Annotated in this window: 52 protein-coding genes, 1 pseudogene and 1 riboswitch; of the genes and pseudogenes, 32 read left to right on the forward strand and 21 right to left on the reverse strand. The window is 42.0% G+C overall.

Annotated elements, in window-relative coordinates; all coding sequences use genetic code 11:
- Positions 1 to 124: 124 nt before the first annotated feature.
- Positions 125 to 1,417, reverse strand: a complete 1,293-nt coding sequence (locus LCL91_RS20960) for an NCS2 family permease (protein WP_224885285.1) — start codon at positions 1,415 to 1,417, stop codon at positions 125 to 127.
- Positions 1,418 to 1,485: 68 nt separating this feature from the next.
- Positions 1,486 to 1,586, reverse strand: a riboswitch (purine riboswitch).
- Between the two features lie 202 nt (positions 1,587 to 1,788).
- Between LCL91_RS20960 and LCL91_RS20965 the strand changes: the two genes are divergently transcribed.
- Positions 1,789 to 1,959, forward strand: coding sequence for an aspartyl-phosphate phosphatase Spo0E family protein (locus LCL91_RS20965; protein ID WP_160920425.1), 171 nt, complete (start codon positions 1,789 to 1,791; stop codon positions 1,957 to 1,959).
- A gap of 65 nt (positions 1,960 to 2,024) precedes the next feature.
- Here LCL91_RS20965 and glnA read toward each other — a convergent pair whose 3' ends face one another.
- Positions 2,025 to 3,347 carry a type I glutamate--ammonia ligase gene (gene glnA / locus LCL91_RS20970; RefSeq protein WP_098442612.1) on the reverse strand — a complete coding sequence of 441 codons (1,323 nt, stop codon included), beginning with the start codon at positions 3,345 to 3,347 and terminating at the stop codon, positions 2,025 to 2,027.
- A gap of 329 nt (positions 3,348 to 3,676) precedes the next feature.
- Between glnA and LCL91_RS20975 the strand changes: the two genes are divergently transcribed.
- The 9 genes from LCL91_RS20975 (at position 3,677) to LCL91_RS21015 (ending at position 12,069) form a co-directional block, all read left to right on the forward strand.
- On the forward strand, positions 3,677 to 4,624 hold the full coding sequence (locus tag LCL91_RS20975; RefSeq protein WP_224885287.1) for an iron-hydroxamate ABC transporter substrate-binding protein: 948 nt from the start codon (positions 3,677 to 3,679) through the stop codon (positions 4,622 to 4,624).
- Between the two features lie 63 nt (positions 4,625 to 4,687).
- Positions 4,688 to 5,740, forward strand: coding sequence for a FecCD family ABC transporter permease (locus LCL91_RS20980; protein ID WP_224885289.1), 1,053 nt, complete (start codon positions 4,688 to 4,690; stop codon positions 5,738 to 5,740).
- Positions 5,740 to 6,774, forward strand: a complete 1,035-nt coding sequence (locus LCL91_RS20985) for a FecCD family ABC transporter permease (RefSeq protein ID WP_224885291.1) — start codon at positions 5,740 to 5,742, stop codon at positions 6,772 to 6,774. The genes LCL91_RS20980 and LCL91_RS20985 overlap by 1 nt, the downstream gene beginning before the upstream one ends.
- A gap of 12 nt (positions 6,775 to 6,786) precedes the next feature.
- Entirely contained in the window at positions 6,787 to 7,788 is a 1,002-nt protein-coding gene (locus tag LCL91_RS20990; RefSeq protein WP_224885293.1) for an NAD(P)/FAD-dependent oxidoreductase, read from the forward strand.
- An 18-nt stretch (positions 7,789 to 7,806) separates the two neighbouring features.
- On the forward strand, positions 7,807 to 8,592 hold the full coding sequence (locus LCL91_RS20995; RefSeq protein ID WP_224885295.1) for an ABC transporter ATP-binding protein: 786 nt from the start codon (positions 7,807 to 7,809) through the stop codon (positions 8,590 to 8,592).
- Positions 8,593 to 8,712: 120 nt separating this feature from the next.
- The gene (locus tag LCL91_RS21000) at positions 8,713 to 9,141 is read left to right on the forward strand and encodes a GNAT family N-acetyltransferase (RefSeq protein ID WP_224885297.1); all 429 of its coding nucleotides are present in this window, start codon (positions 8,713 to 8,715) and stop codon (positions 9,139 to 9,141) included.
- 74 nt (positions 9,142 to 9,215) lie between these two features.
- On the forward strand, positions 9,216 to 10,181 hold the full coding sequence (locus LCL91_RS21005; RefSeq protein WP_224885299.1) for an aldo/keto reductase: 966 nt from the start codon (positions 9,216 to 9,218) through the stop codon (positions 10,179 to 10,181).
- A 185-nt stretch (positions 10,182 to 10,366) separates the two neighbouring features.
- The gene (locus LCL91_RS21010; protein WP_224885300.1) at positions 10,367 to 10,864 is read left to right on the forward strand and encodes a DUF1648 domain-containing protein; all 498 of its coding nucleotides are present in this window, start codon (positions 10,367 to 10,369) and stop codon (positions 10,862 to 10,864) included.
- Between the two features lie 260 nt (positions 10,865 to 11,124).
- Positions 11,125 to 12,069: a ribose-phosphate diphosphokinase gene (locus tag LCL91_RS21015; RefSeq protein ID WP_224885302.1), complete on the forward strand. Its 945-nt coding sequence runs from the start codon at positions 11,125 to 11,127 to the stop codon at positions 12,067 to 12,069.
- Between the two features lie 71 nt (positions 12,070 to 12,140).
- On the opposite strand, the gene LCL91_RS21020 is transcribed toward LCL91_RS21015, so the two are convergent.
- Together LCL91_RS21020 and LCL91_RS21025 are read right to left on the reverse strand one after the other, a co-directional pair.
- Positions 12,141 to 12,782, reverse strand: a complete 642-nt coding sequence (locus LCL91_RS21020) for a class D sortase (RefSeq protein WP_224885304.1) — start codon at positions 12,780 to 12,782, stop codon at positions 12,141 to 12,143.
- Positions 12,783 to 12,846: 64 nt separating this feature from the next.
- Positions 12,847 to 13,260, reverse strand: a complete 414-nt coding sequence (locus LCL91_RS21025; RefSeq protein WP_224885306.1) for an excalibur calcium-binding domain-containing protein — start codon at positions 13,258 to 13,260, stop codon at positions 12,847 to 12,849.
- Positions 13,261 to 13,510: 250 nt separating this feature from the next.
- Here LCL91_RS21025 and LCL91_RS21030 point away from each other — a divergent pair, with 250 nt between their 5' ends.
- On the forward strand, positions 13,511 to 14,041 hold the full coding sequence (locus tag LCL91_RS21030) for a FixH family protein (protein ID WP_224885308.1): 531 nt from the start codon (positions 13,511 to 13,513) through the stop codon (positions 14,039 to 14,041).
- An 81-nt stretch (positions 14,042 to 14,122) separates the two neighbouring features.
- On the opposite strand, the gene LCL91_RS21035 is transcribed toward LCL91_RS21030, so the two are convergent.
- On the reverse strand, positions 14,123 to 14,881 hold the full coding sequence (locus LCL91_RS21035; protein ID WP_425589708.1) for a Cof-type HAD-IIB family hydrolase: 759 nt from the start codon (positions 14,879 to 14,881) through the stop codon (positions 14,123 to 14,125).
- A gap of 303 nt (positions 14,882 to 15,184) precedes the next feature.
- Between LCL91_RS21035 and LCL91_RS21040 the strand changes: the two genes are divergently transcribed.
- From LCL91_RS21040 to LCL91_RS21060, 5 genes are all read left to right on the forward strand, one after another.
- Positions 15,185 to 16,612: a sodium/glutamate symporter gene (locus tag LCL91_RS21040; RefSeq protein WP_224885312.1), complete on the forward strand. Its 1,428-nt coding sequence runs from the start codon at positions 15,185 to 15,187 to the stop codon at positions 16,610 to 16,612.
- Positions 16,613 to 16,765: 153 nt separating this feature from the next.
- Positions 16,766 to 17,248 (forward strand): hypothetical protein, encoded by a 483-nt coding sequence (locus LCL91_RS21045; RefSeq protein WP_224885313.1) that lies wholly within the window; start codon positions 16,766 to 16,768, stop codon positions 17,246 to 17,248.
- A 28-nt stretch (positions 17,249 to 17,276) separates the two neighbouring features.
- Entirely contained in the window at positions 17,277 to 17,633 is a 357-nt protein-coding gene (locus tag LCL91_RS21050; protein ID WP_224885315.1) for a nuclear transport factor 2 family protein, read from the forward strand.
- 375 nt (positions 17,634 to 18,008) lie between these two features.
- Complete coding sequence (locus tag LCL91_RS21055; RefSeq protein ID WP_224885317.1) at positions 18,009 to 18,206, forward strand: IDEAL domain-containing protein; 198 nt, start codon at positions 18,009 to 18,011, stop codon at positions 18,204 to 18,206.
- 71 nt (positions 18,207 to 18,277) lie between these two features.
- Positions 18,278 to 18,451 (forward strand): hypothetical protein, encoded by a 174-nt coding sequence (locus tag LCL91_RS21060; protein ID WP_224885319.1) that lies wholly within the window; start codon positions 18,278 to 18,280, stop codon positions 18,449 to 18,451.
- Between the two features lie 136 nt (positions 18,452 to 18,587).
- On the opposite strand, the gene LCL91_RS21065 is transcribed toward LCL91_RS21060, so the two are convergent.
- Together LCL91_RS21065 and LCL91_RS21070 are read right to left on the reverse strand one after the other, a co-directional pair.
- Positions 18,588 to 19,253, reverse strand: coding sequence for a DUF4352 domain-containing protein (locus LCL91_RS21065; protein ID WP_224885321.1), 666 nt, complete (start codon positions 19,251 to 19,253; stop codon positions 18,588 to 18,590).
- A gap of 63 nt (positions 19,254 to 19,316) precedes the next feature.
- Entirely contained in the window at positions 19,317 to 20,732 is a 1,416-nt protein-coding gene (locus LCL91_RS21070; protein WP_224885323.1) for an alkaline phosphatase, read from the reverse strand.
- Between the two features lie 419 nt (positions 20,733 to 21,151).
- Here LCL91_RS21070 and LCL91_RS21075 point away from each other — a divergent pair, with 419 nt between their 5' ends.
- The 3 genes from LCL91_RS21075 (at position 21,152) to LCL91_RS21085 (ending at position 24,765) form a co-directional block, all read left to right on the forward strand.
- The gene (locus LCL91_RS21075) at positions 21,152 to 22,048 is read left to right on the forward strand and encodes an acetamidase/formamidase family protein (RefSeq protein ID WP_224885325.1); all 897 of its coding nucleotides are present in this window, start codon (positions 21,152 to 21,154) and stop codon (positions 22,046 to 22,048) included.
- A gap of 189 nt (positions 22,049 to 22,237) precedes the next feature.
- Positions 22,238 to 23,221, forward strand: coding sequence for a Gfo/Idh/MocA family protein (locus LCL91_RS21080; RefSeq protein WP_224885327.1), 984 nt, complete (start codon positions 22,238 to 22,240; stop codon positions 23,219 to 23,221).
- A 158-nt stretch (positions 23,222 to 23,379) separates the two neighbouring features.
- Positions 23,380 to 24,765, forward strand: a complete 1,386-nt coding sequence (locus tag LCL91_RS21085) for a Glu/Leu/Phe/Val family dehydrogenase (protein ID WP_224885329.1) — start codon at positions 23,380 to 23,382, stop codon at positions 24,763 to 24,765.
- Between the two features lie 49 nt (positions 24,766 to 24,814).
- Here LCL91_RS21085 and LCL91_RS21090 read toward each other — a convergent pair whose 3' ends face one another.
- Positions 24,815 to 25,333, reverse strand: a complete 519-nt coding sequence (locus tag LCL91_RS21090; RefSeq protein ID WP_224885331.1) for a hypothetical protein — start codon at positions 25,331 to 25,333, stop codon at positions 24,815 to 24,817.
- 355 nt (positions 25,334 to 25,688) lie between these two features.
- Between LCL91_RS21090 and LCL91_RS21095 the strand changes: the two genes are divergently transcribed.
- The 3 genes from LCL91_RS21095 to LCL91_RS21105 all read left to right on the forward strand — a co-directional run bounded on the left by LCL91_RS21095 (position 25,689) and on the right by LCL91_RS21105 (position 28,849).
- Entirely contained in the window at positions 25,689 to 26,729 is a 1,041-nt protein-coding gene (locus tag LCL91_RS21095) for a zinc-binding dehydrogenase (RefSeq protein ID WP_224885333.1), read from the forward strand.
- 169 nt (positions 26,730 to 26,898) lie between these two features.
- A complete protein-coding gene (locus tag LCL91_RS21100; protein WP_224885335.1) occupies positions 26,899 to 27,219 on the forward strand; it encodes a DUF4306 domain-containing protein in 321 nt (106 codons plus the stop codon).
- A 340-nt stretch (positions 27,220 to 27,559) separates the two neighbouring features.
- Complete coding sequence (locus LCL91_RS21105; RefSeq protein ID WP_179886138.1) at positions 27,560 to 28,849, forward strand: GntP family permease; 1,290 nt, start codon at positions 27,560 to 27,562, stop codon at positions 28,847 to 28,849.
- 62 nt (positions 28,850 to 28,911) lie between these two features.
- On the opposite strand, the gene LCL91_RS21110 is transcribed toward LCL91_RS21105, so the two are convergent.
- The 6 genes and pseudogenes from LCL91_RS21110 to LCL91_RS21135 all read right to left on the reverse strand — a co-directional run.
- Positions 28,912 to 29,688, reverse strand: a complete 777-nt coding sequence (locus LCL91_RS21110; protein WP_098442638.1) for a 3-hydroxybutyrate dehydrogenase — start codon at positions 29,686 to 29,688, stop codon at positions 28,912 to 28,914.
- 153 nt (positions 29,689 to 29,841) lie between these two features.
- Complete coding sequence (locus LCL91_RS21115) at positions 29,842 to 31,371, reverse strand: BCCT family transporter (protein WP_224885337.1); 1,530 nt, start codon at positions 31,369 to 31,371, stop codon at positions 29,842 to 29,844.
- A 294-nt stretch (positions 31,372 to 31,665) separates the two neighbouring features.
- Positions 31,666 to 32,094 carry a hypothetical protein gene (locus tag LCL91_RS21120; protein WP_224885339.1) on the reverse strand — a complete coding sequence of 143 codons (429 nt, stop codon included), beginning with the start codon at positions 32,092 to 32,094 and terminating at the stop codon, positions 31,666 to 31,668.
- The gene (locus LCL91_RS21125) at positions 32,088 to 32,300 is read right to left on the reverse strand and encodes a hypothetical protein (RefSeq protein ID WP_224885341.1); all 213 of its coding nucleotides are present in this window, start codon (positions 32,298 to 32,300) and stop codon (positions 32,088 to 32,090) included. Before LCL91_RS21125 ends, LCL91_RS21120 begins: the two co-directional genes overlap by 7 nt.
- 160 nt (positions 32,301 to 32,460) lie before the next feature.
- Positions 32,461 to 32,856, reverse strand: a complete 396-nt coding sequence (locus tag LCL91_RS21130) for an NUDIX hydrolase (protein WP_224885369.1) — start codon at positions 32,854 to 32,856, stop codon at positions 32,461 to 32,463.
- Between the two features lie 117 nt (positions 32,857 to 32,973).
- Positions 32,974 to 33,180: pseudogene (locus LCL91_RS21135) on the reverse strand (NIPSNAP family protein); the annotation flags it as partial.
- Positions 33,181 to 33,330: 150 nt separating this feature from the next.
- On the opposite strand from LCL91_RS21135, the gene LCL91_RS21140 reads away from it, so the two are divergent.
- Positions 33,331 to 34,068 carry an SDR family NAD(P)-dependent oxidoreductase gene (locus tag LCL91_RS21140; RefSeq protein ID WP_224885343.1) on the forward strand — a complete coding sequence of 246 codons (738 nt, stop codon included), beginning with the start codon at positions 33,331 to 33,333 and terminating at the stop codon, positions 34,066 to 34,068.
- Between the two features lie 35 nt (positions 34,069 to 34,103).
- On the opposite strand, the gene LCL91_RS21145 is transcribed toward LCL91_RS21140, so the two are convergent.
- Complete coding sequence (locus tag LCL91_RS21145; RefSeq protein WP_224885345.1) at positions 34,104 to 34,496, reverse strand: MerR family transcriptional regulator; 393 nt, start codon at positions 34,494 to 34,496, stop codon at positions 34,104 to 34,106.
- Between the two features lie 110 nt (positions 34,497 to 34,606).
- Here LCL91_RS21145 and LCL91_RS21150 point away from each other — a divergent pair, with 110 nt between their 5' ends.
- Complete coding sequence (locus LCL91_RS21150; RefSeq protein ID WP_224885347.1) at positions 34,607 to 35,344, forward strand: SDR family oxidoreductase; 738 nt, start codon at positions 34,607 to 34,609, stop codon at positions 35,342 to 35,344.
- Positions 35,345 to 35,658: 314 nt separating this feature from the next.
- The gene (locus LCL91_RS21155; RefSeq protein WP_224885349.1) at positions 35,659 to 36,138 is read left to right on the forward strand and encodes a site-2 protease family protein; all 480 of its coding nucleotides are present in this window, start codon (positions 35,659 to 35,661) and stop codon (positions 36,136 to 36,138) included.
- A gap of 42 nt (positions 36,139 to 36,180) precedes the next feature.
- Here the strand turns inward: LCL91_RS21155 and LCL91_RS21160 are convergent, their stop codons facing one another.
- The 3 genes from LCL91_RS21160 to LCL91_RS21170 all read right to left on the reverse strand — a co-directional run bounded on the left by LCL91_RS21160 (position 36,181) and on the right by LCL91_RS21170 (position 39,901).
- On the reverse strand, positions 36,181 to 36,531 hold the full coding sequence (locus tag LCL91_RS21160) for a glyoxalase superfamily protein (protein WP_224599754.1): 351 nt from the start codon (positions 36,529 to 36,531) through the stop codon (positions 36,181 to 36,183).
- A gap of 240 nt (positions 36,532 to 36,771) precedes the next feature.
- A complete protein-coding gene (locus tag LCL91_RS21165; protein ID WP_224885351.1) occupies positions 36,772 to 38,214 on the reverse strand; it encodes an alanine/glycine:cation symporter family protein in 1,443 nt (480 codons plus the stop codon).
- Between the two features lie 208 nt (positions 38,215 to 38,422).
- The gene (locus LCL91_RS21170) at positions 38,423 to 39,901 is read right to left on the reverse strand and encodes a flavin monoamine oxidase family protein (RefSeq protein ID WP_224885353.1); all 1,479 of its coding nucleotides are present in this window, start codon (positions 39,899 to 39,901) and stop codon (positions 38,423 to 38,425) included.
- 213 nt (positions 39,902 to 40,114) lie between these two features.
- Between LCL91_RS21170 and LCL91_RS21175 the strand changes: the two genes are divergently transcribed.
- Complete coding sequence (locus LCL91_RS21175) at positions 40,115 to 41,467, forward strand: sulfatase-like hydrolase/transferase (protein WP_224885355.1); 1,353 nt, start codon at positions 40,115 to 40,117, stop codon at positions 41,465 to 41,467.
- 176 nt (positions 41,468 to 41,643) lie between these two features.
- On the opposite strand, the gene LCL91_RS21180 is transcribed toward LCL91_RS21175, so the two are convergent.
- Genes LCL91_RS21180 through hisD form a run of 3 tightly spaced genes read right to left on the reverse strand, consistent with a single transcriptional unit; the run spans position 41,644 to position 45,330 of the window.
- Complete coding sequence (locus LCL91_RS21180) at positions 41,644 to 42,954, reverse strand: GntP family permease (protein WP_224885357.1); 1,311 nt, start codon at positions 42,952 to 42,954, stop codon at positions 41,644 to 41,646.
- A gap of 23 nt (positions 42,955 to 42,977) precedes the next feature.
- Positions 42,978 to 43,994 (reverse strand): LacI family DNA-binding transcriptional regulator, encoded by a 1,017-nt coding sequence (locus LCL91_RS21185; protein ID WP_224885359.1) that lies wholly within the window; start codon positions 43,992 to 43,994, stop codon positions 42,978 to 42,980.
- Between the two features lie 52 nt (positions 43,995 to 44,046).
- Entirely contained in the window at positions 44,047 to 45,330 is a 1,284-nt protein-coding gene (hisD, locus tag LCL91_RS21190) for a histidinol dehydrogenase (RefSeq protein ID WP_224885361.1), read from the reverse strand.
- A 516-nt stretch (positions 45,331 to 45,846) separates the two neighbouring features.
- On the opposite strand from hisD, the gene LCL91_RS21195 reads away from it, so the two are divergent.
- From LCL91_RS21195 to LCL91_RS21220, 6 genes are all read left to right on the forward strand, one after another.
- Complete coding sequence (locus tag LCL91_RS21195; protein WP_224885363.1) at positions 45,847 to 46,398, forward strand: NAD(P)H-dependent oxidoreductase; 552 nt, start codon at positions 45,847 to 45,849, stop codon at positions 46,396 to 46,398.
- Between the two features lie 80 nt (positions 46,399 to 46,478).
- Positions 46,479 to 47,318 carry an aldo/keto reductase gene (locus LCL91_RS21200; RefSeq protein ID WP_224885365.1) on the forward strand — a complete coding sequence of 280 codons (840 nt, stop codon included), beginning with the start codon at positions 46,479 to 46,481 and terminating at the stop codon, positions 47,316 to 47,318.
- A gap of 164 nt (positions 47,319 to 47,482) precedes the next feature.
- Entirely contained in the window at positions 47,483 to 47,701 is a 219-nt protein-coding gene (locus LCL91_RS21205; RefSeq protein WP_160920463.1) for a DUF1659 domain-containing protein, read from the forward strand.
- A 37-nt stretch (positions 47,702 to 47,738) separates the two neighbouring features.
- Positions 47,739 to 47,957 carry a DUF2922 domain-containing protein gene (locus LCL91_RS21210; protein ID WP_166000532.1) on the forward strand — a complete coding sequence of 73 codons (219 nt, stop codon included), beginning with the start codon at positions 47,739 to 47,741 and terminating at the stop codon, positions 47,955 to 47,957.
- Positions 47,958 to 48,030: 73 nt separating this feature from the next.
- Positions 48,031 to 48,192, forward strand: a complete 162-nt coding sequence (locus LCL91_RS21215) for a YvrJ family protein (RefSeq protein ID WP_098442652.1) — start codon at positions 48,031 to 48,033, stop codon at positions 48,190 to 48,192.
- Positions 48,193 to 48,342: 150 nt separating this feature from the next.
- A complete protein-coding gene (locus LCL91_RS21220; RefSeq protein ID WP_224885367.1) occupies positions 48,343 to 48,555 on the forward strand; it encodes a hypothetical protein in 213 nt (70 codons plus the stop codon).
- Positions 48,556 to 49,054 lie beyond the last annotated feature (499 nt).

The following is a 49,054-nucleotide window of genomic DNA, read 5'->3' on the forward strand; positions in this document are numbered from 1 at the left end:
TGCCCTTATTTTATTGTTAAATTAAGATGAAAATATAGAAAGAGTGGCCCTGCGAACAAATTCTTTGTCCGCAGGGCCACTCTTATTTTAATTTACTGGGTTTTGTCCCAGCCTCTTTCATGATTTAGAGAAAGATGAAATAAAGAATAAATAAGCCACCGAGCGTATACATAATCGGGTGAACTTGCTTCCATTCCTTTTTCGCAATCATCGCAAAAGGATAAAGAATAAAGCCAAGTGCAATCCCTGTCGCCACGCTGAACGTAAGAGGCATCATAATGATGGTGACAAATGCTGGGATAACCACTTCTAATCGGCTCCAATCAATCTGCTTTACCTCTGTTGCCATAAGGGCACCAACGATAATCAAAGCGGGAGCCGTTACCTCTGGTGTAATGACGCCTAGAATAGGTGAGAAGAATAGCGCGATGAAGAAACACGCTGAGATAATAACGGATGTGAAGCCAGTACGTCCTCCAACAGCAACTCCGGCAGAAGACTCTACGAAAGATGCAGTTGTTGATGTACCAAAGATCGCACCGACAACTCCTGATGTTGAGTCCGCAAGTAGGGCGCGTCCTGCATTCGGAATCTGGTTGTCTTTCATAAGACCAGCTTGACTGGCAACGGCGATAAGAGCGCCTGCCGTGTCGAAGAAAGCAACGAATAAGAACGTAAAAATAACGGCTAGAATTTCAGGTGTGAAAATATCTCCTAAGTGCTGAAAGACAACGCCAAATGTTGGCTCAAGGCTCGGTACCTGTCCAACCACCGAAGTAGGAACTTGAACAAGGCCGATGATCATACCAATGATCGTTGTAATCACAATTCCATAAAAGATACCACCGCGAATACCACGAATCAGCATCATAAGCGTAATGATAAATCCGAAAGCAGCTAACGCGGTTGTTGGTGTTGTCAGCTGTCCGATTGAAATAAACGTTTCTTCGCTCCCAACAACAATTCCTGCATTTTTAAGACCAACAAAAGCAATGAAAAAGCCGATTCCAGCTGCAATGGCGTGCTTAAGGTCTTTTGGAATCACGTTAATAATTTTCTCGCGGATTTTCAGTAAGCTCAGAATCATAAAGATAATTCCGGCAATAAAGACGCCTGTAAGAGCTATTTCCCAATCAATTCCCATTCCAATAACAACGGAGAAGGTGAAGAAAGAGTTAAGTCCCATACTTGGTGCGATCCCAACAGGGAAGTTAGCAAGAATACCAATAAGCAATGAGCCCACGATCGCGGATAGAGCGGTGGCAGTAAAGAGCGCTCCTTTATCAATGCCGGCTTCACTTAAGATAATCGGATTCACAACTAATATATAAGCCATGGATAAAAAGGTTGTTATCCCGGCTAACGTTTCTTTTCGATAATTCGTTTCCCGTTCTGAGAACTGGAAAAAGTTTTTCATGGTAGACCCTCCTGATTCAAATAAAAAAACTCTGGCCAGAAACCAGAGCATCATCACAAGGAAATATGAAAAACTTCATAATTCCTTGTAGACAAGCCATTCTCGGTAGCTGGTAGAAACGTTCAGGCCCTATTCCTGAACTTATACAAGGTTTAGTCATATGATAAATTTATAACGAGAATCATAACAATGAAGGAAAGACGGGTCAATCGTTTTTGTTAATGTTTCAGTATTCATTGTTTTCTAATTTGCATTACAAATATAAAAATAAATAGGGAAATGTTAAAAATTATGTAATTTGTAAGAATACAAAACATTGAAGCCTATTATATGGTAATGTAAATATAAGACAAATATAGAGGGAGAGCGCTATGTTGCTGCAGAATCTAGAAAACGAAATTCAGACGTTGCGAATGGTGCTTTATGATCTAGGACAAGAAGTAGATGACTACTCAAGCGGGAAAATTCTCCTTTTGAGTAAACGATTAGACGAGAAAATTATTCAGTATCAGAAGCTGAAAAAATACAAGTGCCATCATTAATAAACTTTCCAGAAAATGCGAAAAGGAGCACCCTCTACTATGAGGATGCTCCTTTTTGTATTGTTCTATTTATTCATGTAGCGATCAACTTCCCATTGACTTACCATAAGAGAATATTCAATCCATTCTTTTTCTTTTTCTTCGATATACACTTTAGAAGTATGGTCACCTAGAGCTTCCATCACAACTTTATCTTCACGAAGTGACTTGATTGCTTCCTTCAAGTTTGTTGGAAGTGTTGGCACATCATCTGTGTCTACTTCATAAAGGTTACGTGTTTCTGGCGCGCCAGCATCAAGATCGTGACGAATTCCTTCAAGACCTGCATGAATAACGGCAGCAAGCGTTAGGTAAGGGTTAGCTGTTGGATCCGGGTTACGAATTTCAAAGCGAGTACCCATTCCACGCGTTGTAGGAACGCGAATCATACAGCTTCGGTTAGAGTGAGACCATGCCACACTGACAGGTGCTTCATAACCAGGTACAAGACGCTTATAAGAGTTTACGTTCGGGTTCGTAATGGCTGCTAGGCCATTTGCATGTGAAAGGATACCAGCCATAAACTGTTTCATTGTTTTGGAGATGCCTTCTGGATCGTTTTCATCGTAAAACGCGCTCTCGCCATCCGTGAATAGAGAAAGGTGACAGTGCATACCAGAACCATTTTCACCAGCGATTGGCTTCGGCATGAACGTAGCATGGTAGTCGTGGCTTGTCGCAACATCTTTTACAACATTTTTGAACGTTTGAATGTTGTCAGCCGCTTTAATGACGCTATCGAAACGGAAGTTAATTTCATGCTGTCCTTGTGCTACTTCGTGGTGAGAAGCTTCCATTTCAAAACCGAATTTCTTAAGCGTACGAACGATATCACGACGTACTTGATCACCTTTATCTTTAGGTGAAGCATCGAAATAACCTGCGCGGTCATTCATCTTACGAATTGGATAACCGTCTTTATCTAGCTTGAAAAGGAAGAATTCTGGTTCTGGACCAACGTTAACTGTATAGCCCATATCTTCTGCTTCCTTCATTGCTCGTTTCAAAATGAAGCGTGGGTCACCTTCGAATGGTTCACCGTCTGGAGTATGAATGTCGCAAATAAAGCGAGCGATACAATCCTGATCAACAGCGTCCGGTAGGACTTTGAATGTTTCAAGGTCAGGGAAGAGGTACATATCACTTTCCTGTATATCAGAGAAACCAGCAATGGAAGAGCTGTCAAACATTGCTTCGTTGTTCATCACACTTTCCAACTCTTCTATTGGAAGTTCAACGTTCTTTGTTTCACCAAGCATGTCCGTAAATTCAAGACGAATAAATTCGACTTTCTTTTCTTTTGCTTCCTTCATGATGTCCTGTTGAATACTATTCTTTGTTAATGTCATGGATTCAATAACCTCACCTTTAATTTTTTTGTTAGTGTTCATTTTAATGATATTTACAGATAATTGTGTTTTTATGTAAGGAATCCTAACATAAAAGTTAAACACGAATTGATGACTTGAATATGTGTGTATTAATAACCTTAGTAAGAGTGGAATAAACCACTTTTTCACATGAAACTTTTTTTAAAAATATTTGAAAACGCTAACAAAACCGTAGGAATAGCGTTTGATGCAATCTGAAATTCATGAGATGAGATAGACAAGAAGGAAAGAAGGTGCTATCATTCTAAATGATAATGAATCTCAATATCATTTAGGGGGTACATACAATGAAAGTTACAAACAAGAGGATTACTCTTATTCTGATGTTAATCCTCGTTCTTATACTTGCTGCTTGCGGTAATGAGAACGAAAAGAGTGAAGGCAGTGAAGAGATGAAAACCTTCTCCTTACCAGATGGACAGGAGTTTGACATACCTAAGAATCCAGAACGAATCGTTGCAACGGATTACGTTGGTTATTTCCTCGCGCTTGGGATTACGCCGGTAGGAGCTCCAGATCAATTTGTTCTTGATAATCCTTATTTTACGGAAGAGCAAATCGCTGATATTGAAGATATTGGCACGCCACCTTCAGTAGAGAAGGTAACATCATTAGATCCTGATTTAATTGTTGTGACGGATCAAGAACAATATGATTTGCTGTCAAAAATTGCGCCAACTGTGCTTATGCCGTTTGGAACATATGATTCTCTAGATGAAGAAGTAACCGCAATGGGTGAAATTGCAGGAAAAGAAGAAGCTGCGGATGAGTGGATCAACCAATTTGATGAAAAAGCAGAAGCCGCAAGGAAAGAATTAGACAGTGTTATCGGTGAAGATGAGACGGTTGGAATTTATGAAGTGCAAACAAAAGATTTCTATGTGTTCGGAGATAACTTTGGACGTGGTGGTCAGGTCATTTATGATGCATTAGAGTTGAAAGCTCCTGAGAAAATTCAAAAGGATGTCATCGAAGGCGACAATTGGAAGAAAATATCGCTTGAAGTATTACCTGAATACGCAGCAGATCATATGTTTTATACCGAGTATGCTGCTGAGGATAATCAAGATGTGCTAAAGGAAACGAAAGAAAGTGCACTTTGGCAGAATCTAGATGCTGTGAAGAACGGTCACCTCTATGAAATGAATTTTGAAGATATGTATTATTATGACCCAATCGCTGTTGAAGGTCAGCTTGATTTGATCGTCAACACACTAAAAGATAATAACAAGTAAATAAGAAGTCCTGGTGCCAGGCACCGGGACTATTTTTCAATACATAAAGCAAGGAGTCATCCTATGTCAAAGAAAGCTGAACCGACGGCAAAACCAATAGAAAATCAGCTCGCTGTTCAATCGCGACCTGTTACAGCGATGCTCATTCTTGTTGCAGGTAGTGCTGCCCTCGTCTTGAGCTTGGGACTATCGGTCGCACTTGGAGCGGCAGATATTAAGTTGATGACAGTTTGGCAAGCGATTTTTCAATTTGATGCCACCTCAACCGAACATTCCATCATTCGTGAGTTTCGAATGCCTCGCTCAGTTGCCGACATCTTAATTGGCGCAAGTTTTGCAGTAGCTGGAGCGATCATGCAGGGAGTGACTCGAAATCCTCTTGCAGACTCGGGGTTACTTGGTTTAAATGCTGGGGCAACCTTGATGATTGCGCTTAGCTTTGCCTTTTTCCCCGGACTTTCCTATACCAACCTGATGTTATTTTCTTTCGTTGGTGCTGGGATTGGGGCTGGACTTGTATTCGGTATCGGTTCTCTCTCTCGAAATGGACTATCACCGATTCGTTTAGTCCTAGCAGGGGCTGCGGTTAGTGCACTTTTTACCGCAGTTAGTGAAGGCGTTGCCATCTATTTTCAACTCTCACAAAATCTTGCCTTTTGGTTTGCGGGAGGAACAGCTGGTTTGAAATGGCCACAAATTCAAATTTTATTGCCGTGGATCGTGATTGCGCTTATTGTGGCACTGTTTCTTTCAAAGTCGATTTCGCTACTCAGTCTTGGGGAAGATGTGGCTGTAGGTCTTGGGCAGCGCACAAAATTAATCAAAGCGCTTGCTTCGGTTGTTGTACTCGTGCTTGCAGGAGCTGCCGTATCAGCAGTTGGTCCAATTGGGTTTGTAGGTCTTGTGATTCCTCATATTGCGAGGTTTCTTGTCGGTGTGGATTACCGATGGATTGTTCCATGCTCGGCGGTTCTTGGAGGGTTATTTATGATTGTTGCTGACATGGGAGCAAGGCTGATTAATGCCCCATATGAAACGCCAATTGGGGCGATTTTCGCTCTTGTCGGTGTCCCTTTCTTTCTATACGTAGCGAGACGTGAAGGGAGGGAGCTGTGATGAATGTTGACTCTTTATTTCACGTACAGCGGAAAAGAAATCGCAGGCGCTATGTGATGATGGGTATTTTCCTATTCCTTATCATTGCGACCTTTTTTATTAGCTTAAATACAGGGTTAACGAAATTAAGTCCTAGCGAGGTCGTGAAAACGTTGTTTGGCAGTGGCACAGAGAAGCAGTCGTTAATTTTATTTGAATTTCGCTTGCCTCGAATCGTTATTGCCATCCTTGTTGGCGCCGGGTTAGCGGTATCTGGCTGTATCCTTCAAGGGATTTCACGTAATGCTCTTGCAGATCCGGGTATACTCGGAATCAATAGTGGGGCTGCTTTAATGGTTGTTCTATTTATCTCCTTTTTCCCGAAAACGACGGATGCCCCTATTCTCCTTATGCCTTTTCTAGCGTTAATAGGCGGGTGTGTTACAGCAATCGTCATTTATGCGCTTTCGTACAGCAAAAGAGAAGGGTTAATGCCTCAGCGATTGATATTAAATGGGATTGCGGTCGCTGCCGGGATTAGTGCTCTTATTACCATCTTAACGCTTCGAATGGATCCGTTCGACTATCAGTTTATCGCTGTTTGGCTTGCGGGAAAGATCTGGGGGACAACGTGGGTTCATGTGCTCACGTTACTGCCATGGATCTTCGTTTTATTTGCATTGATCTTCTATAAAGCAAGAACGCTAGATGGATTGAATTTTGGGGAGAAACTCGCGACCGGAATGGGTGTGAAAGTAGAAAAAGAGCGTTTCTTACTTCTGGGCGCTTCGGTCGCACTTGCATCCGCTTGTGTGTCTGTAAGTGGAGGAATTGGTTTCGTTGGTCTTGTTGGTCCCCATCTTGCACGACAGTTAGTCGGAAATGATCACAGATTCCTTTTGCCATTATCAGCTCTCGCAGGTGGACTTGTGCTTTTAGTAGCGGATACGATTGGTCGAACGATTCTAGCACCATCTGAAATTCATGCTGGTATTATGGTAGCGATTATCGGAGCACCGTACTTTTTATATTTACTTGCTAGAGCAAAAGCTTAGGAGGCGAATGATATGAAGAATGAAATTTATGATGTGACGATCATTGGTGGAGGGCCAATTGGGTTATTTACAGCTTTTTATAGCGGCATGCGTGAGCTTAAGACGAAAGTTATTGAATACCTTCCGCAAGTTGGTGGGAAGGTAACCTACTTCTATCCAGAGAAAATTCTACGAGATATCGGTGCGATTCCTGGCATTTCCGGAGCAGATTTGATCAAACAGCTTGAAGAACAGGCGAGCACATTTGATCCAACAATGGTGTTTGGGGAAAGAGTAGACGATCTTGAGCGAGCTGAGGACGGAACCTATATTTTAACGAGTCATAATGGAGAAAAGCACTTTACTCGGACCGTTATTTTAGCTATTGGACATGGGACGCTTGGGGTGAAAAAGCTTCCAGTTGATGGAGCGGAGTATTTTGAAGGGAAGAATCTTTATTATGCCGTGGATCGTGTGGAAAGCTTCAGGGGTAAGCACGTTCTGATTTCTGGAGGAGGCGATTCGGCAATCGATTGGGCGAATCGTCTTGAACCTATCGCAGATAAAGTAACGATTGTTCATCGCAGAGAGGCTTTTAGTGGTCATGAAAGTAGTATCACAGAGATGAACAACTCGGAAACACACATCAAATGTTCGTGCTATGTATCTGACGTGATTGGTAAGGAGCGTATTGATAAGGTTGTTCTTACTCATGTCGACACAGGTGAAAAAGAAGTAGTTGAAATCGATGCCCTCCTTGTTAATCATGGATTTAATCTCGACTTAGGCGGCATCCAAAACTGGGGAATGACGATGAACGAAGGAAAAGTCGTTACGGATGCAAAAATGGAAACGAGTATACCTGGAATTTTTGCAGTAGGAGATATCGTCACCTATCCACATCGTTTAACGCTCATTGCTGGCGGTCTTGCGGAAGGACCAAAAGCATTGAATAGTGCGAAGGCCTATCTAGATCCTGAGGCAGAAGCCATGGCGATGTATTCGACGCACCATAAAGATTTTGTAGAAGTATAAGCGAAAGGAGTGAGCGTCATGATTGAAACAGAAAATCTTAACATCGGTTATCAAGAAAACATCATTGTGGATCAGTTGAATCTAACCATACCCGAGGGTGAGATTACGGCTCTTGTTGGGGCGAACGGATCAGGAAAGTCGACCATTCTTAAAACGCTATCTAGATTAATGAAGCCAAAAAGTGGAACGGTTTACCTGGATGGACGGGCGATTCATGAGCAAAAAACGCGCGACCTTGCGAAAGAATTAGCAATCCTTCCTCAAAACCCCACCGCTCCAGAAGGGCTAACGGTTTTAGAACTTGTCACATACGGTCGCTTTCCTCATCAAAAAGGCTTGAAAGCGCTCACGATGGAAGACAAAGAGAAGATTGCCTGGGCAATTGAAATGACGGGGATTGGGGAATTTGCCAATCGTTCGATTAATCAACTTTCAGGTGGACAGCGCCAGCGCGCCTGGATTGCGATGGCTCTTGCTCAGGATACGAAAATTCTATTCCTTGATGAACCAACTACTTTCCTCGATATGGCGCATCAGCTTGAGGTACTTGAGCTTTTGCAAAAGTTAAATGTTCAAGAAAAGCGAACGATCGTCATGGTCGTGCATGATTTAAATCACGCCAGTCGGTACGCAGGTCATATAGTAGCAATTAAAAAAGGAAAAGTAATGAAAACAGGGACGCCACTCGAAGTGATGAAGTCAGACACTTTAGAAGAAGTGTTTGGGGTTCGAAGTGATATCATTTATGATCCTCGCTCGGGGCAGCCACTTTGCTTACCGTATGGACTTTGTGCAAGTCTATGAAATGTCGAATTAACTTGCTCCTTATAATGGAGCAGGTTTTTTTGTGGAAGGATCATCTTCTTTTCTAGCGAATACATAAGACAAACTCGTATCTAGATCGACCGTTCATAGGAGGATGTCATGATTAAGGAAATGAAGACGAAGCAACAGTGGCTTGAAGCATTTCAAGTGATGCAAGAGCTTCGCCAGCATTTGGATGAGAAAACTTATCTTGATTTAGTAGAAGAAGCTAATCAGAAAGACATGTATCGACTATATGCGCTTTATGATGGAGATGAACTTGTTGCGGTTACTGGATTTAAGCCAATGATTACGCTCTACTATGGAAGGTTTGTCTGGGTTTGTGATCTTGTCACTAGCGAACAGCATCGTTCAAAAGGTTATGGAGAAATGCTTCTTACGTTTGTTGAAAACTGGGCTCTGGAGAACGGGTATCAATCTGTGGCTCTGTCTTCCGGTGTTAAAAAGAAAGAAGCCCACCGTTTCTACAAAGAAAAGATGTCTTATGATCAGGTTAGCTTTGTATTCAAAAAGGGATTAACTCTGTAGAAGCATGATCTTCACTTATAGCTGTTGCCTGGTGCTATACTTAGTGCAAGACAAATGAAGGATGTGGCGTAACAGTGAGAAGACTAGGTCAAACAAATTATGAGATTTCGCCAATCGGACTTGGAACATGGCAGTTCAGTCAGGGGAGCGGCTTAATTGGCAGTTACTTTTCGACGATATCTGAAAAAGATATGGACGCGATTGTGAAAATGAGTCTTGATGGTGGGATTAACTGGTTTGATACAGCAGAAGCTTATGGAAAAGGAAAATCAGAAGAAGCCTTATCTGGCGCGTTAAAACGACTTGGGGTTGAAGAAAAGGATGCCCTTATTGCGACAAAGTGGTGGCCACTTCTTCGAACAGCTAGTTCTATTCCAAGCACGATCCAAAAGCGAAAAGATGCCTTACATGGTCGGCGAATTGACCTTTATCAGGTGCACCAGCCGTTTTCTTTTTCTTCTCCAGAAAAAGAAATGAAGCAAATGGCATCGCTCGTCAAAGAAGGTCATATTGGCGCAGTGGGTGTGAGTAATTTTAATCGAGATAAAATGGATCGAGCGATTCAAGAGTTGAAACGGCAGGGTGTGAATCTTGCATCAAATCAAATGAAATATAGCTTACTCGATCGACGAATTGAAACGAACGGTGTGCTGGACCTTGCTAAGCAAAATGGGGTCACGATCATTGCGTATTCTCCGCTTGAGCAGGGGATTTTAACAGGAAAGTTCCATCAAAATCCTGAACTAGTCGCAAATCTCTCAGGTCCACGTAAACACATGTCGCACTTTAAACCGCAGGGGTTAGCGAAAACTATGCCGTTAATCGACTTGTTAAAAGAGATAGGTCATTCATACGGCGTCGGAGCCGGTCAAGTTGCGTTGAACTGGCTCGTTCATTTTCACGATCAAACGGTTGTGGCAATTCCGGGCGCATCCAAGTTAAAACATGCCGAAGATAATGTGAAGGTACTTGGGTTTAAGCTTACGCATGAGGAAATGAAGCGAATTGATGAGGAGTCAAGGAAAGTAGCGAAGATGTAAAGGAATTAAAGCCGCAATCCACTCAGGTTGCGGCTTTAATCTGCTATTCTTTTTCTACTCATTCTCTGCACGTCGTTAGGTTTATAATTAAACATTAATCGATAATATGTACCAAATAGAAGCGAATAGTGGGAACTTTCCATTTAAGTCATACGTAAAACGAGTAGGGAAAGGAGAGATTGCATATGGAAACTCGACCACGAATTGAGGTTGATAAGACGTTCATTCAAAAAGGGTTTGATTTGGCGACACTTATATTTCTTTTGCTAAGCATCGTTTATCTTTCTTTGGAATGGGCGGGCATACCTAATCGCGTTCCCATCCATTTTAATGCAACTGGTGAAGCGGATAATTGGGGTTCAAAAATGGCGATCATTCTTTTCCCACTGCTTGGTATGTTGATCTGGGGAGTTTTCACTGTTCTTGAACGTTATCCGCATAGGTATAATTATGTGGTGAAAATCACAGAGGGCAATGCAGCTCTACAATATCGAAGTGCCGTTATCCTCATGCGTTTTTTGAAAAATACGATCGCGCTTTTGTTTGCTTATTTAACAGTGGAATGTGTGCAGATTGCTAAGGGGATTGGGGAAGGTCTGACTTGGTGGGTGATGCCACTCTTTCTTACGATGATCTTTAGTGCGATTATTCTTTATATTGTGCATTCGATTAGATGGAGATAGAAAATAATCTGTGAAAGCTTTTAGTGGAAAAAGTAAAGCGCATACAGGTGAAATTCGTGAACATTTCGATGATTTTTCGATAAAAATCCAAAAAAAATCTACAGAAATTGCCCTTCTGTGTATGGTATAGTGGAGAAGAAGTTTAAACTAATTACATATGTATGTCATCCATACAGTTAATCGAGTGAGGTTGCCTTAAGTAAGGGTCATTAGGGCTAGCTGAACCAATCGGGATAAACGAAAGATAAAGGAGCTACGCTATGCTACGCCATGAAGAAGATGTGAAAGTGTTCGCTTTAAACTCAAATCCGGAGTTGGCTCAAGAAATTGTTGAGACGCTTGGAATTCAAGTTGGGAATTGTTCCGTTAAGCGATTTAGTGACGGTGAAATCCACATGAACGTTGAGGAAAGCATCCGTGGTTGCGATACATACCTTGTCCAATCCATCGCAGGCTCAGGAAACGACTATTTGATGGAACTCTTGATCATGATTGATGCATTAAAACGAGCATCTGCTAAAACGATTAATGTTGTTTTACCTTATTACGGGTATGCGAGACAGGATCGTAAAACAGGACCAAGACAGCCAATTACTGCAAAGTTGATTGCGAATATGCTAGAGCGTTCTGGGGCAACACGCGTGTTAACCATTGATTTGCATGCCAATCAAATTGAAGGCTTTTTCAATATCCCAGTTGACCAGGTTTCTGGTATTCCAATTCTTGCTGAATACTTTGAGAACAAAAAATTGGAAAATGTTGTTGTTGTGGCACCTGATAATAGCAGTGCGCTTCGTGCACGTAAATTAGGATCAATGCTAGATGCACCAATCGCTTTGATTGATCGTCGCTCTTATGACACAGGAGAACCATCCACTGTGAACGTCATTGGCGATGTGAAAGGGAAAACAGCCATTATCATTGATGATATGATTGATACTGGTCGAAACGTAACGTTCACCTCTCGCATTCTTGAGGAAAACGGGGTGAAAGATGTGTACGCTACATTTACTCACGCTGTTCTTTCTGGTCATGCAACGGAAGAAATTGCTGAATCGAACATTAAAGAAGTGGTTGTAACGAATACCATCTCTCTTCCAGATTCAGAAGATCTTGATAAAATTAAAGTTCTATCGATTGCACCGCTTCTTGCTGAAGCGATTCGAATCGTTCAGGAAAAGCTTTCGATTAGCCAAATTCGATAACATGATGAAGGGAACTGTTTAGAAGCAGTTCTCTTTTTTATTGGTGAGAGTGAATTTTAATAGGAAGCGACTCATGATGGGGAGTCACTTCCTTCATTAATTTGAATTAAGCTTGCCTGAATGATGTATCGATCTGGTGCAGAGCCGAGGTAATCAAACGGATAGCACGTGGTAAGTGTAAGAGTGGGGGAATTCTTTTCCACAATGACGCTACGATCATGCTCATCTGTTATCCACGTTTTGCGGATTTGATATTCGTACGTTGCATCATCTAATGTAAGGTAAAGACGATCGCCTTTTTTTAGTTGGTCAAGACCGTCAAAAACGGTATCACGGTGTCCTGCAAGGGCGGTGTGGCCTGCTTGATTTGGTAAAGTAGTGAAAGCTGTGTTATACATACCAACTCCCTGTTTCAACGTTTGTTCATCCGTTCCCCAGTAGATCGGGTATAGGTATCCTAGTTGAGGAATTGTTAATTCACCGATTTTTTCTCCCGTTTTCGCTTTCATCTGAGGCGTAACGTCACTCGTATGAACCACTTCTCGGTTCACTGTCTCTTGATAATCGGTTTCCTCCCAGTCTCTTGATATAGCTTGAGCTTTTTCAGGCTGAAACGTAGCAGCACTCTTCTGAGTCCACCATTCATAGCCGCTCCATCCCGTCACAATCATGCCGGTTATAATGAGTAGAATACTGAGGATCTTAGCCACCATTAATCACCTTCTTTAGAAATCGAGATAGGCGATGGTCGCCTATCTCGTCGGGATGGTATGTGCCTTAAGAGTGAACGCGTCTTTTTAGAAGTAGTAGAGATCCGAATGCTACGATCGCAAGTCCAAGCAACATATAAACCGGATAGCTTGTCGCTGTATCGGCCATTTCAGCGCCTTCGCTGTCAGCTGCTTCTGTGCTTTCTTCGCTTGTCATGTCTTCATCGGAAGCTTCGCCGCTGGACGCTGCTTCTTCGTCAGATGAATCGGAGCCGCTGTAGGTATGAGTTTCACAAGCTTCTCCATCATCGTCACGGTCAAGATCACTTGGGTCCTCATCAGGGTTGTTGCTTTCATAATAATTTTGTGCTTCTTCTTGAGAAGAGAAGTCATCACAATTCTTATCATCAGCTGCATACCCTACGTTTGTAAAGCCAAATACCAATAAGAAAGTTGCTATCAAAGAAACGAGCTTTTTCATCTTCTTCCTCCCCGGATTAAGTATTTTTTTGCCATCCCTTGTTATATGGTAACAGCTTCCAAAGGAAAGATCATGTAATTTGTCGGAATTAATTGAATAAAGAGAATATTTTACTATAAGAGGGAAATAATTTTCATGAAAGTATGTAAAAGTAAGATATTTCATTTTTGAATTGATAGGTATGATCCAGCTAGGCGATCGATTCGTTAGCTTCATAGATAGAAAAGTAGGTGGATAGGAGAGAGAGCAGATGAAGAAAGGACCCATTGCGCTTGGAATGGCCTGTTTGTTAGCGCTTGGTGCATGTTCAGACCCTGGTAACGGTGCTGGAACAGGCGGGACAAGTAGTGAAGAGATGAGTAGTGTCAACAGCGAAGAGGCTGGCAGTACGGTGGAGAGTAATGGAGAAGGAGTGGGAGAAAGGGCTGATGCTGGGATTGAGATCAAGATTTTAGAAGATCAGGCAGACGATCGTGAACATGAGCACGGAGGTCATGTAAGCATCTCACTTAAGAAGGATGTGATGGATTCACGTGTTCTTGTGACAACGGTGACCGAAGCAGGGGAGCCACTGACTGAAGCAAATGTGCGTTTTGAATACTGGCTAGAAGGAGAAGAGAAGCACACCTACACAGATGCGGATGAAAACAGTGAGGGTGTGTATGAGGGGATCTCAGAATTTTCCGAGCCAGGAGCGTACAAGCTGAAAGTTCATGTCGAGAAGGGGGACGAGCTTCATGCGCATAAACCTTATTTGCTTGAAGTCGCAGAGAAGGAGTAATGAAAGAAAGGCGCAGTGGAGAAAATCCACTGCGCCTTTTTTCGACATTTATTGAGCTCAATCGGGTGGTGACAGGCACGCTTATCCCTTCAGCACTCGATCAATGGCGTGAGCAACGCCGTGCTCGGTGTAGTCTTTTGTGACCCAGTTCGCTGCTTCTTTGACGCGGTCTTGAGCATTGCCCATGGCAACGCCAAAGCCAGCTTCGCGGATCATCGCGATGTCGTTCATGCTATCTCCAACGGCCATTACGTTTTCCATTGAAAGATCAAGCCAGTCACAAACTTTCATGAGAGCAGCGGCTTTATTAACGCCAGACGGATTAATTTCAAGGTTTGTAGGGCTAGAATTCGTTACCTCGAAAGCTTCATTCGCCATCACTTCATCCGTAATGATTTTGCGGATATGATCATCTTTAATATCAAAGCCAAATTTTAACCACGTGTAGTCATTGATTTCGCGATCAAATGGTTTTTGTGTATTGAATACTCCTTCTGTTGTAGAAGACCAGAAATACACGTCATGCTTTACTTTTAATTCCCACAAACGCTCGACAAGCTCATAATCAAGGTGCGTGCTGTCGACGAGGTTTAATTCCTTATCATAGATCTGTCCGCCGTTTACCGTAACCAGGTAAGCGGAATGACCAAGCTGTTCTGCAATATCGCGACAGAACGGTAGCGAGCGTCCTGTGCTTAATACGACGTGAAGGCCTTTTTCTTTCGCTCGTTGAACAGCAGCTTCGTTTTCCTCTGACACCTCTCCGTCATGATTGACCAGTGTGCCATCCATATCTAATGCAATTAGTTTGATCTCTTTTTCCATCTCTACCACTCCTATTTTTATCTATTCTCAGTGTAAACTAAATTGATGTCGAACTGTAGTATTTGCAACTTGGAACTTTTTTCAGATTGATCGATTATACCATAGATCACCAGAATCATTTTTTTGACAAAAAGAGACTGGGAACGAGATAGCTTCACCTGATTAGATGCACTAAAAAATTTTATAAGGAATTTCCAAAAATAAGTTTTACTGTTTGAAATTCGAGGAACTGAAAAAGTGGACTGTTCGAATCACCAATTTGGTGAAGCAGCTGCCTCATGAGCTGAGGAATCATAAAAAACCAAAGAGGTGAAAGAAATGAATCCGGAACAAATTGGATTCGCGTTGTTGTATATCGGTGTTTTTCTTTTAATAGGGAAGATCATTCGTTTGAAAGTAAAAGTCTTACAGAACTTATTCCTACCTTCCTCCATTATCGGTGGATTTGTCGCATTGCTTCTCGGTCCACAGGTGCTCGGGAAGATCATGTTAAATTTCGTTTCGGAAGATCATTTTCTTGCGAGTGGAATTATGACGAATACAATTATAGAAGTATGGTCTGCGTTGCCAGGGTTAATGATTAATGTTGTCTTTGCCTCATTATTTCTTGGCGCAACGATGCCAAAGCTACGTGATATCTGGACGTTCGGTGGACCTCAGTTAGCATTCGGCTGGGCAATTGGCTGGGGCCAATACGTAATCGGGCTACTCGTAGCCATTTTTATTCTTACACCGTTTTTCGATATTCCAGCGATGGCGGGGGCATTAATTGAAGTGGCGTTTGAAGGTGGACACGGTACCGCAGCAGGTATGGCAAGTACGTTTGAAGAGCTTGGCTTTGAAGAAGCCTTTGACCTTGCGATCGGTCTTGCGACGGTAGGTGTTCTTTCTGGTGTTGTTTTCGGTATTATTCTCATTAATTGGGCAGTACGTCGAGGCAAAACGAAGGTCATCAAAGATGTGAACGGCTTTTCTGACCTTCGTAAACAGGGAATCATGGAATACCAAAATCGTGAACCCGCAGGTAAAATGACGACTCGTCCTGAGTCGATTGAACCGCTCTCGTTTCACCTCGCTATTGTGATGATAGCGATCTTAATCGGTTGGTTGATCCTTCAAGGATTAATCGGTCTAGAAAGCATTACGATTACAAACTGGACTGGCTCAAGCTTTATGAAGTATATCCCGCTCTTTCCGATCGCAATGTTCGGGGGAATTATTCTTCAAGTGTTCTTTAGCAAAAAAGATAAATACAACCTTGTCGATCGTCGGATGATTAATCGTATACAAGGCCTTGCGCTTGATGTGTTAATCATCACTGCTATCGCGACAGTGTCGCTCGACGTGATTGGTGAATACCTTGTACCATTCCTAATTCTTGCTGTTGCAGGAATCAGCTGGAACTTATTCGGCTTCCTAATGCTTGCGCCGAAGATCATTCCTGACTACTGGTTTGAACGAGGCATCGGTGACTTTGGTCAATCGATGGGTGTGACGGCGACCGGCTTGCTTCTTATGCGGATCGTTGATCCTGATAATGAATCCCCTGCGTTTGAAGCGTTTGGTTACAAACAGCTTGTTTATGAACCATTCCTAGGAGGAGGATTAGTGACGGCATTATCCGTTCCGTTCATCGTGCAGTTCGGTGCGGTAACTGGACTAATCTTCGCTGTGGTCATGGTGATACTCGGGATTGTAACGGGTATTTATTATTTCGGTAAAGGAAAGCATATTAAAAATAACTAACTAATGACGCCATTTCTGACTTCAGAAATGGCGTTTTTTTATATAAAATGGAAGAAGTTAGTGTTTTTTTTAGAAAAGCAGAAGGGAAATTACATGATAAAAAGAAAATGGTATAGAGTATGAGCGGATTTGGATTTCGTAGGGAGGGATTCTTTGGGTACACCAGAACTTAGTCGTGATGATTTGAAACTCACGGAATTAAGCTATATAAAAATAAACGCGCTAATGTTATTGATGATTTTACCTTTATCGGTGATTGGGTATCAATTTGCTGTTTCGAATGAGGAGATGTTTTTCGTCTATGAGTGGGCGCTTGTTGTTCTAGTCTTGATTTCTTTTATACTTGCAGGAGCTACGAGTATCATTTACAACAGTTCTAATACATGGCTTTCTTACGCTATTCTTAGTTTTGACCTCCAATTTGCTGTTTTTGGTTTATTTATGGGGCCATACACCTTTTATAAATTCTTCTTTGTTTATTATCTTTGTGCAGCGATCGCCCTAATCATTTGGATCATAACATTAAAGAAGGTGAAAGTATTTCGATATCTTATTGTTATTTTCATCATCGTCACGGTTCTTTTAACGAGCTACATGCTGCTACTTCAAAACTTGTGGGGGATGAATTGGATGTAAGAAAAAGATTCAGAAAGGGTGAAAGAAAATGGCGACAGCAAAGGAAAATTTTCTAAGGGCATTCAATGAAGCGTTTATGAGCGGGGATCGTGACGTTGTGCTCGCGAGTGTGACAGATGATGTCGAGTGGCACCTCATAGGTATGGAGAAGATCGCAGGGAAGGCCGCATTTGAAAAAGCTTGGAATCGTATGCCTCCACAAGATGATGCGAAACTTATAATCGATACAATCATCACCCATGGTGTTACTGCAGCAGTTGAAGGGAAAATTCAGGTGGATGAAAAAACTTACGCCTTTTGCGATACGTATCGTTTTAATCAATTTAAAGATGGGAGGATTAAGCAAATTCATTCTTTTGTCATCGAAGAGCGGAAGGGGAGCTGAAGCATATGTTGAACAAAACATGGGTGAACTATTTGATCGGGGGCTTACTACTCCTATCATCCGCGAGGTCTTTGGATTTGCTCATTCATAAAGAGTACGGCTTATTAGGGTTCAATTTCATTTCCTTTATCGGATGTCTCCTAGCAGGTTGCTATTATATCTATGAAGGCTATTGTCTGTATAAGAAAAACCGCAGTGAAACGATGTAAGTAAAAGGCGAATCTTTCCTTAGTCTAGTAAAATAGTACAAAATTCGACCTCATTTATTAGAATCTTCTAAACTATTGTTTAAAATTCTTAAAAATCGGTTAAACTGTAATTAATCGCATAGAAAACGTAGAAGCGTTTCTATCAATATGAATGGAGGATTGGATGATGGAGAATCGAAAAGTCTACCAAAATCAGATTTCGGAAAAGAGACAGGAAATGGTCGCGCAACTACTCGAACACATCAATGCTTCCAGTATCGAACAAAAACAAGATATCCTAAAAAAAGAAATTGACGAGGCGCTCGATTGTCGTGACCGTGAAACGTTTATGCAGTTAACTGATCGTCTTAATTCACTCACATAATGAAAAAGTTGGTATATATGTTAAACCGCTTGCTTATAATCTAGTAATCAAACACTCAGGAGGAGATGTTGATGCTAGATTTAGCGGCGGTTTTTTATGTTGTGATGGAATGGATCAATGAAAATAAAGGGTACAAGCTCCAATCCGTCTTTCTTTTCGGCGGACTTGGTCTATCCTTTGTGACATATTTTCTCTGGTTCATAAAAAAGGGCTATAAAACGGCCAGAATCATTAAGAATAGCTGAGATGAGTGCGCGTTTCGTCGTATGGGAGAGAGCGATTTCCGCGATCTTTTTGTTAATTCCGCGAAATGGACGATGAATTCCGCGAAAACGTCCAGTAATTCCGCGAAACGAAAAAAAGACACCCTGAAGGGCATCTTTAAAAAGGGACGGTGATCGATTGGCCCTTCGTGATCGTTTCTTCCTTTTCATCGAACACATCACTTGTTTGAATGGTTAGGGCATCCAGCTGCTCTAGCTCAGTCGTATTTAGAACAAAACCAAGCTGGCCGATTTTCTCTTCACCAGGTGCGTAATCTCCGTAAAGATTCTCAAGGTAAAAGTCATCATCGAATCCTTTTTTTTCACCGTCGCTCGTTTCAAGTGTCGAAACTGGAGCGAAGTTAACGGTTTGATCCGACGTGTTCTTTACATGGACGCGAATCTTTACATAGTTGAATTTTGTCTCATCGTTCGAATAGCCATGAAAAAAATCGATTAAGTCAGGGGAAGGCGCATAGGCCATTACCTTCACATCTGATACGGTTAGCTCAACATCTCCAATCGTCGTTTTTTCGTTAAAATCAGAGCTCGCTTTTAACGTAATCGAGCCGTCTGCATCCTGATAAGTTTGGCCAACTTCAGTTAGTGAGCGGTCATCAGGTGCCTGTGGACTATCGATTAATCCTTTGTGTTTGTTTTGATCTGTATTTGTTTCTACAGCTGTCGTGTTCTCTGTTTGTGAACTAGCTTGCTGGTTCGCATTAGTAGCGCACCCCCCAAGAAAAAGAGAGGCAGTACATAGGGTGATCAGTACGTGTTTCATGTAATAGAACCTCCTCCATCAGAAAGAAAACTCCCGTTGCTCTTTGAAGCAACGGGACATTTTTTACTTGTCTTTTTTGTGATCATCGTCCTTTTTTCCGTTGTCCTTATCTTGCTTTGCGTTAAGAAGGTCCATCACCAATTGACCTGTTTCATTGTTATCATGAAGGCCGACGAACTTTTCGGATTGTGGGCCGTACGCATACACATTCACGTCAACACCGGTGTGTCCGCCAGTTGTCCAGCCAGTTCCTGAGCGGATGTCAAAGATCTTTTCAATTGCATTATCAATTTCCACCACGTCGCCTGTTTCAGTCGCTTTTTCGACAGACGCGATTTCCTCCGATGTTAATTCAAGGTCGACGTTTTCAGTCAGTGTTTTTTCCACATCTGCACCTTCAGCAATTTGGGCTGCCATGTAATCTGGTGTCTTTTTGGCTGCTTTAAGTGGAGCTGGATCCCACTTGTATTCTCCGTCGCGTCCCATCGCAAAGCCACCGGTAGAGTGGTCAGCTGTTGTGACGACGAGTGTATGCTTGTCTTTTTTCGCAAATTCAATTGCCGCTTCGTAAGCTTTCTCGAAATCTTCCATCTCACTCATTGCAGCAACAACGTCGTTATCATGACCAGCCCAGTCAATTTGGCTACCTTCGACCATAAGGAAGAAGCCGTCTTTGTCATCACTTAGGCGTTCAAGAGCAGCGTCAGTCATTTCTTCAAGAGAAGGAGCATCTTCCGTGCGATCAATTGCTTTGTCCATTCCTTTAGGTGCAAACAGGCCAAGGATTTGTTCGTTATCGTCTTGTGCGAGTTCGTCCTTTGAAGTGACATAGCTATAGCCATCATTTTGAAATTCTTCCGTTAGGTTGCGATCCGAGCGCTCGAAGTAAGAAGTTCCTCCGCCAAGCAATACGTCCACTTTATGCTCTCCATTGATCATCTCATCATAATAGTCGTCTGCAATGTCATTGTAGTTATTCCGCGATTCATCATGAGCACCGAATGATGCTGGCGTTGCATGATTAATTTGAGAAGTAGAAACAAGTCCAGTAGCCTTGTTCTTTTCTTTTGCTCCTTCAAGAACGGTCTTCACTTCATGTTTGTCCATATCAACGGAGATTGCGCCGTTGTAAGTTTTGATTCCAGCAGCCATCGCCGTACCCGCTGCCGCCGAGTCCGTTACACTCTCTTCTGGATCCCATGAATAGGTTTCTTGCGCGCCAACGAGATATTCATCGAAAGCTGTTTTTTCCATATAAGGCGTTGTTTTGTCATCCATAAAAGAACGGTAGGCCGTTGTATAGCCCGGTCCCATGCCGTCACCGATTAAGAAGATAACGTTCTCGATTTCGTTTTTTGGGTTTTTACTTTTTTCGGATTTTGCTTCTGTGTCCGTACCAATCCCAGCAAATCCAGCTACAGCTAGTGATGAAATGACAGCGAATGGAATAAGCTTCTTTTTGGCATTTTTACTAAACATATTCATTTCCCCCCGGTTCAATTTTTCTCACAAATCATAGTTTACTTGTTTAACGTGAAGGTGATGTTAATCGATTGTAAGGATTATTTTAAGATAATAAGGTCGATCGTCACGGTCGGAAAAACGTGGAATCGCTCGAAAAAGTCGCGGTTCTTATCATGCGCTCATTACGTGTTTCTGTCTATGATCGTAATGATAGCGAAACCATTTTACAAGAGCTTTTGGAAGAATTAGGTCATAAGAGTGAGGGGGCTAGGAGTGTTTATTCACAGGAAAAGCATTTTAATGTCTATTCTCATACGACCTTTTTCATAGAAGAAAAAAGAGAGGAGTAAGACAGCAGTCTTAGGAATAGGCAATGATTCTACGAAACTGTTAAAATTATCATTATAATAAAAAAATTAAAAGGGGAGATTGAAATGGACTTAGTTATGAATGATTCGGTGATCTATGATTTTAACAAAACGCATAAGCCCGTGAAGATCGTACCATCAGGAACTAGCGTTCAAATCGTGACGTATGACTGCTTTATGAATCAGCTTCAAACGGAGGAAGATGAGATTACTGGCATTGATTGGAACCGAGTGAATCCTGCAACTGGCCCAATCTATGTGAAGGATGCACAACCTGGAGATGTGTTAAAAGTTTCGATTGAAAAGCTTGAAATTGGAGATCAGGGCGTTATGGTTGTTGGACCAGATCTTGGGGTGATGGGACATCGTATAAAAGAAATGGAGTCAAAGATAATTCCGATTCGAGATGGGGCTGTTTGTTTTAATAACCTTAGCATTCCGCTAAATCCAATGATTGGCGTAATTGGTGTCGCACCAGAAGGCGCTGGCGTTTCGTGTGGCACACCTGGTGCGCACGGCGGAAATATGGATAATAAAATGGTTACGGAAGGAGCAGTGCTCTATTTTCCAGTGTTTGCGGAAGGTGCATTGTTCGGATTAGGCGATTTTCATGCAGCAATGGGAGACGGTGAAGTGAGCGTTTCAGGTATTGAAGTCCCTGGTAAAGCAACAGTGAAGCTTGAAGTGATCAAGGGGGAGTCTCTCGTTCAACCGATGCTTGAAAACGCTGAAGTTGTTACCCAGATTGCTTCAGCTGCCACGCTTGATGAAGCGGTAACACTTGCAACCGAGCTGATGGTCGATCGTGTTGTGGAGAAAACTGGAATGTCTGTGAGTGAAGCAACCATGCTGATGAGTGCGATTGGACAGGTTGAAGTGTGTCAGGTCGTGGATCCACTATTAACGGCGAGATTCGTTGTACCGAAATGGTTAGAGCAGCAGCTAGGCGTAAGCCTTATCTGATTCGACATATGCTGACAATAGTTCGGGTGATTCGGGTAGTTTCGGGTGGTGCCTGTCACTCGCATGAGATATACTTGGTGACGCGGACACGGTCGGGAAGCGCTCGGTATGCGGTGACGCGGTTTTCGCGTTTTTTTCGCGGTGCCTGTCACTTGTCGAATTTGTTGAATGAATTGGAGGAAGATTAGTATGATTCGTTTTGGAGTTGTTGGAACAAATAAGATTACGGATAATTTTCTTGAGGGAGCGACTGAGCTTAGCGATTTTAAGCTTACGGCGGTCTATTCTCGCACGGAAGAGAAGGCGCAGGCTTTTGCTGAGAAGCATGGGGCAGAGGCGACGTTTACAACTCTTGAGGAAATGGCGAACAGCGCGCTCATTGATGCCGTCTACATTGCGAGTCCCAACTCGCTACATGCAGAGCAGTCGATTATTTTCATGAACGCTGGGAAGCACGTTCTTTGTGAGAAGCCGATGGCGTCAACCAAAAGTGAGGTTTTACAAATGGTCGATGTTGCCTCAAAGAACGGCGTTCTACTAATGGAAGCGATGAAATCCACGGTGATGCCGAACATGCACATGGTGCGAGAGAATTTGCATAAGATCGGTCAAATTCGTCGCTTTGTTGCGAATTACGGCCAGTATTCGTCGCGTTATGATGCTTATAAAGAAGGAACAGTGCTAAATGCATTTAACCCTAAGTTTTCAAATGGATCACTGATGGATATCGGCGTATATGGCGTTTATCCTGTCGTATCCATGCTTGGCATGCCGCAGTCGATTAAGGCAGAAGGCGTCATGCTTGAGTCGGGCGTTGATGGAGAAGGCAGTATTTTACTTGGATACGAAGACAAAGAAGCAGTGATTATGTTTTCGAAAATCACAGATTCTCATCTTCCATCTGAAATTCAAGGGGAGAACGGGAGTATTCTCATCGACAAGATCGGTTCACCGATGGATGTGAAAATTCATTATCGAGATGGATCGGTTGAAGACCTGTCACAGTCGCAATCCCATACGATGATGTATGAAGCGAAGGAGTTTATGGAACTGATCCAGGCCGGTAAGCATCAGTCGTCGATCAACTCACATGAAAATTCTCTCCGTTCGATTGAAGTAATGGAGGAAGCAAGGAAGCAAATCGGCGTCGTTTTTCCGGCCGATCACCGATAAAGCGAAAGTTTTAAAGTTATCTCAGGTCGTCACGTGCATATTGTGCTAGTGACGGCTTTTTTTATTTCATCTAATAAAAAACGTAAGCCTTTTCATCCAGCCCGTTTGAACTAGTTTCAAAAGGGTACGATATTAATAGAATAGAAAAACATGGAGGGATGAAATTGGCTAGTAAATATGGAGAAGTTGTACAGGAGTCGTTACAAGCACTACTGGAGGATCAATCGTTTTTACCAAATTTCAAAGATGAAGATCGAGAAAATGCGTTCAAATCCCTTGAATCGATTCTCTCAACCCCGAACCAAATTCAAAAATCATTTCTCCGCGTTCCTCTCGAGAACGGGAAAATTTTACGAATCCCTGCTTTCCGCGTTCAGCATAATAATGCGGTAGGGCCTTATAAAGGCGGGATTCGCTTTCACGAAACGGTCGAGGAAGATGAAGTCATCAATCTGGCAACGTTAATGACATTAAAGAATGCGCTTCATGATGTACCATTTGGTGGAGGAAAAGGTGGCGTGGTCATTAATCCACGTGAATTTTCGGAAAAAGAACTACATACGATTTCAAAAACATACGTTCAAAATTTCTGCGATATTTTAGGCCCAGATAAAGACATCCCAGCACCTGATGTTGGCACAGGTGAACGAGAGATGGACTGGATGATGGGTGAATATAAAACGATCCATCCGGGACGCCCGTATCGGGGAAGTTTCACAGGGAAAAGTCAGGTGAACGGTGGTTCTCTTGGTCGAAGAGAAGCAACAGGAAAGGGCGTCTACTACACGCTTCGCTACATGCTTCATAATTTTGTGAAAGAGAATGAAGAGTGGTTTAAGAGAAATGATAATCGCTTTGCCAAAACAGCACTTGAGCATTCCGATCGTCCGTTAACGATTGGAATTCAGGGATTTGGTAATGTTGGATCCGTTGCAGCACTTGAATCGTATAGCTGTAACTACCTCGATACGAAAGTCGTAGCGGTAAGCGATCGAAACGTCACGCTCTATAATGGTGATGGCCTTGATATAAAAGCACTAATTGAGTTTACGTCCAATCATGAAGGTGATTTGCCTACGACAGAGGAAGCGCTGTCTGAGCATGAAATCAAAGCGGAGATTCAAGAACGAGAAGATGTCCTTTACCTTGATACGGACGTGCTGATTTTGGCAGCCCTTGAAGATCAAATTCATGAGGACAATGTTGATCAAGTAAAAGCACGTATGATTGTAGAAGGTGCAAACGGCCCCATTACACTTGGTGCAGATCGAAAGCTGAGTGAAGATGGTGTGCTCGTTATTCCAGATATACTCGCAAACGCAGGTGGTGTCATCGTTTCTTATTTCGAATGGCTTCAAGGAAGGGAAACGCAATTCTATAGTGAAGAAGAAGTCTTCTCTCTTCTTTTTAAAAAAATGAAGGAAACGATGGATGAAATTTATCCACAGTTTTTCAATGATCCATTTGCGCTCAGACAGAATTGCTACATCCATACGGTGATGAAGCTATCAAATATTCTCTATCGTCATGGTAAGCTCTACTAAAGCGAAAAACCCTCTCCTATTGAATAGGGGAGGGTTTTTCTTATCGGGATTAAGAAGTTGGTAACGTTTCTTTGAACTCCGTCATTTTCATCATCGTTTCATCAATTAGCTCGGTCATTTTGCCCGTATCAGGCTCATCTTTTTTACCTTCATCAATGAGAGGATAAAGGCTTTCTTCAATGTTCTTGTATGCATCCGGGAATTCTTCTTCTACTTGAGATTCCATTTCGTCCCAGTTTTCCTCGAGCGTCATCGTCTGTTCATTAATCGTTTCGACATCATCGCTACTATTTTCGAGCGTTGTTTTAAGTTCCTCAAGGTTCGATAATGCCGTGTCAACGCCAGCTTCAAGATTGGTCATTTCTTCTGAACCGCTATCTCCCGAGTCGTTCATTCCTTCGTTCGTGCCTTCATTTGTTCCTTCATTTTCGGAAGCGCCGTTTTCTTCCATGCTTGAGTTGTTGGCTTGATTACCTGTGTTATCCTCAGCACCGTTTGACCCGCAACCTGCTAGAAGAGAACCTGAAATGAGGCAGGAAGCAAGAAGAATAGGGAATTTCTTTTCCAACAATATCCACTCCTTTCAATTACAATTATTGGTTCCCAGTAAGCGTTTTATTCAAACGAAGTCAAAAGTTGTGTTTTTTTATGAGGAGATGGAATGAAGGAAGATCGTCTTAGGACAATTCGGATGTTTTTTTCTAACCTAAAGATTTTCATCATGATCCCAGGGTAGTCATGGTGATTTTCTTTGAGGGGCAAACGTCCCAGTTGCGGTACGATGTGTTCATTTCTTAAATGAATGCCTCATCTATCTAGATCCTATCGTTCAGTCCCTCTACTACTATCTTGAGGAGGAAACTGGTATACTATCCAACAAGGTGACAAATTGTGACAAATTACGGGAGGTGACAGGCACCAACATGAAAGCAGTTCAAGTAATGGGTTATGGTGATGTGGATCAGTTAGAAGTTGTAGACCAGGAGATTCCTGTTCCGAAAGAGAATGAGGTACTCGTTAAGGTAAAGGCATGTGCGATTAATAATACGGAAATTTGGATGCGCGAAGGGGCATATGGAACAGGAACGAAATCAGGATGGCGTCCTGAAGGTGTTCAGTTTCCTAGAACACCAGGATCGGATATTACCGGTACGATTATGAAAGCCGGTCAACAAGTGAATGAGGAGATGATCGGGAAGGACGTCGTGCTCTTTCCTTTTACTTCGAGTGGAGAGCCAGGGGCTGAACATATCTCAGAAGATATGTCTTTCATTGGATCGGAGTATGACGGAGGGTATGCAGACTATGTTGTATGGCCAGCAGAACTCTGTTTTGACATGCCTCTTGCTGACTATACAGAGAGTGCCGTGTTCTCTGTTAGTGGGATGACAGCGTGGCATATGGTTGAACAAATTCAGCCTAAGCAGGGCGAGACCGTTATGGTTACAGGAGCAAACGGTGGAGTAGGTTCTCTGAACGTCCAAATTGCGTCTCGTGTATTCGGTGCTAATGTAATCGCGATTGTAGGCGACCTCGCTTTGGAAGATCAGTTGAAGAAGCTTGGGGCAACGCACGTACTTTCCTACAAATCAGATAGACTTGCTGAAGAAATCCTTGAAGTGAATGGTGGACCGGTTGACTCAGTGTTAGATGTTGTTGGAGATGCCTTGTTTTCAACTTCGCTTCATGTTTTAAAGAAAGGCGGCAAGTTTTGCACGTCTGGTTCGGCTGGTGGACAGAAAACAGAACTTGATTTTAGAACATTGTATTTGAAGCACATAACACTCTATGGCTCTGTTCTTGGAACAAGAGAAGAGTTTAAACGGATGCTGAAAGCGATAGCTGATGGGAAGATCACACCAGTAATTGATCGAACGTTTCCATTAGAACAAGCGAGAGAGGCTCAACGTTATTTTAAAAAAGCGGGTAAACTAGGAAAGATAGTGTTACTTCCTGAAGAGTAAGTTGACTGATCGAATCCCCTATGTCCTAACTGGAGATAGGGGTTTTCCTATGTCAGGTTTCGTAGGTGAGTGCGCCTATAAAAAAACGGGCTCACCACTTTTAGGGAAATACAGGAATGAGCGATGCGGCTAACGAATATGTCATGTATAAAATCATAGAGGTGATGGTGTGAAGAAAAGGGATTTCTTCAAACTTTACTCGATGCTTTGTCTAATTAGTGTCTTTGGGTATTCCTACTGGGCCACTTCCTGGACGGCAAGTCAATTGCCGGCACTGTCGAATTGGAAAAGCCATCTTATTTTCACACCGAGGACGGTTGTAGCTTCTAAAGACATTTATGAAATTGATATGTTTTTGTATGCACTTAAGGTAGTGCCTCTAATGGCAAGTGTTTGTCTTCTTTCTTTGTTAATGATAATTGGAATTGGCATATATTATGTGAAAAAGCAGCTAACGTACGTTGGTGAAAAGAAGTTAACAAGTTCATAAGGAATGAAGAGCGGGGGAGCCCCGCTCTTTTTGTTTTGGAAGATGTAATGAGTTATGGTTATTAATCGTGTTTAATAAGTTCAGATTTATTCGACTATAATTGACGTTTTTCGAGCAAAAGCGGGCGGTGACAGGCACTCGCGCATTTTCTTAAATGCGAATTAACCCATCCTTAAAAGAAATTGGTTTTATTGCTTATTCAAACGGGTAACATCATTCGAGTGAATTCGAGTAAATGTGGGTGGTGACAGGCACCCAAGAGTCGGCTTTTGTCGATTTAGATTTGCCAGGATTGGACATAGTAAAACAGACAGAAGATATTTGAGGAGGCAAATCAGCTATGATTAGTATTATTGTTGGTCTCGCTCTCTTAATGCTCCTCGCTTACCTGGGATGGTCGATTATTTGGATCGCGCCTTTGGTATCTGGAATTGTTGCATTATTGAGCGGAATGAATATTCTTGAGTCCTATACAGGAACGTATATGGAAGGATTCGTTGATTTTGCGAAAGCGTATTTCCCAATTTTCTTATTTGGAGCGATTTTTGGGAAGTTAATGGAGGACACAGGGGCAGCACAGTCGGTTGCTTATAAAATTTCCAACTTAATCGGAGAGAAACGTGCGATTCTTGGGATGTTGATCTCAGCAGCGATTCTTACATACGGAGGCGTGAGTCTCTTTGTTGTGGTATTCGCCGTTTATCCACTCGCCGTGGCAATGTTCCGTCAGGCAAACGTATCACGTAAGCTTCTTCCATCGACGTTTGTGCTAGGTGCTTTTACATTTACGATGACAGCACTGCCAGGTACACCACAAATTCAAAACATCATTCCGATTAATACGTTTAAAACATCGACGATGGCAGCGCCGATTCTAGGAATTGTTGCTGGTCTAATTATGGCCGTTGGCGGTTATTTCTATCTGAAATTCCGTGAGAAACAGCTAACGAAAAATGGTGAGGAATTTACAGAGCCTAAAGGATCAAACGAAGTGAAAAGTATTAATGAAGATGAGCTTCCAAACTGGATTCTTTCTGTAATTCCATTGATTGCTGTTGTTGTGACGCTAAATGCATTTGAAAATTTAAGCATTTTGATTGCCCTTGGCATCGGAATTCTTCTCATCATGCTCTTTAATATTAAAAATTACAAGCAGTTCATCAAAGCGATCAATGGCGGGGCATCTGGCTCTGTAATGGCAACAATCAACACAAGTGCTGCCGTTGGTTTCGGTTCAGTCGTCACAGCTTCCCCTGGTTTTGAAGCAGTGAAAGATCTGATCTTCGCGATTCCACTTAGTCCGTATTTTTCAGAAGCCTTTGCAGTTCAGCTTTTAGCGATGATTACAGGCTCAGCTTCTGGTGGTATGGGAATTGCGCTTGAAGCGCTCGGTAGCGAATACTATGACATTGCAATTAGTAACAACCTTAGTTTGGAAGCGTTCCACCGTATCACAGCCGTTGCTTCTGGGGCATCCATCCTGCCTCATAACGGTGCTCTTTTAACGCTATTTACGGTTACCGGACTAACGCACAAAGACTCCTATAAAGATGTGTTTGTGGTTGGTTTAATCATCCCAATGATCGCTACGATCGCGATTATTTTCCTTGCGATGATGGGTATTAACTAAATCCGATCATAAGAAAATCCCCCTCACATTTACCAGAAAGGTGTGAAGGGGATTTTTTGTGCTTATTGAGCGGTATAACCACCGTCAATCACAGCAGCTTGTCCTGTTATGCTTTTCGCTTTCTCACTAACTAAGAAAATGGAGTAGTCAGCGACTTCTTGTACCTGGATTAGACGCTTCTGAGGAACGAGTGGATAAATAACTTGTTCTAACGCTTTCTCTTTTTCGATATTACGTGTTTTCGCAAGGTCTTCTAATTGATTTTGTACGAGCGGTGTATCAACGTATCCCGGGCATATTGCATTTACGGTAATGCCGTAGTCTGCGCCTTCAAGGGCTGCTACTTTCGTAAGGCCAATGACGCCGTGCTTTGCGCTGTTGTAACCGGCTTTTCCAGCAAACCCAATCAATCCATTGATGGAAGCCATGTTTAGGATGCGACCATATCCTTGTTCTTTCATTATTGGAAAAGCATATTTGATGCCATAGAATGGACCCTTCAGCATAATGTCAAGAATTAACCCGTACTTTTCACTTGGAAATTCTTCGATTGGCGCGACATGCTGAATCCCTGCATTGTTAACAAGAATATCAATACGTCCAAATTTCTTGACGGTTTCTTCAATAGCATTCTTCACATCTTCTTCTTTCGCAACGTTCGCAACCACCCCTTCAACAGTGAAGCCTTGAGATGTTAGGCTTTCAACCGACTCCTTAAGGGTGTCTTCATTAATATCATTAAGCATGACCTTCGCTCCGGCTTTTGCAAACTCAGTAGCGATCTCTAGCCCAATTCCTTGACCAGATCCTGTAATTAACGCACATTTTCCTTCAAGCATAGTTAAGTCCTCCTTAAGTATAAGTAACTCAGCTCTTAGGATACCCAATTCTGCTCAAGATATTTCGATTTCATTCGACGCATATCGGGTGGTGACAGGCACCGTTAAACCATTAAAAAGGCCCTCTCCCCGAAGGGGAGAGGGCCTAACGCTTTATTTGATAATTTTCTGATCTCTTGCCATTTCCCTCGCTACTTTAGGAGCGAGCCAAACCATTGGCAGTAGGATAAGCGAGACTGGAACAGCTGTTACAACAATGAAGTTCTGCAACTGCGTAATGCCGCTGTCTCCTGTAATAAGGAGAATGACTGCGACAGTTCCCATAAGAATTGCCCAGAAGACGCGAAGCCATCTTTGAGGATCGCCTTCGCCCGTAACCGCCATTGCAATGGTATAAGACATGGAGTCACTTGTTGTTACAACGAAAAGAATCGTTAGAATTAAGAACAGTGGTGAAACAATGCTTGCAAGCGGGAATTGCTCAGTAATGGCGAACATAGCTGCTGGATTACCAGCGGCATTCAATGCTTCTGAAATCGAACCAGGATTTGAAAGTTCAAAGAAAATTCCAGACCCTCCAAGTACGGTAAACCAGAACGTTGAGATAACTGGTGCAAAAATCGAAACTGCAATAATAATATCTCGAATCGTACGTCCTCGCGAAATACGACTAACAAGAATCGCCATCATTGGACCGTATCCGATAAACCAGCCCCAGAAAAAGACTGTCCAGAATGAAAGCCAACCGGTATCACCACGGAATGTGCTCATCGTAACAAATTGATCCACATAAACACCAAATCCAGAGATAAAGTGGTTGAAGATAAAGCCACCAGGACCAAAGATGACAATAAACGCCATTAGTCCAATCGCAAGTCGAACGTTAAAGCTACTTAAATATTGTATTCCTTTGTAAAGTCCTGTAACTGCTGAAATCGTAGAAACAATTACGACAGCTAAAATAATCGAGAACTGTGTGCTGAACTGATTCGGAATGCCGAAAATTTCCTGCAACCCGTAACTTGCTTGTAAGCCTAAGAAACCAATTGGTCCAATTGTACCTGCGGCAACCGCAATAACGGAAAACGCATCAATCAGAGTACCAAACCAGCTGTGACGCAGCTTTTCACCGAAAATCGGATAAAGAAGCGTACGAGGCTTCATTGGCATGCCTTTATGATAATGTCCGTACATCATCACGACGGCACTGATTGTACCTAGAATCGCCCAGGCAAGGAAACCCCAATGCATGAAGCTTTGGGCAAGTGCAGTATCAATGGCGCCTTGAGTCCCAGCTTCAATGCCTTTTCCATCTTGAGAAGGGGGAACAGTTAAGAAGTGGTACATCGGTTCTGCCGCTGCCCAAAACACACCGCCACCGGCAAGTAGTGTCGCCATAATAATGGATAACCACTTATAGAGGCTAAGCTCAGGTTTATCTATACCACCTAATTTTATTTTTCCGTATTTAGAGAAGGCCAATCCAATTCCTACAAAAAATGTTGCTAGCATTAAAATTTGCCAGAACCCACCGAAAAACCTCGCAGACCAGGCAAAGCTTGAGCTAACCAAGTTTTCAACCAAAGATATATCAAAAAGTGCAAGAATCACGAAGAGGATCAATACCCCACCGCTTATACCAAAGACGGGCCAATCAATACGCCCAGTTTCTTTATTGTCCATACAAGACTCCTTTAATCGCTTTTTAAACACAATTACTTACTCTACCACTACCGTTAGTATGGTGTAAAGAGAGAAGTTTTAATCTGCTTCAATACGTAATAATTTTAGGTGAAATTACCAGGTAATCGATTCCATTAACCCCCTTTTTTGTAAAATAAAATCGAAACTAGTCGAAATTGTGTTTTACAATTTTTAAATACCCCGAGAAAATAAAATGAAACCGGAAAGAATGGGGATTCTTTCCGGTTTTGAATTCAAAATCGAGTTTTCTGTAAATCGTTAGCCGTATGATCGTTATTTCGACCAGTAACCATCTACCAAATGATAACCAAGCCGCTTCATTCTAAAATAATAACCCCCGAGAAGTAATACAAAACTAAAGAAAAAATTAATGATCGCGAGGATCATTGCGGATAGTAAACTTGAATCGTTACCAACATAATGAGTAATGAAGAAAATAACAAATGCAGGGATGCCAACAAACCAGGGATGTTTCTTCATATTAAATTTGCGATCGGTAGGTGTAAGAAAGTTTTCATCCGACTGTTTGATGGTGCGCCTTGAAATGTATGCTAGAAGGATGAGGAGAATTAAGGAAATCGGAAACCCGATGTTAAACCCTAAATAGTAAAAGGAGAGGAAGGCTACGCCGAAAAAAATAAACATGAAAACAAATGACAGAAGAAATTCCTTGCCGGGCGAGCGTGCTTTTTTCTTTAACATGAACAATTCCTCCTGTAATAAAAAGGTTGTTTTTCATTGCGCCAATATCTCAATAGAAATAAGGAGGTATAGAACGTAAGGAATCCAATAATAATGGCAAGGTTTTTAGAAGATGCCAAAGATTCATCTTTCACAATGGATAAGCCAAACAATACGGCGATTCCAGTTAGGAGCCCGATGAAAAGCTCTTTCCAAGTGCGTAACATAACAATCATCCTTTTCCTATTTGTTCATTCATACCTGTTTAGGCCATCTCGCAAACCAGATTTTTACATAAAAAAACGTCCGCGATGGACGTTTTTTCGGAAAGAATCATTATCGGATCAGTGTAAAGGGAAAGATTGAATTTCAGCATTCAATACAATTTTACTGATTAAACGCCACATAAAAAGGATGGTGTTCTTCGTTTAAGCAGTATTCCATGCGCTGTCGGAAATTTTTCCAAGTAACCATTTCAAGTGCTTGGTCGATAGGAAAGAATCCAACTTCAAGGCTCTCTGATGAGGTTGTGAGTTCACCCCCAACATAGTTAGCAAGAAAAAGGGTATTCGAAATAGAAGACTTCACGTTTTGAAACACGCCACAGAATTTAACGATTTCAACATCAGCGCCAGACTCTTCCTTCGCTTCTCGAATTGCGGCGTCGTGTAATGATTCGCCTTCTTCCACTTGACCTCCAGGGAATTCCCAACCTCTACGCGGCCCTTTGATTAAAAGGACTTCATCTGCTTCATTTAAAATAATGGTAGCTGCTGAAACGATGTGTTTTGGAGGATGATATGCGTAAGGTTCAGCTGTTGACGTGAGAAAATCCTGGTTGCTTTCAAGATAAAGGTTCCCTAGATCACGCTGTTTCGCCTTGTGATGTAACGCGCTTTTTCGAATTTGCTTTTCGATCTCTTCATAGTGATTCATACTTTCATATTGCCAGGTCGCGGTAATTTCATTATGGGTTTCGTTAACCCAACGCCCAACCAATTTGGCACCATGTTTGAGTTGATTTGGATAAAGATAAGTATGGAAAAACTCGTTAAATTCATCTAATTTTTCGGGTTGGATCGTATAGGTTTTTCTTCGATAAATCACTTCTGCTCGCTCTCCATTTCAAAAAGATTTACTAGTGCTATTGTGTCAAATTATTAATATTTTGACAATTAATGTTTGAAACTTCTTCATTGGTGGTTTCTAAATCGCTCATGTAAGCTGAACATATTTAAAGACGAAGGAGAGAATAACATGCCAGATCTACACGATCGAGTGATCTTAATCACCGGAGGAAATCGAGGACAAGGAAAAGCCATTAGTGAGCATCTTGCTTCATTAGGAGCGAAAGTGATCATAGGAGCACGTCGTTATCAAGATGCTGAGACAGCAGCAAATTTGATCGGGGCTTATCCTGTGAAATTGGATGTAACGAAGGAAGACGAGTGGAAATGTGCGTTAACGGAGATCCGAACAGAATTTGGTCAGTTGGATGCGCTTGTAAACAATGCAGGGATACTAAAAAGAAAACCATTTACAGATTTGTCGGTAGAAGAATATCAAGAGTTAATGAACGTAAACCAGCTTGGTGTGTTTATGGGAATGCAAGCGGTTGTTCCGTTAATGGAGAAACAGCAAAAAGGGGTGATCGTGAATAACGTATCGATCTCAGCATTTGCCCCGATCGGTCAGTCTGCTGCCTATGCGGCTACAAAAGCAGCTGTCGTTGCGATGTCTAAGGCAGCGGCAATCGAATTAGGTCCGAAAGGGATTCGGGTAAACATGATTCATCCGGGAGGAGTTGAGACGGAGATGGCGACACAGGGAGAGGGTGTGCCAGATTTCTATGAGACGATTCCGCTAGGTCGTATCGGACAACCTGTTGAAATTGCCAGGGCCGTGGCTTTTCTTGTTTCTGATGAAAGCTCCTATTGTACGGGAACAGAAATTGTCATTGATGGAGGTATGACGCTCGGATCAGCTGATGTATAAAATGGAGTGAAACGGTACCTGCTGCACCTGGTGAATTAATATGTTGAACACGTGACTTTTTGCAAATCTGTTGAAACATCATCATAGAGAGTAATTTTTTTTGAAATCCGTTCTAAATAGTTCTGCTGCCGCTTTACTTCTTGTTCTACTTTTTGTTTATGAAGGGAAAGAAGCATTCTTCTTTCTCGGATAGTCGAATCACCTTGTTTATAAAGATGAACGTATCTTTTTATTTCTGCAATCGGCATATTTGTAGAACGAAGAGCTAGAATGAAATGAAGCCACTCTAAGTTATTCTCGGTATATCTTCGAACGCCGTTTGCATCGCGTTCGATCGAGGGGAGAATTTCTTCCTTCTCATAGTATCGAATGGCGGATGCAGATTGATTTGTTAGGACAGTTATTTCCTTCATTGAATAGTATTTCATCTTTGATCCCTCACTTTAAGTCGCTTTCATTGTGTTAAACCGCACTTTAACCTATAGAGTGTGGATTATCAATTAAAACGATTGATAATCCAACTTTGGAGGTTTTATAAATGGCAAAAGAAAAAGTCGTCATCATTACTGGAGCTTCAAGCGGTATTGGAGAAGAAACAGCTAAGTTACTATCTGACAAAGGAGCAAAGCTCGTTTTGGCAGCTCGACGTGAAGAGCGCTTAAAAGAGCTTAAGCAGAAAATAGAAGACAACGGGGGAGAAGCGATTTACCAGGTAACAGACGTAACATCATCTGAAGAGATGGAGTCGCTAGCTCAATATGCGTATGATACGTTTGGAAAAATCGATGTGATTGTGAATAACGCAGGTTTAATGCCACTTTCCCTTCTACACAAGAAGAAATATGATGAATGGGATAAAATGATTGATGTTAATATTAAAGGTGTTCTTTACGGTATCGGGGCCGTTCTTCCTTATATGAGAGAGAAAAAGGAAGGTCACGTGATTAACATTTCATCTGTAGCTGGTCATGAAATTTCACCAGGAAGCTCAGTCTACAGTGCGACAAAGTTTGCAGTAAGAGCGATCACTGAAGGACTAAGAATGGAAGAGTCTGTTGGTAATAATATTCGTGCTACGATTATTTCACCTGGAGCAGTTAGTACAGAACTTACTGAAACGATTACGGATGATGATGTGAAATCTTCAATTGATGCGGTTTATAGCGGGGCAATAAAAGCCGACAGCATTGCTCGTACAATTGTTTTTGCGATTGAAGAACCGGCTGAAGTAGCCATTAATGAAATTCTAGTACGTCCAACAAATCAAGAGTGGTAAGAAAGAAGAAGGCTTCTCCTTCTTGATTTTTTTAGGTGTTCAGGAGTACAATGAGAAACTGAGCCTGAAATAAAATGTTCGGTCTTTTACTGCACGACTTTCACGATCTCGTCAACTTGAAAACGAGAGGTATACGAGCGGATAATGAGCTCAGTTTGTTCAACACAAAATCGAATGACCATATAAAAGGTAGCAATGATCTGAACAAGTAGCGTCAGACATAAGCCGAAAAGGAGAAAGATTCCTTTTCGGCTTTTTTTTGTGTCTTTACACCTGTGTTGAATCAAGGAAGAAAAAATGACTGGAGGTTTTCGGTGTTTACTTTAAGTGATATTCCTATGTTTTTTGTGAATTTCTTTATTATTCTTCCGATCGTAACATTGGTGCATGAGGCTGGACATGTGCTCGTAGCGAGATTATTTGGGGGAAGGATCAAATTCTGCATAGGTACTGGGAAGAAAATGATCGATATTGGTCCATTGGAGGTGCGAAAGAAATATTTCATGGAAGGATGGTGTCAGTACGATAGGTTAACTTACGATAAAACGTGGGCGCATGTGTCGATTTATCTAGCGGGCAGTATGTTTAATTTAATTCTTATTCTGATCATTAACTATCTGATTTTGACAGAGGTGCTGCCAGAAGCTCTAGTATTTAGGCAATTTGTTTATTTCTCTTTCTACTTCATTTTCTTTTCTTTAATGCCTTATAAAAACGAAGACGGGAAGCCAAGTGACGGCATGGCAATCTATGACGTCATACGCTATGGGAAAGCAGAAGACCCAATCGACTAACTTCGACACAAAGCGGGCGGTGCCAGGCACCGCCCGCTTTTCTTACTTTTCTTCATAGAACGTGATCCGATTGAGGAACGGATCTGTAACGGTCATTTCGATGGTTTTCCAGGAGGTATGCCTCATGCCGGGATTGGCGTAGGCGTACTCCTTTTGAGAAAGGGTGTGATGATAATCTTCAACATTATCTAGCTTTACCCGTATAGAACTTCCAGGTGAGGCATCGCCATGGTGTTCCGTTAAATGAATCAGGGCGTTATGAAAAGAGACTTGAATGTATTCAGGCATATTTTCTTCATACTGATGTCGCCAATCAATCGTAAATCCTAAGAAATCCCGATAAAAGTCAGTGGCTTTTTCCGTGTCAAAGATGCGAAAAATCGGTGTAATCATGAGTAGAAAGAACCTGCCTTTCCTTCATAGTTATTCAGCGATTTGATTTGTCAATGTGAAGCAATCAGACAATGGCGACTGGCGTACATTCATCATATAACGAATCTGTCACTATAAAAAGGGTATCTGTAAAAAAAAGGGTAAAGAAGTTTGGAAATGTGCACGACGATCGAAAAAGCTTTTGAACAGAAAGAAAGAGTCCGGTTTCTTTCCGGACTCTTAAATCTTAAAACTGCAGGATTATCCGATCGCTTCCTCTTTTACTTCCTCTTCTTTCACCTTTTCATCCTCTACCCAGGCATCGGCATGTTGAATGCCTAGCTTAGTAGGATTAAAGACAGGGTTTTTTCCTTGTTTCCGCTGATTTTCATAGTCTTTTAACACTTTAAAGGCTACTTTTCCTAACAAACCAATCGCAATCAAGTTAATCACCGTCATCAGTGCCATAAAGAGGTCGGCCATTTTCCATACGAGACTTAAGCTTGAAATCGAGCCGATCAGCACAAATGCCATCGTGGCGAGACGGAACAGAAAAAGTATTCCTTTGCTTTTTTTAATAAACTCAATATTTGTTTCACCATAGTAGTAAGAGCCAATAATCGAGCTGAAAGCGAACAAGAAAATCGCTATGGAGATAAAAATACCCGACCATCCACCAATATGAGCGTTTAGTGAGTTTTGAAGTAATTCAATTCCTGTCACTTCACCTGTTCGGAACACAGGAGCTAGTAAGATAATGAAGGCAGTGGATGAACAAACGAGAATGGTATCGACAAATACCCCAAGAGATTGAATCAGTCCTTGTTTCGCGGGGTGTGAGGTAGTAGAAGTAGCAGCTGCGTTTGGCGCACTACCCATACCGGCTTCATTCGAAAATAGTCCTCGTTTTACTCCGTTCATAATGGCTGCCCCAATCGCCCCACCAACCGCTTGTTCAAATCCGAAGGCACTACGTACGATAAGGGCTACGATTGATGGTAGCTCTGCCAAATTCATCAGGAGAACAAACAGAGCAATGACAATATAGAGAATCGCCATAACAGGTACGATGACACTTGATAGGTTCGCAATGCGATGCACGCCACCAAAGATCACAATTCCTGTCAAAGCCGTTATGATAAGGCCGATGACGAAGGGTTCGATCCCAAATGCATTCTCAAACGCGAGTGCAATGGTATTACTTTGCACCGAATTGAAGATAAGACCAAATGTAATGGCAATCAAAACGGCAAAAATAATCCCTAACCATCTTGCTTTCAAACCTTTTTCAATATAATAAGCGGGACCGCCTCGAAAGGCGTTGTCACCTTTCACCTTGTAAACCTGAGCAAGTGTACTTTCAATGAAAGCTGTCGCTCCACCAAGCAAGGCAACCATCCACATCCAGAAAACCGCTCCTGGACCACCTAGCGTGATCGCCACGGCAACGCCTGCTAAGTTCCCTGTACCAATCCGCGTAGCGGCACCGACACAGAAAGATTTAAAAGGGGAAATGTTTTTCGCTCCATCCTTATAATCAGGTTTTTCTCCTAATACGCGAAACATCTCACCGAAAAATCGAAATTGAACAAAACGCGAAGCAATCGTGAAATAAATGCCAAGTCCAAGTAACCCGGCAATAAGGACGTAACTCCAAAGAATGTTGTTTGAACCATCAATGATACTTGTTAGAAATCCTTCCATAGGCTGAACCGCTCCTCTAGTTTTCATTTGATTTACTTTTCTGAAAATTTACTACTAGTTATTATTATACATAGATTCGACAAATTAACAATCTATTTCGACAAATTACAACATTTATACAATTTGTAGTAATCCTTACCAGTAGCGCTTTTCTATGCATAGAAAAAGAACCGCTCTATTCCTAGAAGCGGTCCTTGTGAAAATTCCACTATTTATGTGAGGCATTAAGCTGATTGATCTCATAAGCAGTCCTCAGCCCTGACTCAATGGCACCTTCCATCCACCCGTGAAAGGAAGAAGTATGCTCTCCTGCAAAATGGAGTTTCCCTTCCGGCTGTTTGATGACGTCACCAAGGTTGTTTTCTTGTCCCGGTGTGAAAAGAGTGAAGCAACCTGCAGAATACGGATTGTTACTCCAATTAAAGGGAACCGCTTTTATGAAGGAAGTATACACTTCGTTTCCATAGATTTTGGCAAGATCTTTTAATAGGATCCGCGTAAGTTCTTCTGGAGGTAAGCTTCCCCAAAGCACAGCGTCTTCTCCCCAGCTGTAGCTGGCTAATAGAGCGGCTGATCCATTTGATCCAATTCCTTCTCCTGGTACATAACTGAATCGAATCGGTAAATCCGTCAGCGCATTTCCAACATTGTTTTTCTCCCAAAAACGGTAACTAAATTCAATTCCAATTTTGACGGCTGGAACATTGATTAATTCACGAATCGCCTGCCATTTTTTAAATGAGACCGAATGATACGGCGCAATATCAATAAATTGAAGAACCGAGAAGGGGATAGCGACAATCGCCACATCTCCTTTCACCCGGAATCTTTCCTGTGTTTTAGGATTGAGCGTTGTGACACTGACGCCACGATTTGACTGCTTAATTTTAATCACTTTCTGATTTAGGAAAATGTGATGCTTCAGTTCTTCAATGAATGAATGAGGCAGCCGATCGTTGCCCCCATCAATTTGATAGAACTTGACTTCTTTGCTGAAAATCGGATAAATAATATCCGTTAAAATGTCTGTAAACGCGAACTCTGGAAACCCTTCAATGCCAAGCATAACGCCAATCATGCGAATGGCATTGAGGGATAATGGTCTCCCAAGCGGATTGTATTGCAGAAATTCTCCCATTGAATATTCGCCGTATTTGGCTACGAGTTCTTCTTTTTCTTCTTTCGTACTGGCTTTATAAAGATCGATAAATGGCTGTGTTGCTTCAAGAAAAAGTTCTGTCGCCGTTTTTCCTTTTTCACTTTCACTCACTGGAAAGCCAAGAATGTCTGGATTCTTTTCATATTCTTCTTTCGTTGTTAGCACATTATTTACAAATAGAAGGTCTCGTGGTGAGGCGTTCAAGAATGGGTGGAGGGGCAGGTTGAAATGACGAATATATTCATGAACAAGAGCATGGTTATCGGGAATTCTCATTGCACCCGCGTCCATGTACTGATTTAAAGAAAACGGCTTTCTTAGTGTATACACGCGACCGCCAATGCGATCATTGCCTTCTAAGAGTGTGACGTGATGGCCACTTCGTTTCAGCAGTGACCCCGCTACCAGTCCTGACAGCCCAGCTCCAATAATAATGACGTGTTTAGGAGGACTTTTTCCTGGTAACCCATTTCGAATAAGAGAAAGTAAATCTTCTGGATAATGTAAGGAAGAAAATGGTGTGGCCATAGACAGCCTCCTTGTCTCGTAAACGGCACTTGAAAGCGGTGATCAAGTTTCACCTTATTATTCTATGACTCACAAAAAAAGGATATGAAATGTGGAATTTTTTGTTCAATACAGGAGAGACTGGTTTGAAAGAAGAACCGTTTTCTGGGCGCAAACATAAACTACAAAAAACAAAACAGATGCGGGACGGATTTGTCTTAAAGGAGGAAGGAAATGAGCCGGAATAAGCCTCTACCCTCACTGTTGACGCGGTGTAAAAAGCCGAATTTTCTTCTCTTGATCGATCAGCCTTGTGATTCCTCAGTCGATCAATCAGATGAAAAGAAAAATCTTTTCATGCAAGAATTTCTGCTGAACGGATTTGAATTTCAAAATCATTATGTTGGCAGCTCCGCCTGCTCCCCTAGTAAAATGACGCTTTATACAGGTCAGTATCCTTCCCTGCATGGTGTAAGGCAAACGAGGGGTTTTCATCAAAAGCAGTTCAACGCTACCGTTCCTATAATGGAAGATTACTTTCGAAAAGCAGGCTATCAAACCTTTTGGAAAGAACTCGCCGCCGACCAAGTTAGTGATGAAGCCAATCAACGTATGGCGTCACTAAATAAGGAGGATATGGTATGTGCGAAGGACGTTGTGGGGCTGCTTGAAAAGCTTGATCAAGAAGAAATGGAAGGATCACACCAATGGGTGATTTTTAGCTCGTTTCGTTCAGAACAACGTTACGGTGAGATGATGAACGTATTTCAGACGTTGAAGAAGACGGCTGTTTACCAGGATACAATCGTTCTGTATACCTCGATGATAGGGCAGAGCGAAGAGCTGGATGCAAGGAACCGAAACAACGTTTATGAGAAATATATACACGTACCGATGATGATTCACAGTCCTGCGCTTTTTCATGGGCAAAAGCGTACAGGGATGCTCACAAGTCATGTCGATCTTTTACCAACGATGTTAGGCCTCGCAGGAATTGACGAGGAAGAGGTTCAAACGCTGCTGAGTATGGATGATGCGGAAGTTCGTCCGCTTGTTGGAAGAGATCTGACGCCGCTCCTTCTTGGGAGAAAGCGATTTTATCGGGCAAACGAACCGCTTTATTTTATGACAGATGAAGAAGAAAGTTTAGACCTTAAAGACGCTGGAGAATTCGTTGAAACGGTGGTACAGCCGAATCACATTGAAGCTGTAATGGCTACCTTGCGTACAGGCGAAGAGAATGAGCAGGAAGTGTGGAAATACGCGCGCTACTTTGATGATCCTCAATTTTGGAGAGTTCCAGGTGTGTCAGATGTAATCGTGACGCAAGAGAAGGATGTTTCAACTGAGGCAGAGAAACCTTTATCGAAATGGGTCACCTTAACGAAGACTTCGCCCGCTCCAGATGAATTTGAATTATTTAACCTTACGCGTGATCCATTAGAAAAAAAGAACCTGATTACAGCGGAATTTGAGACGAGTGAAACGAAAGCAATTGGGAAGGTATTATCGCTCATCTTAGAAGAGCAACATCGTCAGAAACGATTAATTTCTAAGAGAAATGATACAGGGAACGTCGCTATTTGAGTTTTTTTCTAGGTGAGATGAGAGTAAGAGCATGGATGAGAATAGGAATAGAAAATATCGAAAGCGGAAGCGCAGGAGCGCTTCCGCTTTCGACTTTTTGTGACAAATAGCGGGTGGTGACAGGCACCGCTCACAGGCACTGCTCGACTGCTCGAACTGCTCGAGCATCGGCTAGACTAAAAGATTGAGAATAAAGTGACTGCTAGAATAACTCCTAAGATCGGGACAATGACGGTTAGTGCCCCAAAGGCCGGATAAGCATCTTTATGTTCTTCTCCAGCGATGGCTCGAATTGTTGTTACAACGTATCCTCCATGAGGAAGAGAATCGATAGAACCAGATGAAATAGCGACTACTCTGTGTAATTCCTCTGGTACAACCCCTATGTCCAAGTAGTGAGGAGCAAGGAGTGGCAATGCAATTGATTGACCGCCTGAAGCTGAACCAGTTAAACCAGCGATGACAGAGACTGCAAGCGCGCCTCCAATTAGAGGGCTACCGGGAATATCTGTCATAAATTGGACAGCGCTTTCGAAAGCCGGAGTAGCTTTAGCCACACCTCCAAAACCAACAACAGCCGAAGTATTCGCGATCGCTATAAGGGCTCCTACCGTACCCTCTGAAACCGCTTTCCAAACATTTTGGAAATAAGTTCTACTTAAAATATAAGTGGCGATGCATCCTCCAAGTAGAGCTAAAATGAGAGCGGACTGTGCAAGCATGTCATGGAAAATGTATGAGATTACCAAAACAATAATAAGAGGGATCATACTTAAAATAGGATTGGGTAATGACGTTCTTTTCAGAGCAGGATCATTGTCTCGAGCTTCGAATTTCTCCCCATTTTTCACGGCTCGAGTAAGCATTTTCTTTAACCACCAATATCCGAAAACCATCATGAAAATGGCGACTAGTAAACTTACTTCCCAACCTGCATATGGAGATGTACCAAGAAATTCAATCGGAATCCAATTCTGAATTTCAGGAGAACCAGCTGATGTCATTGTGAATGTCGTTGAACCGAAAGCGAGGGCTGCAGGTATAAACCTTCGTGGAAGATTCGCCTCTTTAAATAAACTAAGAGCCATTGGATAAACGGAGAATGCTACAACAAATAAGCTAACTCCGCCATAAGTGAGAACGGCACAAGCAAGTACAACAGCTAGTGCGGCTTGTTTCATTCCAATTTTATCAATGATCCATTTGGATACACTATCAGCTGCTCCGCTATCTTCCATTAGTTTCCCAAAAATAGCCCCGAAAAGGAACATTAAATACCATGACATGATAAATCCAGAAAAACCAGCCATATAATTTGTTAGAAAACTGGCTTCACCTTCTTCAGCTAACTGAGGAAAAATCGGTAACTGACTAAAAATTGCAACAATAAAAGCCGAAAAGGGAGCTGCTAAAAGTAAATTCATCCCCTTCATAGTTAAGACAATAAGCAGGATGATACCTCCAAGTAAACCAATCATACTAACCATATATTCACCCTATATCACAAACTTTATGACTTTTCATTTTTCCTTGTAGCGACGGAATTTCTTTCCACGAGATGTCCTTCTACCGTTTTGATTTGTGACTGGTCAAGCGAGCCACCGATAAGTTTAAATAAAAACTGGATTGTAGCCTCTACCATCTCGTTTATAGGTTGGTGCCAGGTTGTTAAAGAGTAGGAGGGCCAATTTGCCATTTTTACATTATCAAATCCAATGACCGAGATCTCTTCTGGAATGCTAATGCTTTGCTTTTTTAAATAATCCATCGCCCCAAAAGCTGAAATATCATTCGCGACAAATATAGCATCGATCCTCTTCTTTTGAGCGAGTAGATTCTTTGCAGCGTTAAACCCGCCTTCATAAGTATACTTACCGTTTTCAATTAAAAAAGAGTCAATTCCAGATTCTTTCAACGACTCAGCAAAACCAAATTGACGATCAATACTCGTAGAAGTATTTTCGTGTCCAGATATAAAAGCCAGGTGTTTGTGTCCTTTCTTTAATAAATATTGGCCAATTTCCTTACCAGCAACAAAATTATCACATACGACTGCATTGCTTTTTGTGTGAGTTGCATAGCGGTTGAAAAGCACGACAGAAATTCCATTACGACTGAATTTTTCCACGGCCTTTGAGGTTAATAGAGCATCAGTAATGATGATACCTTCAACACTATATTCAATTAAATGCTGAACTTCATCTTCCTGAATTTCATCATTTCGTGAATGAATAAACATGACTTGATAACCCTTATTAGCTAACATTTCATGAAATAATTTTAGTATCTCAGGATAGAATGGATTTTCAATATCTCTCATAACGATTCCAATAATCCGAGATTGGTTTGTAATGAGGCCTCTAGCTATGGCATTAGGCTGATATCCTAATTTTTCAGCAGTTTCTAATATTAACTGCTTCTTTTTAGAAGAAATACTAGTATTCTTACTGAAAGCTCTGGATACGCTCGATTGTGATACCCCAGCCAATCGAGCGACGTCCATAGCTGTTACTTTTTTGTTTTTCATTTGACTTCCTCCTGCCTGTTATCGACAGGGAAATTATATCAAATATTACGCTTTATTGCTGTTTGTTACCGTAGCGTCTTACCCGTAAATCCGCCTGAGCTTTGTGACCTTTAAATCCTTCAAGGTCGCAAAGACGTGAAGCATATTCTCCAATATGCGCACTTGCTTCAGGAGTGACTCTTTGATAAGTACAGGTTTTAAGGAATTTTCCAACCCACAATCCACCTGTATAACGTGCTGCTTGTTTCGTTGGTAGCGTATGGTTCGTACCAATCACTTTGTCTCCATATGCAACGTTTGTCTCTGGACCAAGGAATAATGCACCGTAGTTTGTCATGTTATCAAGGAAGTATTCCGGATCCTCTGTTAGTACTTCTACATGCTCGTAAGCTAATTTATCCGCTTCTACTACTGCTTCTTCTAAAGTATCAACAAGTAAGATTGATCCATAATCTTTCCATGCTGCCTCAGCCACATCCGCTGTTGGGAGAATTTGTAGTTGACGTTCAATTTCTTTTTCTGTTTCATTTGCCAATTTTCTTGAGGTGGTAATCAGTGCTGCAGGAGAATTTGGTCCATGTTCTGCTTGGCCGAGAAGGTCTGTTGCAACAATTTCTGCATCGGATGATTCATCCGCAATAACAAGAACTTCTGTCGGTCCTGCAAAAAGGTCAATGCCTACACGGCCAAACAGTTGTCGCTTCGCTTCCGCGACAAAAGCATTACCGGGTCCGACAAGCATATCTACCGGTTCAATTGTTTCTGTGCCAATTGCCATGGCACCCATTGCTTGAATACCACCTAAAATGTATATTTCGTCTGCTCCAGCTAGATGCATAGCCGTTACTGTAGCGGCAGGGATCTCTCCTTTAATTGGAGGGGTACAAGCAATGACGCGTTTCACTCCTGCAACTTTAGCCGTTAAAATGCTCATATGGGAGGAAGCAACCATTGGATATCGACCACCTGGGATATAGCAGCCAACACTGTTAACAGGAATATTTTTATGCCCAAGAAATACGCCAGGTTGAGTTTGAACTTCAATATCGCGAAGAGAATCTTTTTGGTGTTCAGCAAAGTTTTTTATTTGTTCTTGTGCAAATCTAATATCGTTGACAACTTGTTCTGGAACAGAGTTTACAATTTCGTTAATTTCTTCATCAGAAAGTCTAAAACGCTCAGGGGACCACTTATCGAATTTCTCAGATAAGTTTCGAACTTCTTCATCACCTTTGGCCTCAATATCAGCAATTACTTTGCTAACGGATTCTCTAACTTTAGTGTCAGCTTCTTGTACATCTTGAGGATTTCTACCTTCTTTAAGAAAAATAGCCAATTATCTCACTCCATTTCAATTAGTTAAATCTGATTTGCATACGTATGCAAAAATGGTCAAAAAATAAAGCCCTTAGAATAAAAAGTAATTTTTATAAAGATCAAATCTTTCTTTACATGTCTAAATGAAAGGGTTTGAATACGTATGCAAAACCTATTATAAAATGTAAGCGCTATTTTTTCAACCATTAAATTCAGAATAGTTAAAAGTTTGGTTGCAATTTATCTCTATTCTACAAATTGTGACAAATAGCGGGTGGTGACAGGCACCACTGTGAACTAGGTCTAAATACTTATCTTTTTCGACCAGGAAAACCTCTATTATGGTTAGGTTACCTTCCTTTATCGAGACTTTACACCTATATAAAAGTAATTAAATGGATTTTAAATACGACCAAAGACACGCACTGAAAAGTTCCATACGCACCAGGAAGTAATAATTTTCTCGCTTTAATAGTTCATTTCATTAGATCTATACTATGAAAGAAATCGAGCAGCTAGAAAGGTGTGAAGATACATGAAAAACATTCTACTTATCAATGGACATGAGTATTTTCCGAAGTCGAAAGGTGAGTTGAACAAAACGATCTTTGAGGAATGGAAAGAGGTGCTCTCTTCAGACTATGAAGTGAAAACAACAATCGTCGATGAAGAATACGATGTTGAGCAAGAAATCGAGAAGTGGCAGTGGGCTGATGTGATTATCATGCAAACGCCGATTTACTGGTTTAGTATCCCAGGTAACTTTAAGAAATACATCGATCGCGTCTATATGGACAAGATCTTCTTCATCGGATCAGATCGCTATGGTCAGGGCGGAATGTTTACAGATAAGAAATACATGTTGTCTCTTACTTGGAACGCACCTGAGGCAGCGTTTGGAAATGAACAGAGCTTCTTTGAAGGACGAGATCTTGATCAAGCGATCGATCACCTTCACAAGATGAACCAATATATCGGTATGCGTCCGCTACCAACTTACTCCATTCACAATGTGATGAAGGAAACAAATATGGCGCACTATAAAACGAAACTTCACGATCATTATCGCGAAGTGTTTGGTAAATAAAACACGCTTTCCACAACGGGATGGTTTAAAATTGATTTTTCGGGAAAACCATTAAAGGACATTTGAAAGGAGCATGTAACATGACTGTACAAACAAAAACATTAAACAACAATATTGAAATGCCTGAACTAGGTTACGGCGTATTCCGCGTTGAACAAGGTCAAGAATTGGTTGAAGCGGTGAAAACAGCAATTAAGAAAGGCTATCGTAGCATTGATACAGCAGCAATCTACGGTAACGAGGAAAGTGTTGGTCAGGGTGTCAATGAAGCGATTAAGGAAGGTCTTGTCACAAGAGAAGAGCTTTTCATTACTTCAAAAGTATGGAACGATGGCCTTACTTACGATGAAACGATTGAAGCGTATGAAACAAGTCTTTCTAAACTAGGTCTTGACTACCTCGATCTTTACTTGATTCACTGGCCTGGCGATAACAAATACCAGGAACCGTGGAAAGCACTTGAAACACTATATAAAGAAAAACGCGTACGTGCGATTGGCGTAAGTAACTTCCAGGTTAACCACCTTGAAGATCTTTGCAAAAACTTTGAAATTACACCTGTGATTAACCAAATCGAGTTCCACCCGCGTTTAACACAGGAAGAAGTAAGAACGTATTGCGAAGAACACAACATTCAAGTGGAAGCATGGTCACCACTGATGGCAGGAGAATTGTTAGATAACGAAACAATCGCCGGAATTGCAGAGAAATATAACAAGTCCGTAGCGCAAGTGATTCTTCGCTGGGATCTGCAACATAACGTGATTACCATTCCAAAATCAATGAACGACAAGCGCATTGAAGCAAATATCGATCTTTTCGATTTTGAACTCACTTCAGAAGAAATGAAGCAGCTGGATGCATTGAATGACAATGCTCGTAGCGGCCCACACCCTGATGAATTTGATTTTAAAATGTAAGATCTTTGAAGAAGGGCTGCAACCTGATGCAGTCCTTCTTTTTGAATACGCAAGCCGGTCCCGCCATGGGACCGGCTTTTTTTCGTTCTTAAAAATTTATTTTCCCCGCAATGCCCCTTTTTCCACTTTTCAATCGATATATAGGGTGAAAGGAGGTGATCAGCATGGCAACCTCATCCCTAATGGAAACGCAGCTTCGCATGGTACTTGAAGTAGGCGTGGACGAAAACGGTAAATCGATTTTCCGCAGCAAGAACTTTAACAACGTGAAAACATCCGCTACGCCTGATGCGCTTTTCGCAGTCGCACTAGCGCTAGCACCGCTTCAGCAGCACAATTTGTTCGCCGTTGAGCGCAATGATTCGTCTGATCTTCAGGCGTAATTAGTTTCCAAATGATGAAGAAAGGAGGAAAACCGACATGGCAAAAACACTCGAACTTCAGTTCAACACGCGTGACAATAAGCCGTTCTCGATCACGTTAAGCGATCCAGTCGAGCCCGTAAATCCGGCTGCAATTGCCGCTGCGATGGATACGCTCCTTGCACAAAACTGTTTTACAACAAGCGGAGGCGACCTTGTTTCCAAAAAAGGCGCACGTATCATTGAGCGCAATGAGAACGACATTATCATCGGTTAATGGATTGAAAAGAGGAAGGGCACTTGTCCTTCCTCTTTAGCAAGGCAACTAAACGAACAGGGAGGGTGACCGAATGGAGTCCTGGATGTCTCTCATCAGCGATGTTGGCTTTCCAGTTGTGGTGACGCTTTACTTGCTACACCGCATTGAGCAGAAGCTCGATACGCTGAACGATACCATACTGCAGCTGCCAGATCATTTAAACGCTCGAAGTTCGAATCAAAAAACAGGGTGATCTCTGTAAAAAAAGAAGAGAGGGTTCGCTAAGTAAGCCCTCTCTACCATACATAAGTCTCAACTAACTTCATATCGACCAGCGGCTTCCTAACTCTCTTTCTAAATTTGGAGATGGTGAGGTTTCTTTCAGTGCGCCGCTAATCAGAACGTGGAATGCCTACCACACGTTCGAAAACAAAACTTGTCAGGTGAGCTGAAGCCGATGCAGAAAATTCAGCGTTCTCCATCAAACACAGTTCCCGGTTTCTGTGGTGAGAAGCTATGGCGTGAACGGCCGTTAACGGTTCGGGTAGGTAACCAGGCGTACTACGGTACGGTAGCAGCGCGCAGATGGCGCACATTGGGCTGGTTTGATGTGTAGAAAGCGTGCTGTTGAAGAAATTCAAGCGTTCAAATCGGGTGATACGGTGGAAACCTCAGAAGGTCTCAGTATACTTCAGTCGAAAGGACGGCTACTTTTACAGCGCTGATGTTTTTTGTCAGCGCTGTAAAGGTAGTCATTCTCTGTCCAATGTTTCCTATCTGATCTAGTGCCTTCAGCGGTTCAAGAGCAAAACAGCATAAGAGCAAGAAGATAAAGAGAAAGAAAGAGAAAGAAAGATAAAGAGAAAGAATGAGGAAAGTGATAGGGGGCTTGGGAGAGCGGGTCAGAGTTTGACGTTAGGGTTTGATATGAAAAGTACAATCAATTACCTTATAAAGCCTGCCATGATTTTTGACATTAAGTAACAATATTCGGGTGGTGACAGTGGTTGACCCCCTTATAATGGACACATGAGGTATCATAAAGATACGAGACAAGTGAGTTTAAGGGGGAAAAAGGTAATGGCGAGAAAACCACATTCTACATTTGAATTAAG

The organism is Guptibacillus hwajinpoensis, assembly GCF_020171785.1.
Lineage (GTDB): Bacteria > Bacillota > Bacilli > Bacillales > Guptibacillaceae > Guptibacillus > Guptibacillus sedimenti.

What these genes read in the sequence shown, in the direction of transcription:
- LCL91_RS20960 (WP_224885285.1), bottom strand. Translation starts at nt 1,417, where the DNA reads ATGAAAAACTTTTTCCAGTTCTCAGAACGGGAAACGAATTATCGAAAA.
- LCL91_RS20965 (WP_160920425.1), top strand. Translation starts at nt 1,789, where the DNA reads ATGTTGCTGCAGAATCTAGAAAACGAAATTCAGACGTTGCGAATGGTG.
- glnA (WP_098442612.1), bottom strand. Translation starts at nt 3,347, where the DNA reads ATGACATTAACAAAGAATAGTATTCAACAGGACATCATGAAGGAAGCA.
- LCL91_RS20975 (WP_224885287.1), top strand. Translation starts at nt 3,677, where the DNA reads ATGAAAGTTACAAACAAGAGGATTACTCTTATTCTGATGTTAATCCTC.
- LCL91_RS20980 (WP_224885289.1), top strand. Translation starts at nt 4,688, where the DNA reads ATGTCAAAGAAAGCTGAACCGACGGCAAAACCAATAGAAAATCAGCTC.
- LCL91_RS20985 (WP_224885291.1), top strand. Translation starts at nt 5,740, where the DNA reads ATGAATGTTGACTCTTTATTTCACGTACAGCGGAAAAGAAATCGCAGG.
- LCL91_RS20990 (WP_224885293.1), top strand. Translation starts at nt 6,787, where the DNA reads ATGAAGAATGAAATTTATGATGTGACGATCATTGGTGGAGGGCCAATT.
- LCL91_RS20995 (WP_224885295.1), top strand. Translation starts at nt 7,807, where the DNA reads ATGATTGAAACAGAAAATCTTAACATCGGTTATCAAGAAAACATCATT.
- LCL91_RS21000 (WP_224885297.1), top strand. Translation starts at nt 8,713, where the DNA reads ATGATTAAGGAAATGAAGACGAAGCAACAGTGGCTTGAAGCATTTCAA.
- LCL91_RS21010 (WP_224885300.1), top strand. Translation starts at nt 10,367, where the DNA reads ATGGAAACTCGACCACGAATTGAGGTTGATAAGACGTTCATTCAAAAA.
- LCL91_RS21015 (WP_224885302.1), top strand. Translation starts at nt 11,125, where the DNA reads ATGCTACGCCATGAAGAAGATGTGAAAGTGTTCGCTTTAAACTCAAAT.
- LCL91_RS21020 (WP_224885304.1), bottom strand. Translation starts at nt 12,782, where the DNA reads ATGGTGGCTAAGATCCTCAGTATTCTACTCATTATAACCGGCATGATT.
- LCL91_RS21025 (WP_224885306.1), bottom strand. Translation starts at nt 13,260, where the DNA reads ATGAAAAAGCTCGTTTCTTTGATAGCAACTTTCTTATTGGTATTTGGC.
- LCL91_RS21030 (WP_224885308.1), top strand. Translation starts at nt 13,511, where the DNA reads ATGAAGAAAGGACCCATTGCGCTTGGAATGGCCTGTTTGTTAGCGCTT.
- LCL91_RS21040 (WP_224885312.1), top strand. Translation starts at nt 15,185, where the DNA reads ATGAATCCGGAACAAATTGGATTCGCGTTGTTGTATATCGGTGTTTTT.
- LCL91_RS21050 (WP_224885315.1), top strand. Translation starts at nt 17,277, where the DNA reads ATGGCGACAGCAAAGGAAAATTTTCTAAGGGCATTCAATGAAGCGTTT.
- LCL91_RS21055 (WP_224885317.1), top strand. Translation starts at nt 18,009, where the DNA reads ATGGAGAATCGAAAAGTCTACCAAAATCAGATTTCGGAAAAGAGACAG.
- LCL91_RS21060 (WP_224885319.1), top strand. Translation starts at nt 18,278, where the DNA reads ATGCTAGATTTAGCGGCGGTTTTTTATGTTGTGATGGAATGGATCAAT.
- LCL91_RS21065 (WP_224885321.1), bottom strand. Translation starts at nt 19,253, where the DNA reads ATGAAACACGTACTGATCACCCTATGTACTGCCTCTCTTTTTCTTGGG.
- LCL91_RS21070 (WP_224885323.1), bottom strand. Translation starts at nt 20,732, where the DNA reads ATGTTTAGTAAAAATGCCAAAAAGAAGCTTATTCCATTCGCTGTCATT.
- LCL91_RS21075 (WP_224885325.1), top strand. Translation starts at nt 21,152, where the DNA reads ATGGACTTAGTTATGAATGATTCGGTGATCTATGATTTTAACAAAACG.
- LCL91_RS21080 (WP_224885327.1), top strand. Translation starts at nt 22,238, where the DNA reads ATGATTCGTTTTGGAGTTGTTGGAACAAATAAGATTACGGATAATTTT.
- LCL91_RS21085 (WP_224885329.1), top strand. Translation starts at nt 23,380, where the DNA reads ATGAAATTGGCTAGTAAATATGGAGAAGTTGTACAGGAGTCGTTACAA.
- LCL91_RS21095 (WP_224885333.1), top strand. Translation starts at nt 25,689, where the DNA reads ATGAAAGCAGTTCAAGTAATGGGTTATGGTGATGTGGATCAGTTAGAA.
- LCL91_RS21105 (WP_179886138.1), top strand. Translation starts at nt 27,560, where the DNA reads ATGATTAGTATTATTGTTGGTCTCGCTCTCTTAATGCTCCTCGCTTAC.
- LCL91_RS21110 (WP_098442638.1), bottom strand. Translation starts at nt 29,688, where the DNA reads ATGCTTGAAGGAAAATGTGCGTTAATTACAGGATCTGGTCAAGGAATT.
- LCL91_RS21115 (WP_224885337.1), bottom strand. Translation starts at nt 31,371, where the DNA reads ATGGACAATAAAGAAACTGGGCGTATTGATTGGCCCGTCTTTGGTATA.
- LCL91_RS21120 (WP_224885339.1), bottom strand. Translation starts at nt 32,094, where the DNA reads ATGTTAAAGAAAAAAGCACGCTCGCCCGGCAAGGAATTTCTTCTGTCA.
- LCL91_RS21125 (WP_224885341.1), bottom strand. Translation starts at nt 32,300, where the DNA reads ATGTTACGCACTTGGAAAGAGCTTTTCATCGGGCTCCTAACTGGAATC.
- LCL91_RS21140 (WP_224885343.1), top strand. Translation starts at nt 33,331, where the DNA reads ATGCCAGATCTACACGATCGAGTGATCTTAATCACCGGAGGAAATCGA.
- LCL91_RS21145 (WP_224885345.1), bottom strand. Translation starts at nt 34,496, where the DNA reads ATGAAATACTATTCAATGAAGGAAATAACTGTCCTAACAAATCAATCT.
- LCL91_RS21150 (WP_224885347.1), top strand. Translation starts at nt 34,607, where the DNA reads ATGGCAAAAGAAAAAGTCGTCATCATTACTGGAGCTTCAAGCGGTATT.
- LCL91_RS21160 (WP_224599754.1), bottom strand. Translation starts at nt 36,531, where the DNA reads ATGATTACACCGATTTTTCGCATCTTTGACACGGAAAAAGCCACTGAC.
- LCL91_RS21165 (WP_224885351.1), bottom strand. Translation starts at nt 38,214, where the DNA reads ATGGAAGGATTTCTAACAAGTATCATTGATGGTTCAAACAACATTCTT.
- LCL91_RS21170 (WP_224885353.1), bottom strand. Translation starts at nt 39,901, where the DNA reads ATGGCCACACCATTTTCTTCCTTACATTATCCAGAAGATTTACTTTCT.
- LCL91_RS21175 (WP_224885355.1), top strand. Translation starts at nt 40,115, where the DNA reads ATGAGCCGGAATAAGCCTCTACCCTCACTGTTGACGCGGTGTAAAAAG.
- LCL91_RS21180 (WP_224885357.1), bottom strand. Translation starts at nt 42,954, where the DNA reads ATGGTTAGTATGATTGGTTTACTTGGAGGTATCATCCTGCTTATTGTC.
- LCL91_RS21185 (WP_224885359.1), bottom strand. Translation starts at nt 43,994, where the DNA reads ATGAAAAACAAAAAAGTAACAGCTATGGACGTCGCTCGATTGGCTGGG.
- LCL91_RS21195 (WP_224885363.1), top strand. Translation starts at nt 45,847, where the DNA reads ATGAAAAACATTCTACTTATCAATGGACATGAGTATTTTCCGAAGTCG.
- LCL91_RS21200 (WP_224885365.1), top strand. Translation starts at nt 46,479, where the DNA reads ATGACTGTACAAACAAAAACATTAAACAACAATATTGAAATGCCTGAA.
- LCL91_RS21205 (WP_160920463.1), top strand. Translation starts at nt 47,483, where the DNA reads ATGGCAACCTCATCCCTAATGGAAACGCAGCTTCGCATGGTACTTGAA.
- LCL91_RS21210 (WP_166000532.1), top strand. Translation starts at nt 47,739, where the DNA reads ATGGCAAAAACACTCGAACTTCAGTTCAACACGCGTGACAATAAGCCG.
- LCL91_RS21215 (WP_098442652.1), top strand. Translation starts at nt 48,031, where the DNA reads ATGGAGTCCTGGATGTCTCTCATCAGCGATGTTGGCTTTCCAGTTGTG.